The following is a 57,671-nucleotide window of genomic DNA, read 5'->3' on the forward strand; positions in this document are numbered from 1 at the left end:
TCAGGACAACCCGCTGCTAGCGCAGCTTAAACAGCAACTACATTCCCAGACGCCGCGTGCTGAAGGGGTGGTAAAAGCCACGGAAAAAGGCTTTGGCTTCCTGGAAGTCGATGCACAAAAAAGCTATTTCATTCCACCGCCGCAGATGAAAAAAGTGATGCATGGTGACCGCATTGTCGCGGTGATCCATAGCGAAAAAGATCGCGAATCTGCCGAGCCGGAAGAACTGGTTGAACCGTTCCTGACGCGTTTCGTGGGTAAAGTTCAGGGTAAGAACGATCGTCTGTCCATTGTGCCAGATCATCCGTTACTGAAAGACGCTATCCCCTGCCGCGCTGCTCGCGGTGTGGATCATGAATTTAAGGAAGGTGACTGGGCCGTCGCAGAAATGCGTCGCCATCCGCTGAAAGGCGACCGCACCTTCTACGCTGAATTAACCCAGTTCATCACCTTTGCTGACGATCATTTCGTCCCCTGGTGGGTCACGCTGGCGCGCCACAATCTTGAAAAAGAAGCACCGAATGGCGTAGCCACCGAAATGCTGGATGAAGGTCTGGAACGTCAGGATCTTACCGCACTGAACTTCGTCACCATTGACAGTGCCAGCACCGAAGATATGGACGATGCGCTGTACGCCGAGGAACTGGCTGATGGCAAACTGCAATTAACCGTCGCCATTGCCGATCCTACCGCCTGGATTGCCGAAGACAGCAAGCTGGATAACACTGCTAAAATTCGCGCGTTCACCAACTATCTCCCGGGCTTCAATATCCCGATGTTACCGCGTGAACTGTCAGACGACCTGTGCTCGCTGCGGGCTAACGAAGTCCGTCCGGTGCTCGCTTGCCGCATGACCATTGCGGCTGACGGCACTATTGAAGACGACATCACCTTCTTCACGGCGACCATCGAATCCAAAGCGAAACTGGCCTATGACAACGTGTCTGACTGGCTGGAAGGGAATAATGGCTGGCAGCCTGAAAACGATGAGATTGCCGAGCAGATCCGTCTGCTGCAGCGTATCTGCATGAGCCGTGGCGAGTGGCGTCATAACCACGCCCTGGTGTTTAAAGATCGCCCGGATTACCGCTTTGTACTGGGTGAAAAAGGTGAAGTGCTGGATATCGTGGCGGAACCGCGTCGCATTGCTAATCGTATCGTGGAAGAGTCGATGATTGCGGCAAACATCTGCGCCGCGCGCGTTCTTCGCGACAAACTAGGCTTCGGGATTTATAACGTACACATGGGGTTCGATCCGGCGAATGCTGAAGCGTTGGCCGCCCTGCTGAAAACCCATGGTATGCACGTGGATGCCGAAGAGGTGTTGACGCTGGAAGGCTTCTGCAAACTGCGTCGTGAACTGGATGCTCAACCTTCTGGTTTCCTCGATAGCCGTATTCGCCGTTTCCAGTCCTACGCTGAAATCAGCGTCGAGCCAGGTCCGCACTTTGGGCTGGGCCTGGAGGCATACGCCACCTGGACCTCACCTATCCGTAAGTATGGCGATATGATCAACCATCGCCTGTTAAAAGCGGTAATTAAAGGCGAAACCATCGCTCGACCACAGGACGACATCACGATACAGATGACGGAACGCCGTCGCCTGAACCGGATGGCCGAACGTGACGTCGGTGACTGGTTATACGCCCGCTTCCTGAGTGACAAAGCCGGGACTGACACCCGTTTTGCGGCTGAAATCATCGATGTCAGCCGCGGTGGTATGCGGGTGCGCTTAGTCGACAATGGCGCCGTCGCGTTTATCCCGGCACCGTTCCTGCACGCGGTCCGTGATGAACTGGTGTGCAGCCAGGAAAACGGCACGGTACAGATCAAAGGTGATGTGGTTTACAAGGTCACTGACGTGATCGACGTGACCATCGCAGAAGTGCGAATGGAAACCCGCAGCGTTATCGCACGTCCAGCCGCGTAGCACCACTAAACTCAACGGCCTTTCTCTTTTTGTGAAAGGTCGTTTTCTTTTCCCCCCTGATACGCCGCCACGCACTACACTTCCTTCATCCAGTCCAAATTATTTTTACTCTTTTCAGGTCTGCTGACTTTGCTTTTTTCTGAATCTGGATTACACATAAATATATAAATAAAACAATATGTTCAGCCATAATCACCCTGTATGAATCATGGCTACCCTTACTTTTGAGGCTCTATGCGCTTTAAACGGGATAGTACACATCATGAAAGACGTTCGGGAATTGGTAACGTTGTATAGTTTCGTGGGTTCTCACAACCCCTACTGGCGTTTGTCAGAGGAGTGTAACATCCTGCATTTCTCTATTGACGAAACGGCCGCAGCAGAACAAACCATCAAATTATCACCGGAACAAGCCGATCGCATTCGGGAAATGACAGTGATTACATCCAGTCTGCTGATGACCCTTCCCATCGATACGGATGACATTCCCGTGCACCTTGTCGGGCGAAAAATTAATAAACGTGAATGGGCTGGTAGCGCATCAGCCTGGGACGACACCCCTTCTGTGGCACGCGATCTGGCACAAGGATTATCCTTTGCCGAACAGGTCGTATCGGAAGCCAATTCAGTTATCGTGATACTTGACCGACAGGGTAACATTCAACGTTTTAATCGGTTATGCGAAGAATACACCGGGCTAAGAGAACGTGAAGTGATCGGGCAAAGCGTCTTCACGCTGTTTATGAGCCGTCGTGAAGCTGCGGCATCAAGACGCAATATTGACGTTTTTTTTCGTGAAGGCAACTCGTATGAAGTCGAGCGCTGGGTTAACACCTGTAAGGGGCAGCGCCTGTTCCTGTTTCGTAATAAATTTGTGCATAACGGCAGCGGTAAGAACGAAATATTTCTGATCTGTTCCGGGACCGATATTACCGAAGAACGGCGCGCCCAGGAGCGACTTCGCGTGTTGGCGAACACCGACTCCATCACTGGGTTACCCAACCGTAACGCCATTCATGAGTTGATTAGCGAGGCGATTGATAACGCGGGCGACACGCAGGTTGGCATTATTTATCTCGACCTCGATAACTTCAAAAAGGTCAACGATGCCTACGGGCATATGTTTGGCGACCAGCTTTTACAGAGTGTCTCGCTGGCCATCCTAAGTTGCCTCGAAGATAACCAGTTACTGGCGCGCTTCGGTGGTGATGAGTTTATCGTCCTCGCGACGGGAACCTCCCAGGGGGCGCTGGAGGCCACGGCCTCGCGCATTCTGACCCGTCTGCGGCTACCGTTCCGCATTGGCCTGATTGAAGTGTATACCGGCTGTTCTATCGGCATTTCCCTGGCACCCCAGCATGGTAATGACAGCGAAAACGTCATTCGCAACGCGGATACCGCCATGTATACCGCCAAAGAAGGCGGACGTGGGCAGTTTTGCGTGTTCTCCCCTGAAATGAATCAGCGAGTGTTCGAGTATCTGTGGCTGGATACCAACCTGCGTAAGGCGCTGGAAAACGATCAGTTGCTGATCCACTACCAGCCCAAAATAACCTGGCGGGGTGAAGTCCGCAGCCTGGAGGCGCTGGTCCGCTGGCAGTCGCCGGAGCGTGGGTTAATTCCGCCGCTGGAATTTATCTCTTACGCCGAAGAATCAGGGCTTATCGTCCCGCTGGGGCGCTGGGTGATTCTGGACGTTGTGCGCCAGGTGGCGAAGTGGCGCGATAAGGGAATCAATTTGCGCGTGGCGGTAAACGTCTCGGCGCGTCAACTGGCCGATCAAACACTGTTCACCGATCTGAAGCAGGTTCTCCACGATCTGAATTTTGAGTATTGCCCCATTGACGTCGAGTTAACAGAAAGCAGTTTAATTGAGAATGAACAGCTAGCACTGTCCGTTATTCAGCAGTTTAGTCAGCTTGGCGCCCAGATCCATTTGGATGATTTTGGCACAGGATACTCTTCACTTTCCCAGCTTGCCCGCTTCCCGCTCGATGCGATTAAACTGGACCAGACCTTCGTCAGGGATATCCACAAACAATCAATTTCACAGTCGCTGGTACGCGCCATTGTTGCGGTGGCGCAAGCGCTAAATCTACAGGTGATTGCTGAAGGCGTGGAAAGTGCGAAAGAGGATGCCTTTCTGACCAAGAATGGTGTCAATGAGCGTCAGGGATTTTTGTTCGCTAAGCCAATGCCAGCTGCCGCGTTTGAACGTTGGTATAAGCGACATCTGAATAAAAAAATGCGCTAACCATGCAGGAATACTCGTCGAGAAATAGCGAAGAATGTACATTCCGTGACTATCGTATCTGTCTGTAATCACGGAATATATAATATTCTCCGATCATGTCGGTTAATACTATTTTTCCCTTCTCTTTTGTGATGATTTTCTGCATCATGAAATTCTAAATTTTTTGACACCAGGATGATGACCATGTCTGATATCGACGCAAAACGACTGGCCGAACGCATTGATACCGTACTGGATATCCTTGTTGCAGGTGACTCTCATTCAGCCATCCACAATCTCGAAATCCTCAAGGCTGAACTGTTAAGCACAGTCAACGAAGAAACAGCGCCAGTGTCAAAAAAACACAAAGCCCCGTGGGAGATCTGACGGCTTTGTACTTGTTATGTGGTTGCTGATATCAGACTACTGATAACGTAACCTCCGTTTAATGTCCGATACGATACCGCTATAAAAATTAATACTATGAATTCCCGACAACAATCTATTTTGCAGATGGTGACCGATAAAGGCCAGATGAGCGTATCTGAGCTTGCCAAAATCACCGGTGTCTCTGAAGTGACGATTCGACAGGATCTGAACACGCTGGAAAAACAGAGTTATTTACGCCGTGCGCATGGTTTCGCAGTGTCACTGAATAGCGACGATGTTGAAACGCGTATGATGACCAACTTCACCCTGAAACGTGAACTGGCTGAGTTTGCCGCCTCACTGGTCAATCCTGGTGAATCCGTATTTATTGAAAACGGTAGCAGTAATGCACTGCTGGCCAGAACGCTGGCGGAACAAAAAGACGTCACTATCATTACGGTCAGCAGCTATATCGCTCACCTGCTGAAAGAAACACCCTGCGAAGTAATCCTCCTCGGCGGGATCTATCAGAAAAAAAGCGAAAGCATGGTTGGACCATTAACGCGTCAGTTTATCCAGCAGGTTCACTTTAGTAAGGCTTTTATTGGAATCGATGGCTGGCAGCCTGAAACCGGCTTCACCGGCCGTGACATGATGCGTTCAGACGTGGTCAATGCAGTGCTGGAAAAAGGCGCAGAGGTGATTGTGCTCACCGACAGCTCGAAGTTTGACGCCATTCATCCGTACACACTCGGTCCGTTGGAGCGATTCAATCGTGTCGTCACTGATGCAAAACTCAGCGCCAGCGTGCAAATGCAACTAGAGCATTCAGGATTAATCGTTAACATCATCGATACCCGCGCATAATACATCACCAGATGATTTGCCTGTCGGCAAATCATCTTCTCTCTGAGACTTATCCGACCGTCCAATTAAGACTTTTTACCTGTTGTTAACAGGGTAATGTCGTAAAATTAATGTTAGCGATATAACAGGAACACACTCTCATCAACAGATGATTGATGGTCATGCCCTGCGCTAAACGGTTTCACGGAAATACCTTTAATGACCTTAATTTCACGCTATCATTAAAGAGACTGGATTCCGTGAATCAATCATTCAGGAGAAAGTATTATGTTAGTAACGAGCAAAAAAATGACCGCTGCCATTCTGGCGATTACTCTGGCTATGTCTTTGAGTGCCTGCTCTAACTGGTCTAAACAAGACCGCAACACCGCCATTGGTGCGGGTGCAGGTGCCATTGGTGGTGCAGTCCTGACGGACGGCAGTACGCTGGGTACGCTGGGTGGTGCTGCAGTAGGTGGTATTATCGGCCACCAGGTGGGTAAATAATCTACGGTTGACCGGCTCGATATAATAATACGTTTACTTTTTCGCGACCGTACTATTTACATTACTAATAATAAAGCCACGAATATTTTCGTGGCTTTTTTTATTAGCCGCCAGCCAGTTTAACTTTCAAGCCTTTGGCTTCCAGCAAGGATTTAATCAGATCGCGTTTATCGCCTTGTATTTCAATGACGCCCTCTTTCACGGCCCCACCACAGCCACATTTTTTCTTTAACTCGGCTGCTAATTTGGTTAGCTCTAAGTCGTCCAGATCAATACCGGTAATCAGGCAAACGCCCTTTCCTTTTCGACCGCTGGTCTGGCGTTGAATTCGCACAATACCATAGCCTTTTGGACGTTCTGTCACCGCTTTAGGTTCGTCAATTCGTCCAGACTCAGTCGAGTAGACCAGACGAGAGTTAGCGTCGCTCATTTACGCTCCTCGTTTCAGTGAGGTGTTAATCGCCTTCAGCGTCTGGGCCGGATCCGCCGACTGCGTGACCGGACGACCAATCACCATATAATCCACACCCGCTGACAGTGCCTGCTGTGGCGTCATAATGCGGCGCTGATCGCCCGCTTCACTGCCTTCAGGACGAATACCAGGCGTTACCAGCTTAAACGCCTGACCAAACTCTTGTTTGAATCGTACCGCTTCCTGTGCAGAACAGACAACGCCGTCCAGCCCGCAGTTTTGCGTTAACCGTGCCAGTCTTTCTGCATGCTCCGCAGGTGACAACGTCACTCCCAGTTCGGCAAGGTCGCTGGCTTCCATGCTGGTCAGCACCGTCACGGCAATTAACAACGGCGCATCGTTACCAAATGGTACCAAGGCTTCACGAGCCGCCGTCATCATCCGTGCCCCACCCGAGGCATGAACGTTAACCATCCACACGCCAAGGTCTGCCGCAGCCGCTACGGCATGTGCCGTGGTATTGGGGATGTCATGGAATTTCAGGTCCAGAAATACGTCAAATCCACGCTGTTGCAGGTCGCGCACCAATTGAGGCCCAAAAAGCGTGAACATCTCTTTGCCCACTTTCAAACGGCAATCACGGGGATCAATTCTGTCGACAAATGCCAATGCTTTATCGCGATTATTGTAGTCCAGAGCGACAACGACAGGAGAATCAGTAACAGCACGGGGAGAAGATGAAGCAGTAAACGTCATAACCAGACCTTCCTGAAGATGGGCACCTTTCGGCACAAAATGGGTAAACGGCGTGCATTCTACCTGTGGCCATAGGAAATTAACAGATTCGATTACATCGCTGCCTGGCGATGTGGCACGGAGGCTAAATGTGCAGGATGTTATTAAACAATAAGGATGTTGTAACTAAAGTCGGTATTTTTTTAATTACAAACCGTCAAGACCGCGAATTGGCTTAATGGTTGACCATGAACGGCACGATGGGCAATGCCAGTACAGCGTGTAGGCGGTAAATCCGCATTTCTGGCAGCGGTAGCGCGGCTTACTGCGAACCTGTTCGCCGACCATATCCCGTAACACCATCAGACTCTCTTTAGCACGCCCTTCCTCGGCCTCATTGAGGTGATAGTCCATTAGTTTGTGGAAGACGCGCATCGTCGGATGACGCTGCAACTGACGGGTGATATAAACCTGCGCGGTATCGCTGCCCTCACGCGCTTCGAGGATATCCGCCAACATCAGCTCAGCGGCGGCACCGGTATTCTCCTCTACGGCGCGGCGTAAGAACTCCGCCCATTCATCGTTCTTACCAAGTTGCTGGTAGCAACTCTGTAGCATGTCCAGCGTTTCGCTGACCAGCTCTTTGTCCTGGGAAATTACGCGCTGCAGGCTTTCGACCGCCTTCGCATAGTCCCCTTTCATCATGTACACGCGTCCCATCATGATGGAAACCCGCGCACTGTTTTTGTCGGCGGCAGCCCCTTTTTTTAACAACGTCATGGCGCGGTCCATGTCGTCGCTGCCCAGTTGCTGAAGGGCCAGTTCGCAGTAGAAGTGTGCGATCTCAATTCGCTGCTTATCTTTACCGAGCTTCACCAGGCGTTCCGCAACGTCAATGGCTTTTTGCCACTCACTGGTTGCCTGATAGATCTGCAACAGCTGTTGCAACGCACCTACGCGGAAATCGGTTTCATCGGTAAGCTGATTGAACATGTCTTCAGCGCGGTCATACAGACCTGCGGCCATGTAATCGCGACCGAGTTGTTGAACCGCCAGCAAACGCTGTTCGTAGGTCAATGACGCACTTTCCATCAACGTTTGATGGATGCGGATAGCGCGATCGACTTCACCGCGCGAGCGGAACAGGTTTCCGAGGGTGAGATGAGCCTCAACGGTGCCGGTATCCTCTTTCAACATATCGAGGAACAGATCCACCGCTTTATCTTGTTGGTTGCTCAGAAGGAAGTTAACCCCGGCGACATAGTCACGCGACAGGCGGTTAGCTTCGTCCTGTTTTGTTTGTTGCGCACTTCTGCGACCCATATACCACCCATAGGCAGCGGCTACAGGTAACAGCAGAAACAACAACTCCAGCATAAATAATTATTCCTTCACAACCGACGAATCGGCAGAAACCGCAACGTCGGTCGCAGGCGCAAGCTGGTTTTCCAGTCGTTTGATTTTACGTTCGGCACGCACAAGAGACACGCGAACCCTCAGCCAGAAAAGGCCGCAAATTAACCAACCAATCGCAAATCCTGCAGCAAACAACACGGCAAGCAGCGTAGAAATACGATATTCACCTTGGGCCAGCAGGTAGTTAAACGTTACCTGTTGATCGTTTTGCGCACCTAATGTCACCGAAATAACAAAAATCGCCAACACCAGTAAGAAAATGAGTAAATATTTCACATTACTTCCCGTTATGTGGTTTGAGCGAATAAATCGTGTACAACTTACCGCGTTGAGCCCTTTAAATTACCATTTTCACGACGAGTGCGAAATGGAAAAGCGCTTTAGTCTTTATGATTTAAGGGCAAAACACGAAAAATCAATCACGGTCAGCTTTCTTGTTCACGCTGCGCGATTTCTTGTTGCTCCTGAACCGGCGGTGTTAATGGCCCACAGACCCGTTGTGCAAGCCATGTCGCCAACGTAACCAGCAGCCATGATATCAACGTCGCCACGACTAAATCTCGCGGCCAGTGCATGCCCAGTAACAAACGACTGCCCATTACACCCGTCGCCCAGACCAGCAAGAAAACAATCGTTAGCGTACGTCTACGCGGCCATAATAGCCCCACGGCCAGTAACGCCCAACTGGCGGCAAACATCGTATGACCAGAGGGAAATGCGAAACCCGTCTCTTTTTGCCAGTGTTTACGTAAAAAGGTCGGGATATCCTGCTGTCCTGATAATTGCTCTTTGACTAAGTGTCCGCGCTCTTTACGCTTTAAAGTGTAGAACTCATCAACAGGGACATGGTGCGTTTTTTCCAGCCAAACCACAAAAGGTCGTGGCTCCTGCACCCTTTCTTTTACCCATGACTTGACCCCCTGGCCGATCAAAATTGCCGCGGCAAGGATGGCGAACAGCATCATCGCGGCTTTCAGACGAAATCTCAGACACCACAAAAACCACACACACAGGGACACATGAGTAATGATTCCCCAGGGTTGCGTCACCGTTTCCGTTATCCAGTATAAGGATTTTAACCACCAGACATTGTTCCCTGGCTGCCAACTCCAGCCAGACACCCACATGGACACTGGCATAATCAACAACAGAACAGCACCTACGGCGGTTCGCTTTGCGATAGAAAGCATTGCATCTCCTTTCGTCGATAAGTCTCACAATCATAACTGAAAAAATTGCGCGCCGGGAAAATTGACAATTTCGTGCCATTGCAAATACGAATGCGCTGTCGCCATTAGGCGAACGCCGTCGCCTTATGGCAAAATAGTGCCATACAGAAGCCAATAGGCGACGGCACGGCGAGTGCCAGCGTAATCTGGAGAAATACATGCAGCTTAAACGTGTGGCAGAAGCCAAACTGCCAACCCCCTGGGGTGATTTCCTGATGGTGGGATTTGAAGAACTGGCAACCGGGCACGATCATGTCGCGCTGGTATTTGGCGATATTTCGGGTCAAACACCGGTCCTGGCACGCGTCCATTCCGAATGTCTGACTGGCGATGCGCTTTTCAGCCTGCGTTGCGATTGCGGTTTCCAACTGGAAGCCGCGCTCACGCACATTGCTGAAGAGGGACGCGGTATCCTGCTTTACCATCGTCAGGAAGGTCGCAACATCGGCCTGCTGAATAAGATCCGCGCCTATGCGTTGCAAGATCAAGGCTACGATACCGTTGAAGCCAACCACCAGTTAGGTTTTGCTGCCGATGAGCGCGACTTCACCCTGTGCGCAGATATGTTTAAGCTGCTGGGCGTAGATGCAGTACGACTGCTGACCAATAATCCGAAGAAAGTTGAGATTCTGACCGAAGCTGGGATCAATATTGTCGAACGCGTGCCGCTGATCGTGGGCCGGAACCCGAAAAATGCGCATTATCTGGATACCAAAGCCGCCAAAATGGGCCATTTATTGAGCGAATAATCGCCCGGTAATTGCACATGCACCTGCCCCATGAAAAGCCTGCTTACGCAGGCTTTTTCACTTTTTACTTCAGCATATTACGAATCACATAGTGCAAAATACCGTCGTTCTGGTAGTAGGTTAACTCCGTCGCAGTATCGATACGACAGCGGCACATAATCACCTCTTTGCTGCCATCTGCGCGCATCATATTCACCGCAATTGTGGCGCCCGGTTGAATTGTTTGTAAATCCGTAATATCAATCACTTCCTCACCGGTGAGTCCCAACGTTTTACGCGTCACCCCTTGCGGGAACTCCAGCGGCAGGATCCCCATACCAATCAGGTTGGAACGGTGAATTCGCTCAAACGATTCTGCGATGACCACGCGAATACCCAGTAAACGTGGACCTTTCGCTGCCCAGTCGCGACTGGAGCCTGATCCGTATTCCTTACCGGCAATCACCGCCAGCGGCACGCTCTCCTGCTGATAACGCATGGCCGCATCGTAAATGGCTACCACTTCCGTCCCCGGTAAATGGCGAGTCATCCCGCCTTCAATTCCCGGCACCATTTCATTGCGGATACGAATGTTGGCAAAAGTACCTCGCATCATCACTTCATGATTTCCACGTCGTGAACCATAGGAGTTAAAATCCCGGCGCTCAACGCCGTGGCTCTGCAAATAGCGTCCTGCCGGGCTGTCCGCCTTAATGCTGCCAGCGGGGGAAATATGATCTGTGGTCACCGAGTCACCCAGCATCGCCAATATACGCGCTCCATGAATATCGTTTACCGGAGCCGGCGTAGCCTGCATGCCCTCGAAGAACGGTGACAGGCGAATATAGGTCGAGTCAGACTGCCAGCCGTAGGTGTCGACACGATCAACATTGATCGATTTCCATTCCGGCGTACCTTCAAACACTTCCGCATACTCTTTGTGGAACATCTCCGTGGATACCTGCTCGACGGCGCGGGCAATTTCCCGTGCAGAAGGCCAGATATCTTTCAGATATACGGGGTCACCTTTTTTATCGTGTCCGAGCGGATCTTTGGTCAGGTTAATGTTCATATTGCCCGCCAGCGCGTAAGCGACCACCAGCGGCGGAGAGGCCAGCCAGTTCGTTTTCACTAACGGATGAATGCGTCCTTCAAAGTTACGGTTACCGGAAAGTACCGCCCCCACCGTCAGGTCACCTTTTTTAATCGCCGTTTCAATAGGATCGGGTAACGGCCCAGAGTTACCAATACAGGTGGTACAACCATAGCCAACCAGATTGAACCCCAGTTCATCAAGGTACGGGGTCAGCCGGGCCTGCGCCAGATAGTCAGACACCACTTTTGATCCCGGTGCTAGCGAGGCTTTGACCCATGGTTGACGTTTCAGACCAAGAGTGACCGCTTTTTTCGCCAGTAAGCCCGCCGCCATCAGCACGCTCGGGTTTGAGGTGTTGGTACAGGAGGTAATAGCCGCAATCACCACCGCACCGTCTGGCAGCTGGTATTGATGACCGTTCAGAACATAGTCGACCGGCTGACTGTCTTTGTGCGAACTGTTCAGCTCAAGCTCATTGCTTGCCGCAAATGCTTTCGGGACATCCCCCAGCGCGACGCGATCCTGCGGACGCTTCGGTCCGGCCAGGCTGGCTTCCACATCGGCCATGTCCAGTTCCAGTGAACTGGTAAAGATCGGCGCATCGCCCGTATTACGCCACATTCCCTGCGCTTTGGCGTAGGACTCAACCAGCTCAACTTGCTCTTCGCTGCGACCGCTCAGGCGCATGTATTCGAGCGTGACGCCATCAATGGGGAAGAAACCGCAGGTCGCACCATACTCCGGTGCCATATTGGCAATGGTGGCACGGTCTGCCAGCGGCAGCGTGTCGAGGCCATCACCATAGAATTCAACAAATTTACCGACCACACCGTGCTTACGCAGCATCTGGGTCACGGTCAGGACCAGATCGGTGGCGGTGATCCCCTCACGTAGTTTTCCATCCAGCTTGAAGCCCACGACATCCGGGATCAGCATCGAGACCGGTTGCCCCAGCATCGCGGCTTCTGCTTCAATTCCGCCCACGCCCCACCCCAGTACACCAAGGCCGTTAATCATCGTAGTGTGGGAGTCGGTACCAACCAGCGTGTCCGGGTAAGCCACCCACTCGCCATCCTGCAATTCACTCCACACCGCTTTTCCCAGGTATTCGAGGTTAACCTGGTGGCAGATCCCCGTCCCCGGCGGTACAACGCTGAAGCGGCTGAATGCCTGCTGCCCCCATTTCAGAAACACATAGCGCTCGTGGTTACGCTCCATTTCCAGGCGAACGTTCTCTTCGAACGCATCATCATCACCGAAGTGGTCTACCGTCACCGAGTGGTCAATCACCAGATCAACAGGTGAAAGCGGGTTCACTTTAGCCGTATCACCGCCGAGGCGTTTAACCGCTTCGCGCATGGCCGCCAGATCGACCACCGCCGGAACGCCGGTAAAATCCTGCATCAGTACACGGGCGGGTCGATAGGCAATCTCGCGATCGGCATGGGCATTGTCCAGCCATCGAGCCAGAGAATGAATATCTTCTTCAGTAACTGAATCACCGTCCTGCCAGCGCAGCAGGTTTTCCAGCAAGACTTTTAGCGATTTGGGTAGACGGGTGATATCACCCAATGATTTGGCAGCCAGCGGCAAACTGTAGTAGCGGTAGGTTTTATCTTTAACCTGCAATGTGTCCTTACTGGCTTCGCGTAGGGTCGACGACATAGCTCCTCCTTAAATGACAGGGTGGCATCCCCTGACTTTTCTCAGGGTTAGTATTAAAGATAACACAAACAAAATGTAACGCTTTGATAACAACTCAAATTGATAAAAGCGGAGAAGCATAAATGGCGATACAAGGGGATTACGGCGTGAAGGTGGAATTACGTCATTCACTCTTCAATACGGTGAACTAATTCTAATGAAGATATAGCCAAAATAATTAGAGCGGCATGAAGGCGGCAAGTGAGTGAATCGCCAGGAGCATAGATAACTATGTGACTGGGGTGAACGAACGGAAATAACGCACATGCTGCTTTAAGTATGACGGCTATAAAACGCGGGTTAATTATTGTTTCTGTTCTTCATCTTCATCAAATAGATCAATAAAAGCCTGCTGTGCCGGGGAAAGTTGCCACGCGTCAGGAATATTCTTTCTACATTCAGTAGTCGCATCCTGCGCTGGCTCATTGTCTTGCTGAGAAGGTGTAGACGTGGGTTGCTGCTGTTGCACGGACATGACTAACTCCACACATTCCAAACCACGAGCGCAACAACAATCCAGAACAGGACTGAACCGAGAAAGACCGTGAACCATGCTTTACGTTTCAGCGCGGGATCCCGGCGTGCTGGCTGGTTTCCAGAAGGCATCGCTAACCTCATACTATCGAAATCACTTATCATATTGGCACCAAACGATTGGTACAATTAATCATCAGATAAGAGAAATCCTAAAGAAAAAGGCGTGAAAAAGCCAGTTAATTTTCGAATCCTGAGCCGTGAATAAATCAATTGTTTGATCCGATTTAAATATTTGACAGGGTTTTGAGCAGATTTTCTAATTTAAAACTACTTTGGCGAACATTCCCCTTAAATAATATGCGGTTAATATAACTAATTCAGACTTGCCCGTCGGTAGCGTTTTTCATACTGAGATACCGACGAGCGCTGGCCCGTTATTATTTTTCCGGCAATTTAATATCTTTAAACATTGCTTCAATGTCATCGTTAGAACGTAACGCGACCGCCGTATCCACTACATCGCGCGTCAGATGCGGCGCAAAACGCTGAATAAAATCATACATGTAACTGCGCAGGAACGTACTACGACGAAAACCGATTTTGGTGGTGCTATGGCTAAAGACATCATGCGCATCAACCCGTACCAAATCCGGATCGGAAATCGGATCGACCGCCATGCTGGCAATCACGCCCACGCCCAGTCCGAGTCGCACATAGGTTTTAATAACATCCGCGTCGGTCGCGGTAAAGACAATACGCGGCTCCAGCCCCGCGCGGTTAAACGCGGTGTCGAGTTCTGAACGTCCGGTAAAGCCAAAGGTGTAGGTCACCAGCGGGTATTGCGCCAGTTCTTCAATCGACACGGAGGATTTACCCGCCAGCGGATGGTCCGGCGTGACAACAATCGAACGATTCCAGTGGTAGCACGGCAGCATCACCAGATCGTCGTACAGGTGCAGCGCTTCGGTTGCAATGGCAAAATCTGCGTTGCCTTTCGACACGGCTTCCGCAATTTGGGTCGGCGAGCCCTGATGCATATGCAAAGAGACGCGAGGATAACGCTCAATAAAGCCTTTAATCACGTTAGGCAGCGCATAGCGCGCCTGCGTGTGGGTGGTCGCAATATACAGCGAGCCTTTGTCCGGCCAGGTATGTTCACCGGCAACCGACTTAATGGCATCTACCTTAGACAGAACTTCGCGCGCAATACGAATGACTTCCTGCCCTGCCGGGGTAACCTGCGTAAGGTGTTTACCGCTACGGGCAAAAATCTGGATACCCAGTTCGTCTTCCAGCATACGAACTTGCTTACTGATACCCGGTTGAGAGGTATAGAGCCCTTCGGCCGTTGAGGAGACATTAAGGTTGTGGTTAACCACCTCAACAATATAGCGAAGTTGCTGTAATTTCATGTTAGACCATCCAGATTAGCGGCATCAGACCATCGTTTATGAGCAGGCTGAATCGCGCTGCTAATACGATTTAATAATAAAAAGTTTGTTAACTATAACCACTATATCATTTTAATCAGAGCTGTATAGATACCGTCACCTATAAAAAAGGGCCGCTTACGCGACCCTTTAAGGCGATGTCAAACTGTCGGGCTGTTACTTCTTGCCTTCTACTAATTTACCGTCAACAAAGAATGCAGACCAGCCGGTCGCCTTACCGTCTTTCTCGGCAGACACATACTGCTGCTTGGTTTTACGGCTAAAACGCACCATCGCTTTGTTGCCATCCGGATCGGTCTGCGGCGCATCGGCAAGGTAGCGCAGTTTTTCCGGCAGACGATCGCGGAAGCGGTACAGCTCTTCCACTAACGGCGCACGCGTCTCACGCGATTTCGGGAAGGTATTCGCCGCCAAGAAGATACCTGCTGCGCCATCACGTAACACGAAATACGCGTCCGATTTTTCACACGGCAATTCCGGCAGTGGAACCGGATCTTCCTTCGGTGGCGCAACTTCGCCATTACGCAGGATCTTACGGGTGTTTTTACACTCGTCGTTAGTACACGCCATGTATTTACCGAAACGCCCCATTTTCAGGTGCATTTCAGAACCACATTTCTCGCACTCGACGATCGGACCGTCGTAGCCCTTGATGCGGAACTCGCCTTCTTCGATTTCGTAACCGTCGCAGGTTGGGTTGTTACCACACACATGCAGCTTACGTTTTGGATCGATGAGGTAGCTGTCCATCGCCGTGCCGCACTTCTGGCAACGGCGCTTCGCGCGTAACGCGTTAGTTTCCGCGTCATCGCCTTCCAGCACGTTCAGCACTTCGTTTTCCGGCACCAGGTTAATGGTGGTTTTGCAGCGCTCTTTTGGTGGCAGCGCGTAACCGGAACAACCGAGGAATACACCGGTACTGGCGGTACGGATACCCATCTGACGACTACAGGTTGGACAGTCGATGCTGGTCAGAACCATCTGGTTCGGACGCATACCGCCCTCTTCAGGATCTTTCTCGGCTTTATCGAGTTGCTGAGTAAAATCACTGAAGAAGTTGTCGAGCACGCCCTTCCATTCGGCTTCGTGTTTCGCCACCTGGTCGAGACTGTTTTCCATCTGCGCGGTGAAATCGTAGTTCATCAATTCGCGGAAGTTTTCTTCCAGGCGGTCGGTGACGATTTCACCCATTTTTTCTGCGTAGAAACGACGGTTCTCAACACGGACATAGCCGCGATCCTGAATCGTAGAGATGATCGACGCATAGGTAGATGGACGACCGATACCGCGCTTTTCAAGCTCTTTAACCAGTGACGCTTCGCTGAAGCGCGCAGGCGGTTTGGTAAAGTGCTGCGCGGGGGTCAGTTCAACCAATGTCAGCACATCGCCTTTATCCACCGCCGGTAAGATACGATCTTCATCGCCTTTACGCAGGGCTGGCATGACCTTAGTCCAGCCATCAAACCGCAGAATACGACCGCGCGCCTTCAGGCGGTAATCACCTGCGCCAACGGTCAGCGTGGTGGAGTCATATTTAGCTGGCGTCATCTGACAGGCGACAAACTGACGCCAGATCAGCTGATACAGTTTTTGCGCATCAGCTTCCATATCTTTCAGCGATTCAGCCAGTACGGCGACGTCTGAAGGACGGATGGCTTCGTGCGCTTCCTGCGAGTTTTCTTTACTGGCGTACTGGTTTGCGCTCTCCGGCAAATACTTTTTACCAAAGTTTTCGCCGATGTAATCGCGGACCATAGAAACCGCATCCTGGCTCAGGTTGGTTGAGTCAGTACGCATATAGGTGATGTAGCCCGCTTCATACAAGCGCTGCGCCATCATCATGGTTTTCTTCACGCCAAAGCCCAAACGGGTGCTGGCAGCCTGTTGCAACGTAGAGGTGATGAACGGCGCGCCAGGTTTGCTGCTGGTCGGCTTATCTTCACGCTCCAGCACGCTGTAACGTGCTTTTTCCAGCAGGCTTACCGCAGCAAGTGTCTGTTCGCGGTTAACCGGACGGAACGGCTTCTCGTTGTGGTGCGTGACTTCCAGTGGCAGCGCGTCACCGGAAGGCGTCGTGGTGCTGGCATCTATTTCCCAGAATTCTTCCGGAACGAATGCCTTGATCTCACGTTCACGCTCTACAACCAGGCGCACGGCGACCGACTGTACGCGACCGGCAGACAGGCCACGAGCAATCTTTTTCCACAGCAGCGGCGATACCATATAGCCCACAACGCGGTCCATAAAGCGGCGTGCCTGTTGCGCATTGACACGGTCGATGTTCAGTTCGCCCGGCTTTTCAAACGCCTGCTGAATGGCATTTTTGGTAATTTCATTAAACACCACGCGACTGTAGCGGGTGTCGTCGCCCCCGATCACTTCCCGCAGGTGCCATGCAATGGCTTCCCCTTCGCGGTCAAGGTCAGTTGCGAGATAGATGTGGTCGGCCTTTTCAGCCAATTGTTTCAGTTCAGAGACGACCTTTTCTTTACCGGGCAGCACTTCATAGCGCGCATCCCAGTTGTGCCACGGGTCAACCCCCATACGGTTGACGAGAGCGCCACGTTCATCCTTTTTGGGCTTTTTAGCCGTTTTGGTGGCGGTTGAGTCGGCGCTCTTTTTAGTTGCTGAGCCACTGGTCGGCAAATCACGGATATGACCGACGCTGGATTTCACCACGTAGTCATTACCCAGATATTTGTTGATCGTTTTGGCTTTTGCCGGGGACTCAACGATGACAAGAGCTTTACCCATATTCACCTTTACCTAATTTGATTCTTCCAGGAATGCGTCGCGCGTTGATTCACCTTCCACTGGCGACGAGACATCGATATGGTCTCTGCGTCGGCGGATATCAACCCTGGTACCGGTCGCGGGTTCGTAATGTAACTCCCATCTAACTGAGTTAACAGGATTTTTTTCACGAATTCGCTAAAGCACGACGGAATATTGGTCGAATGTCAAGCAAATCTGTTGCCAGATTGACGAAAGCGTCACACTGTACCTGATAAAATGCGTTACGCAACTTTATTAGCATGCAAAAACAAATCTCGCCAGTAGGCACACTATCGTAAGACCCGCTCTTTTATCAGGGAATATTTGCCCATAAGGCGGGCTCGGCGTAGACTAATGTCCTTGTTTAAGGAGTAAATAATGCATAAAGACACTCAACCCATCGATCGCGAAACTCTGCTGATTGAAGCCAACAAAATCATTCGTGAGCATGAGGACACGCTGGCGGGGATTGTCGCCACCGGCGTCACACAGCGTAATGGCGTGCTGGTTTTCAGCGGAGATTACTTTTTAGATGAACAAGGGCTTCCTACGCCAAAAAGCACCGCAGTGTTTAATATGTTTAAACACCTGGCGCATGTCCTTTCTGAAAAGTATCACCTGATCGATTAATACAAGAAATGATTTGCCGGATGGCGGATCCGCCTTATCCGGCCTACGATGCGACAATCCTGTAGGCCGGATAAGATGCTTTAGCATCGCCATCCGGCAATGACAATTTTACATCAACGGTTTTTGACCACGCTGCCACCAGCGCAGCAGCAAGCGATCCGCACTTTCCGCTGCACTACCGGTGAAACGGTCCATCAGTTTTTTGCGCTGCAGATAGCGTACGTTAAGCACTTCGCGACCCTCCATCAAACTCAGGATCACCTCATCGCTGGTATTGATCTCATCCACCAGCCCATTTTCCAGCGCCTGTTGACCGAACCAGTGTTCCCCAGTGGCAACCTGTTCAATGTCCAGAGTCGGACGCATACGGTGCACAAAATCTTTAAACAGGTGATGCGTTTCGTTCAGGTCTTCGCGGAATTTCTGACGACCCTCTTCCGTGTTCTCACCAAGCAGCGTCAACGTCCGTTTGTATTGCCCGGCAGTGTGCAACTCAATATCAATGTCTTTGCCTTTCAGGAAACGGTTAAAGTTAGGGATCTGCGCCACCACGCCAATTGAGCCAACAATAGCAAACGGTGCCGAAACAATTTTATCTGCCACGCAGGCCATCATGTATCCGCCGCTGGCGGCAACTTTATCGACCGTCACCGTTAATGGGATCTGCTTATCGCGCAGACGCTGCAATTGTGATGCCGCCAGCCCATAGCCATGCACCACACCACCGGGGCTTTCTAGGCGAATAACCACCTGATCTTGTGGTTTTACTACCGCCAGTACCGCCGTCACCTCTTCACGCAGCGCGCTGACTTCATGGGCATCCATACTGCCTTTAAAATCAAGCACCCAGACACGCGGTTTACCCGATGATGTATTCTCTCCCAATTTTGCTTTGGCTTTGGCCGCCTTCGCTTCCAGCTTGTGCTTTTTTTTCTGCGCTTTATGCCAGAGCTTTTGTTGGTGGCTGTCCAGTAAAGACATCGCCAGGTCTTCTTTGATCTCTTTATATTGTTCACTGAGATTAATGACCCGGAGTTCACCGCGCTGACGCTTGCGTTGTGTCGCATTGACGATCAGCATAACAATCACCGCAATCGCCACTACCACTGTGACGATTTTTGCCAAAAACAGCCCATATTCAGACAACAATTCCACGAATTCCACCTTGGTTAAACAACGCAACTTTCGCTCAGTGTACAACAGGTGTGTTAACCCGTCTTGCTTCATCCATCCGCATGGTAATCGGTAAAAAGCATGACAAAGTGTTCATTTTACGGTGTTATTACCTTTGGCTGATTGAAAAATAGCAGGGTTTAAGGCATAAAACCGACAAGTTCTAGAAAACGGGATGGCCAGAGCGTCGCCGAGGAGTAACCGTGCATTACCAACCCAAACAAGATCTGTTACAGGATCGCATTATTCTGGTCACCGGAGCCAGCGATGGCATCGGTCGAGAAGCTGCGCTGACCTATGCCCGCTACGGTGCAACCGTGATTCTGCTCGGGCGCAGTGAAGAAAAACTTCGTCAGGTCGCCCAGGCCGTTTCCGCAGAAAACGGCGTGCCCGCGCAGTGGTTTACGCTGGATCTGCTGACCTGTACTTCCACTGAGTGCCATGAACTGGCGCAGCGAATCAACGCCCATTACCCGCGTCTGGATGGCGTGTTGCATAATGCCGGGTTACTGGGTGAAATCGGTCCGATGATCGAACAAACTCCGCAGGTCTGGCAGGAGGTCATGCAGGTAAACGTCAATGCCACCTTTATGCTGACCCAGGCGCTGCTCCCTTTGTTGCTTAAGTCTGATTCTGGGTCGCTGGTCTTTACCTCATCCAGCGTTGGTCGTCAGGGACGCGCCAACTGGGGGGCCTATGCAACCTCGAAGTTTGCCACCGAAGGCATGATGCAGGTGCTGGCAGACGAGTATCAAAACCATCATTTGCGCGTAAACTGTATTAATCCTGGCGGCACGCGTACCGGCATGCGTGCCAGCGCATTCCCGACAGAAGATCCACAAAAATTAAAAACACCCGCCGACATTATGCCGCTGTACCTGTGGCTGATGGGCGACGACAGCCGGCGTAAAACCGGTATGACCTTCGACGCCCAACCGGGCCGTAAACCAGGAATTGCCCAATGAGTGAAGAACGCTATCAGCAACGCCAGCAGCGCGTAAAAGACCGTGTTGACGCACGCGTTGCCGCCGCAAAGGACGAGCGCGGTATCATCATCGTCTTTACCGGCAACGGTAAAGGGAAAACCACCGCCGCATTTGGTACCGCCACGCGCGCGGTCGGTCACGGTAAAAAAGTCGGCGTGGTGCAGTTCATTAAAGGCACGTGGCCCAACGGCGAACGAAACTTACTGGAACCCCACGGCGTGGAGTTTCAGGTCATGGCGACAGGATTTACCTGGGAGACGCAAAACCGAGATTCTGACACCGCTGCCTGTCTGGCCGTGTGGGAGCACGGTAAACGGATGCTGGCCGATCCTGAGCTGGATATGGTGGTGCTGGATGAGTTGACGTACATGGTGGCGTATGACTATCTACCGCTGGAAGAGGTGCTCGACGCCTTAAGCGCGCGCCCTTCTCACCAGACAGTGATTATCACTGGTCGAGGATGCCATCGCGATATTTTGGAATTAGCTGATACGGTCAGCGAGTTGCGCCCGGTCAAGCACGCCTTTGAGGCGGGGGTGAAAGCCCAAATAGGGATCGATTATTGAGTGTAGGCCGGATAAGGCGTTTGCGCCGCATCCGGCTCCACGCTAACGCCTGATGGCGTTTTGCTTATCAGGCCTACTCATGATTAACCGTTGTTGTTACGACCGCCCGGACGACGGCTACCGCCGACCTGGGTGTGACGTTTAACTGCACGGCGGATCTGGTTCGCTTTCATGCGACGACGGTCTTTCTCAACAGCAACCTTCGAGCTGGTTTCCGGCTGCAGTTCCACCAGTTGACGCAGATAGTTTGTCTGGGCGAGATCAAGCTCCGTCCAGCCACCACGCGGCAGACCTTTCGGCAGAGGAATATCACCGTAACGTACGCGGATCAAACGGCTCACCTGCACGCCAACGGCTTCCCACAGGCGACGCACTTCGCGGTTACGCCCTTCGGTCAAGGTGACGTTATACCACTGGTTAATCCCTTCACCACCGCTGAACTTGATGGTTTTAAATGCGGCCGGACCATCTTCGAGTTGCACGCCACGGCTCAGGTCACGCAGTTTCGTTTCATCCACCTGACCAAACACACGCACCGCGTATTCACGCTCAACTTCACGGCTCGGGTGCATCAGACGGTTCGCCAGTTCACCATCGGTGGTGAACAGCAGTAAACCACAGGTATTCACGTCCAGACGACCCACCGCAATCCAGCGCGCATCGCGCAGTTTTGGTAGACGGTCAAAGACGGTCGGACGACCTTCCGGGTCGTTACGGGTACACAATTCACCTTCCGGCTTGTAATACGCCAGAACGCGGCAGATTTGTTCCGCAGATTCTTTAACCGAAATCAGATGACCGTCGATACGGATTTTCAGACCCGGTGTTACGTCAACGCGATCGCCAAGCGTGGCAATTTTGCCGTCAACGCTCACGCGACCTGCTGCAATAATGGTTTCAATTTCACGGCGAGAACCGTGGCCAGCGCGCGCCAGCACTTTTTGTAACTTTTCGCTCATAGAGCTTCCTTTAGGTGTCGCCTTCACAGGCGTCGAACAGGAGAATCAACGGCGCCAGTTAGCGCCATTTTAAGGCCGCGTAGTATACCGAGTTGCGCCCTTATAAGAAAGGTTTAACGTCGCCGACGCCTTCACGCAACACCACCGGCGAGTCATCGGTTAAATCGATAACCGTGGTGGGCTGTTGACCGAGATACCCGCCGTGGATAATCAAATCTACCTGCTTCTCCAGACGCTCTTTAATCTCTTCCGGATCGGACTCGGTAAATTCGCTACCTGGCAGCATCAGCGAAGTGGAGAGCATGGGCTCGCCCAACGCTTCCAGCAACGCCAGCGCAATCGGATTGGACGGTACGCGCAGACCGATGGTTTTACGTTTTTCCTGCAGCAACCTGCGCGGCACTTCTTTCGTCCCTTTCAGGATGAAGGTGTAGTTGCCCGGCGTATTGTTTTTAATTAAACGAAAAGCAACGTTGTCCACGAACGAATACGTCGACAGTTCGGACAGGTCACGGCACATCAACGTGAAGTTGTGTCCATCGGGCAGATGACGGATACGGCAAATACGCTCCATCGCCCCTTTGTCTTCGATTTTGCAGCCTAACGCATAGCCGGAATCAGTGGGATAAACGATCACCCCACCTTTACGCACAATTTCAACGGCCTGATTGATCAGGCGTTGCTGTGGGTTATCAGGATGGATATAAAAAAACTGACTCATACTTTCCTCTCAGTGGTCTCGGGCTGTTCCCAAAGCTGCCAGACGCCTTCAACGCCTGCGGGCAACCAGAGCTTACGACCCAATTCAATCCACGGGCACGGCTGATGAAAATCAGACCCTTGTGATGCCCACAGCTGATGCTGACGCGCCAGCGTCGCCAGATGGGTACGCTCATTGGGAGACTGTTGACACTGTGCCACTTCCATCGCATCACCATGATGTTCGGCAAACCAGGCAACCAGTCTTTTCAGCCACTTAGCGCTAAGATCGTACCGACCAGGATGAGCCAGTACCGCCTTACCGCCAGAATGATGAATGACATCAATAGCTTGTTCTATTGTACACCACTGTGGCGGAACGTAACCGGTTTTCCCGCGGGCAAGGTATTTTTTAAACACGTCAGCCATGGTCGTGGCTTTGCCACTCTCAACCAGGAAACGCGCAAAATGGCCTCTCGTGACGGCCCCTCCGTCAGCCAGACGTAACGCGCCTTCCCACGCGCCCGGGATATGTGCTTTGTCCAGTCGCTCAGCAATTAGCTGCGCACGCAGCTGACGACGCGCGGTTTGTTCTGCCAGAAACGCACGCATCATGGGGTGGTCGATATCGATATTCAGGCCGACGATATGGATCTCGTGGTTTTCCCAGACCGTGGAAATTTCAACGCCCGCTATCAACTTCAAGGCTAAACCTGAACGTGAAATTTCTTCTCTTGCCGCCGGAATCGCTGCCGTGGTGTCATGATCGGTAATCGCCAATGTCCCGACTCGCATCTCTACCGCACGGTGTACCAATGCTTCAGGTGTCAATCGTCCATCGGACGCCGTTGTATGACTGTGCAGGTCGTAAATCACTGCGTAATTCGTGTCGCTCAAGGCGGCTCCCGTTTCAATAAATGTCGTATCACGCTCATCATAGCGTTTTAGACAAATTTACTGAAATCAGGTGTTGACTTTATTCCATTGAACTAGTTAACTAGTACGCAAGTTCACATGAAGAAAGAAGGTATCTGAGATGAAAGCAACATATGTCCTGCACGGTGGGTGGCGCACTTCCTGATTTCGGGCAGTGTCTTACGTCTGCAATATGCAACCAGATACCCGGCCCGCCAACTAAGCGGGCTTTTTTTTGAACAAAATTAATGAGAATAACGATGCAAACACAAAAACCGACACTCGAACTGCTGGCCTGTGACGCCGCCTACCGTAACAACCCGACCGAGCTGTTTCATCAGGTCTGCGGCGCGCGCCCGGCGACATTGTTACTGGAATCCGCCGATATCGACAGCAAGGACGACCTGAAGAGTCTGCTGTTGGTCGACAGCGCGCTGCGTATTACCGCCTTAGGTGACACCGTTACCATTCAGGCGTTGTCAGCGAATGGAGCCTCCCTGCTCCCGTTGCTGGATGCCGCCTTGCCAACTGGTGTTGAAAACCAACAACAGCCGAATGCCCGCCAGTTGCGTTTTCCGGCCGTCAGCCCACTGCTGGATGAAGATGCCCGCTTATGTTCCCTGTCGGTCTTTGACACGTTCCGTTTAATGCAGGAACTGGTGAATGTGCCGGAGCAGGAGCGTGAAGCCATGTTCTTCGGCGGTCTGTTTTCCTACGATCTGGTCGCTGGATTCGAAGATTTACCCCAGCTTGAAGCCGGCAACCGCTGCCCTGATTACTGCTTCTACCTGGCCGAAACCCTGATGGTCATTGACCACCAGAAAAAAAGCACCCGTATTCAGGCCAGCGTGTTCACGCCCTGCGAGGAAGAAAAACAGCGTCTGGCCCACCGACTGGCGCAGTTGAGCCAGCAATTAACCGAACCCGCGCCGCCGCTGCCCGTTATTGAAGTACCAGAAATGCGCTGTGAGTGTAATCAGAGCGATGAAGAGTTCGGTACCGTCGTGCGCGGTTTGCAAAAAGCCATTCGTGCCGGTGAGATTTTCCAGGTAGTGCCTTCCCGCCGTTTTTCACTGCCCTGCCCGTCACCACTTGCTGCCTATTATGTTCTGAAAAAGAGCAATCCCAGCCCGTACATGTTCTTTATGCAGGATAACGATTTCACGTTGTTCGGTGCCTCGCCGGAAAGTTCGCTGAAATACGATGCCACCAGCCGCCAGATTGAGATCTACCCTATTGCCGGGACTCGCCCACGCGGCCGTCGTGCTGACGGCTCGCTGGACCGCGATCTCGACAGCCGTATTGAGCTGGAAATGCGCACTGACCATAAAGAACTTTCCGAGCACCTGATGCTGGTGGACCTGGCGCGTAATGACCTGGCTCGTATCTGTACCCCGGGCAGTCGCTACGTGGCCGACCTGACCAAAGTTGACCGGTATTCCTTCGTGATGCACCTGGTTTCCCGCGTGGTCGGCGAACTGCGTCATGACCTTGACGTCCTGCATGCATACCGTGCCTGTATGAACATGGGCACGCTGAGCGGTGCGCCGAAAGTGCGCGCCATGCAGCTTATCGCCGAGGCTGAAGGTCGCCGCCGCGGTAGTTATGGCGGCGCGGTCGGTTACTTCACCGCCCACGGTGATCTGGACACGTGCATTGTGATTCGTTCTGCCCTGGTAGAAGACGGTATCGCCACCGTGCAGGCGGGTGCCGGGATTGTTCTGGACTCTGTACCGCAGTCTGAAGCCGATGAAACCCGTAATAAAGCGCGTGCGGTTCTGCGTGCTATCGCCACAGCACACCACGCACAGGAGATTTTCTAATGGCTGATATTCTGCTGCTCGATAACATTGACTCTTTTACCTATAACCTGGCAGATCAGCTGCGTACCAACGGCCACAACGTGGTGATTTATCGCAACCATATCCCGGCGCAGACCTTAATTGACCGCTTAGCGACCATGAAAAACCCGGTACTGATGCTTTCGCCAGGTCCGGGCGCGCCAAGCGAAGCCGGCTGCATGCCGGAGTTGTTGACTCGCCTGCGTGGCAAATTGCCGATTATCGGTATTTGCCTTGGGCATCAGGCGATTGTCGAAGCTTACGGCGGGTATGTAGGTCAGGCGGGAGAAATCCTGCACGGCAAAGCCTCCAGTATTGAACACGACGGTCAGGAAATGTTCGCCGGTCTGGCTAATCCCTTGCCTGTGGCGCGTTACCATTCACTGGTCGGCAGCAACGTCCCGGCGGGACTAACCATTAACGCCCACTTCAACGGCATGGTGATGGCGGTTCGCCACGACACCGACCGCGTGTGCGGATTCCAGTTCCATCCGGAATCAATTCTCACCACTCAGGGCGCGCGTCTGCTGGAGCAAACGCTGGCCTGGGCACAGCAGAAGCTTGAACAAACCAACACGCTGCAGCCTATTCTCGAAAAACTGTATCAGGCCCAGACGCTGTCCCAGCAGGAGAGCCACCAATTGTTCTCTGCAGTCGTGCGCGGTGAATTGAAGCCGGAGCAGCTGGCTGCCGCACTGGTCAGCATGAAAGTGCGCGGTGAGCATCCGAATGAAATTGCCGGGGCGGCGACGGCCCTGCTGGAGAACGCCGCGCCGTTCCCACGTCCGGACTATCTGTTTGCCGACATTGTCGGGACCGGCGGTGACGGCAGTAACAGCATCAATATTTCCACCGCCAGCGCGTTTGTCGCTGCAGCCTGTGGGTTAAAGGTAGCGAAGCACGGTAACCGTAGCGTCTCCAGTAAATCAGGATCATCCGATCTGCTGGCGGCCTTTGGCATCAACCTGGATATGAATGCCGATAAGTCGCGCCTGGCGCTTGACGAACTGGGCGTATGTTTCCTGTTTGCACCGAAATATCACACCGGTTTTCGTCACGCCATGCCGGTTCGTCAGCAGCTCAAAACCCGCACGCTGTTTAACGTGCTCGGGCCGCTGATTAACCCTGCGCATCCGCCGCTGGCGCTGATCGGCGTCTACAGCCCGGAACTGGTACTGCCCATTGCCGAAACCCTGCGCGTGCTGGGATATCAGCGTGCAGCCGTGGTGCACAGCGGCGGAATGGATGAAGTTTCGCTGCATGCACCGACCATTGTGGCCGAATTGCATGACGGCGAAATCAAGAGTTATCAGCTGACGGCAGACGACTTTGGCCTGACGCCATATCACCAGGAACAGCTGGCGGGCGGCACGCCGGAAGAAAACCGTGACATTCTCAGTCGCTTGTTACAAGGTAAAGGTGAAGCCGCGCACGAGGCCGCCGTGGCAGCGAATGTCGCCATGTTAATGCGCCTGCACGGCGAAGAAGATTTAAAAGCCAACGCACAAATCGTGATTAATGTCCTGCGTAGCGGTGCGGCCTATGACCGGGTCACCGCCCTGGCAGCAAGAGGGTAAATGATGCAAACCGTTTTAGCGAAAATTGTCGCAGATAAGGCGATTTGGGTAGAAGCCCGCAAACAGCAACAACCGTTGGCCAGCTTTCAAAATGATGTTCAGCCAAGCTCGCGACATTTTTATGATGCGCTGCAAGGCGCGCGGACCGCGTTTATTCTGGAGTGCAAAAAAGCCTCTCCGTCAAAAGGCGTGATCCGTGATGACTTTGACCCGGCACATATTGCGGGTGTGTATAAACATTATGCCTCGGCGATTTCTGTGCTGACCGACGAGAAATATTTCCAGGGAAGCTTTGATTTCCTGCCCATCGTCAGCCGCATCGCACCACAGCCGATTCTGTGTAAAGACTTTATTATCGATCCTTACCAGATTTACCTGGCCCGTCACTACCAGGCTGACGCTTGTTTACTGATGCTGTCCGTGCTGGATGACGAACAATATCGTCAGCTTGCCGCCGTGGCACACAGCCTGAAAATGGGTGTGCTGACCGAGGTCAGCAACGAAGAAGAGCTGGAACGTGCCATTGCGCTTGGCGCAAAAGTCGTGGGCATTAACAACCGCGACCTGCGCGATCTGTCGATTGACCTCAATCGCACCCGCCAACTGGCACCGCGACTGGGCCACGGCGTGACCGTCATCAGCGAGTCCGGCATTAATACCTACGGCCAGGTGCGCGAACTCAGCCATTTCGCCAACGGTTTTCTGATTGGCTCCGCGCTGATGTCGCATCAGGACCTGCATGCAGCGGTACGTCGCGTGCTGCTCGGCGAGAATAAAGTCTGCGGACTGACGCGCGCGCAGGATGCCCATACGGCGTATGAATCCGGCGCAATTTATGGCGGACTGATTTTTGTTCCTTCTTCACCACGAGCCGTCAATATTGAGCAGGCTCGTGAGGTCATGACAGGTGCGCCGCTACAGTACGTTGGCGTGTTTCGCGACAGCAATATTGATGACGTGTGCTCCACCGTCGGGCATTTATCACTGACAGCCGTGCAACTGCACGGGAACGAAAATCAGACTTATATCGATACGCTGCGTGCGGCATTACCGCAACAGGTGCAAATCTGGAAGGCGCTGAGCGTGGGCGAGTCACTGCCAGTCTGCAGCTATCAGCATGTTGATAGATACGTTTTCGACAACGGCCAGGGCGGCAGCGGACAGCGCTTTGACTGGTCGCTGTTGGGTGGGCAATCACTGGATAACGTTTTACTGGCTGGCGGACTCGGTGCAGATAACTGCGTCGACGCGGCTAAAACCGGCTGTGCCGGTCTCGATTTCAATTCTGGCGTAGAGTCGCAGCCGGGCATCAAAGATGCGCGTCTGCTGGCCTCGGTCTTTCAAACACTGCGCGCATATTAAGGAAAAGGACATGACAACATTACTCAACCCCTATTTTGGTGAATTTGGCGGCATGTATGTGCCACAGATTCTGATGCCTGCCCTGCGCCAGCTGGAAGAAGCCTTCGTCAGCGCGCAGAAAGATCCTGAGTTTCAGGCGCAGTTTACCGACCTGCTGAAAAACTATGCAGGCCGCCCTACCGCGCTGACCAAATGCCAGAACATCACCGCAGGTACTCGCACCACCCTGTATCTGAAGCGTGAAGACTTGCTGCACGGCGGTGCGCACAAGACTAACCAGGTGTTGGGTCAGGCGCTGCTGGCAAAACGTATGGGTAAAACCGAGATCATCGCTGAAACAGGTGCCGGTCAACACGGCGTAGCTTCCGCGCTCGCCTGTGCCTTGCTTGGCCTGAAGTGTCGCATCTATATGGGTGCGAAAGACATCGAACGTCAGTCTCCCAACGTGTTCCGTATGCGGCTGATGGGCGCCGAGGTGATCCCGGTACACAGCGGCTCCGCCACGCTGAAAGATGCCTGTAATGAAGCGCTGCGCGACTGGTCTGGCAGCTACGATACTGCGCACTATATGCTTGGTACGGCGGCTGGCCCACATCCTTTCCCAACTATTGTGCGTGAGTTCCAGCGCATGATCGGCGAAGAAACCAAAGTGCAGATCCTCGAAAAAGAAGGTCGTCTGCCGGATGCCGTTATCGCCTGCGTGGGTGGTGGGTCGAATGCTATCGGTATGTTTGCTGATTTTATTAATGACACCAGCGTCGGGTTGATTGGCGTTGAGCCGGGCGGTCACGGGATTGAGTCCGGTGAACACGGCGCGCCGTTGAAGCATGGTCGCGTCGGAATTTACTTCGGCATGAAATCGCCGATGATGCAAACCGAAGAGGGGCAAATCGAAGAGTCCTATTCGATTTCAGCGGGTCTGGATTTTCCGTCCGTCGGGCCACAGCATGCTTACCTGAACAGTATTGGCCGTGCCGATTACGTATCGATTACCGATGACGAAGCGCTGGAAGCCTTTAAAACCCTGTGCCTGCATGAAGGGATCATTCCGGCCCTGGAGTCATCACATGCCCTGGCGCACGCGTTGAAAATGATGCGTGAGGATCCGGACAAAGAGCAGCTGCTGGTGGTTAATCTCTCCGGTCGCGGCGACAAAGACATCTTCACCGTACACGATATTCTGAAAGCACGAGGGGAAATCTGATGGAACGTTATGAAAACCTGTTTGCACAGCTGAAGGACCGAAAAGAAGGTGCATTTGTCCCCTTCGTCACCCTCGGCGACCCTTCTGTTGAGCAGTCGCTGAAGATTATTGATACGCTGATCGACGCCGGAGCCGATGCGCTCGAACTCGGGATCCCCTTCTCCGACCCGCTGGCTGACGGCCCGACCATTCAGGATGCGACCTTACGTGCTTTTGCCGCAGGCGTCACGCCGTCGCAATGCTTCGAAATGCTGGCGTTGATCCGTCAAAAACATCCCAACATTCCTGTTGGCCTGCTGATGTACGCCAATCTGGTGTTCAGTAAAGGCATTGACGAATTTTACGCCCAGTGTGAAAAAGTCGGCGTGGATTCCGTGTTAGTCGCAGATGTGCCGGTTGAGGAGTCTGCGCCATTCCGGACAGCGGCACTGCGCCACAACGTGGCACCGATTTTCATCTGCCCGCCGAACGCTGATGACGACCTGCTGCGCCAGATTGCGTCCCATGGTCGCGGTTATACCTATCTGTTGTCTCGTGCTGGTGTGACTGGCGCTGAAAAGCGTGCCGCGCTACCGCTGCATCATCTGGTCGAGAAGCTGAAACAATACAATGCACCGCCGTCGCTGCAAGGCTTCGGTATCTCAGCACCTGAGCAGGTCACGGGGGCGATTGAAGCAGGTGCTGCCGGGGCGATTTCAGGCTCGGCGATTGTGAAAATTATTGAGAAAAATGTCGCCGCACCGGAACAGATGCTGACAGAGCTAAGGGCTTTTGTCAGCGCGATGAAAGCCGCCACGCATCAGTAATAAGCCACAACCGCCAGCGTAAATCTGGCGGTTTTATCCTTCTTTCGCCTGCTTCATTTTGTACATGGCGTTATCTGCGTTCTGAATAGCCACATCCAGTTCACCGTTCACTTCCGCAATTCCCCATGACACCGACAGCGGCACAGTGTGCCCCTCCACCACAAATACGTGATTATTGACCTGACCGCTAATACGCTCAGCGATGGCGATAGCGTCACTCGCCTGAGAGCGAAACAGCAGGATCATAAACTCATCCCCGCCGGTACGAATCACCAGATCGTGACTGGTTCGGGTATTAGACAGCATTCTGTTGGCAATGGTTTGCAGTGCGCGATCCCCGGCCGCGTGGCCCCAGGTGTCGTTGACGGCCTTAAACTTATTACAGTCCAGAAGTACCACCGAACAATGGGATAAATCCCGGCGTTTAATAATGTCGAGGATCCTGCGGTTAAAACAACCGGTCAGCGAATCGATATACACCTTTAGATCGCTTTCATTCAGCCACGATTTCAACGAAAAGCTAATGATAATAAAGAAGAACGGCGCCAAAAGAATCACAATTCCGGCATGCGCATCGTGTACCATAAAACGACCTAACGAGATCGAATAGTGCAGCGCGTACTTTTCTGACAACATCCTGACATGAGCGTTGTTCAGGTTTGCGCATTTCCCCGCTAAACAGAGACTCTCGTTGTTGAGTAAATTAACCAATGCCACATTAAGACCCGGCGGAAGCTGGTATTCAAACGCGTTTGCCAACTCATCTTGCAATTCCGGTTTCGAATGGTCATAAACCAGGTACGCCACGATATGATCGGAGATATCATCGCCTGACAGATCGTAAATATAGCTAACGACACTGTACGCCTTATCACCGGTGATTTTATCGGTGTAAAAATTGGTCGAACTAAGGGCTTTGTTTTTGACGTTTTTTTGCAGTAATCGGGTATAAAAATCGACCGGCGGGTAGAAAAAATTGGAAATATCGAGCGCCATCTCGGAGTCAGCGAAAGAAAAATTGTGAGAGTCGGCAGGAGTAAACCAGTAAAAATAATCTGCGTCTTTGGCGATAATATAACGATGCGCGTCGAAAGTGCCCGGATTGAGCTCATTCACCATTCCGCGGATAAACTCTGCGGCGGTAAACATACACAGGGCCTGCTGGCTGGGCTGCTTAGCGATAATGGCTCCAGATGCCGAATGTATCCGCTTTCGATCGGCGTTGATTCCCCACTCCCCCTCCTCGCGCGGAACAAAGCGCGACTTGCTGCCACATCGTCCACCATTAATGGTGTGGTGATAACGCTCACCGATGGCGTCCGCGATCAGTTCATTGTCGTTAAAGATGTCCATGAGACGCGTTTGGAGACGGTTGATACCTTCACTTGCGGTGGCCGTACGCTGCTCGTAAATGATGAACAGGAACAGTGATGTAAATATCAGTGTAATGAGGCCAGAGACCAGCAACGCCTGCCTGTTTCTGAGCTTATCCTGCACAATCTTCACGCGTCCACCCTGATAGTTACCCGCATTGCCAAATCAGTTACTTGAGCGCTAAGTTACAGATTTACCCATAAAAAGCATATCTTTATTAACAAATGCGCAAACTAGTCTTCACCATCGAGCAGATAGCCCGCCCGGCGAATGGCCTCACGGCAGTCGCTGACGCCGGCGGCATAACCCGCTTCAATTTCGCAAACCGGGCTGGCACTGCAATAAGGTAATTTGATCGGTACGGCCAGAGCGTGTTCAAGGCTCTCCACCCGAGTCATATACCCCAGCAGTGCGCGCGCAGCATACAGGGCGAATTCTGCTATGTCATCGTTGGGTGATGATTCCAGAAGTGAAATTTTTTGTTGCAGCTGTTGGCGGGACAATTCCATCGTCAATGCCCTCAAAGCAGGTTTGCTTAAAGAGTAGCATTTGATCGAAGGGTGAAAAGGCGGGAGGGGAAAAACAGGGCCAAAAAGACGGGACAACGCTCGCCCCGTCTTTTCACATTTGAATCTCAGCGTTAGAAGCGATAACTTACACAGAATATAGATACCTAATAATTTCACAGCAACAACATCAGAAAACACCTACATGAACACCAGAAAAATTCGAGTTGCCCTGAAAGTTACGCATTTTTACAATATATAAAACAATGGCCTTAGATTAGTTTTTCCTGCTGGAATTACTAATCTTAATAATTGTAGCGTCATTGTTTTTTCAAGTTTAATAAACTGTATCTATTTATCGTTCGTTGAGCGGCAATCTACTATTTATGTTTGCGGCAACCTTAACTGATAATTATTTATTTTTTATTGCGAGTGTTATGTATGTTTAAAAAGAAAGTGATCAGCACATTAATCCTGTCAGTTTTACCGGGTGCAGGTTTCTCTGCAGATTTTACTGTAAAAGTAAATCAAGGCACTGAAGTAAAAAATGAAGTGATTAATAAACAACAAGATGTTTATGGAAAAATATTGGATAGCACTATCATCACTGGAGGTCATCAGTATATTCATACTGGCGGAAGTGCTTCTAACATTGTACTTAACGGCGGAAAAAGCACGGTAACTGGTGCTTTGATTGATAATTTCAAGATATTATCAGGAATTCAAAAACTTGAATCTGACGCTATTTCTGAGAATGCGTACATTGCAATGTCCGGAATTCAACTCGTCAATAATAATGCAACGGCAGTCAGCACTAGCGTAGAAAGCAAGGGCAGGCAATTTATTAATGCCGGCGGAAAATCAGAAAATACAACAGTTAACAGTGACGGTGCACAATACGTATATAAAAATGGCATGTCTAACAAGACCATTATAAATGGAGGCGCTGTATTTGTACGTGGTGGCACAGCTACTAATTCCACTATAAATAGTGGAAAACAAGTGATAACAGAGGGAGGTACTACATCTGGAGATACCATTAATAAGGGTGGTTATCAAAACATTGGTGTTAATGGTAGTGCCTCTAACGTCACTGTGAATACAGGAGGCCGTCAGGATATTAATACTGGCGGTTATGCAAAAGATACTACTGTTATAGGAGGGCAGTACGACATAGATCCAAACGCTACTGGTGAAAATGTAAGTTTCGACGGTGGTGTAGGCTTCATCCATGAAGCTGGTGTTTTAGCTGGATACGCGACGCTAAAAAACGGCGCTGAAATTTATATGGCCGAAGGTTCCGATGCTGACATTTCACTATCAGGTCAGAGTAATCTCTATGTTATCAACAGCATAAAGAATAGAAACATGAATCTAAATGATTCCTCTGTTCATTTTCGTTCTTCTTTTGATAATGACTTATCAACTGATTTAAAGGAATTTAAAACTCTTAGCGTTGATAAATTAGATTCCAGCAACTCTTCATTTTTTATGAAAGTTGAAGGTATGAGTGGTGATTTCCTTGATGTGTCTGAATTTTCCGGAACCAACAATACAGTTAATATTAAAGGTAGTGGTAAAGAAAGCAGCGATGGATATCACTTGATTCATGCTGGTAATAGTACAAATGATGCTTTTAAATTAAATGGTGATAAAGTTGAACTGGGTTCATATGTATATACTTTAGAAAAAAATAATGATGATTGGTATTTGAAACAGCATAGTGATCAACTTTCATCTTCAGCAAAAGCTGCATTGTCAATGGCATCCTATGCTTCTTCAATCTTCACAAATGAGTTTCATACTATATCAGACAGATTGAATAATAGCCTGACCGATATTGAAGGAAATCATGTATGGGGAAGATTCATTAGTTCAGATTATCGCGTTGATAATGGTGTGAACGACCCATATAAACTCAAACAAAATGGTTTTGAGTACGGCATAGGGAAAACTCTCCCGACAGAAACTGGCGATATAAGTTTTGGTGTGTCTGCGGGTATCACCCAAAACAAAATTAAAGAAAAATCAGGGACGCATTCTGATGTTGACAGCTATTCAATTGGTTTATATGCGTCATATATCCATAAAAACGGGCTTTACATTGATGGGTTAATTAAAGGCAACCGATTTGACACTAATTCCAAAGTCATCGTTGACTCCGTCGATGTTGCAACCACTGAATTTAAGCAAACAGGTTTTGGTTCTGCTTTGGAAGTAGGTAAGTACACATGGTTTGATAAAACGTTTTTTGTTCCCTACACTCGAGCAGAATACTTTATTGCCAGGAGTGAAGACGTTTCACTAAGCAATGGCATGAAGGTTGATCTGGGCAATGACAGATCTTTCAAAGGAGAAATTGGTGCTAAATTAGGAACCAACTTAAATGTTGGCCAGAGCGCTAAAATCACGCCATATTTCAAAATTTCAATTGAAAATGAATTTATTGATGATAACTCAGTAAATATCAATAAAAGTGTGAAGATTAGAAATGACAATTCAGGTACTGTCGGTAATTATAGCTTAGGCCTTGATGCAAAAATCGGGAAGAATGCCTCTCTATTTTCTGAAGTCGGCTACTCCAAAGGTTCAAACATCGAGGCACCACTCAATATTAAAGCAGGCGTCCGCGTTCTCTTTTAATACTTGAGCAACCCTATTCTGTACGTCTGGATTGCCCTGGATGTACAGAATGGAAAACGGGTCATGTGATGACCCGTTTTCCAGAAGAGCTTAAAAACGATAACCCGCAGAGAACATAAACACCCACGGATCGAGGCGTACGTTATCGTGCTGCTGTGCGCCAGCCAGTTTGTAGCTCGCGGTGGTGTCGATATCCATGTACCAGACTGACATGTTAATCAACCAGTCACGGTTGATCAGGTAGTCCATCCCCACCTGTCCCGCCGCACCCCAGGAGTCTTTCAGGCTCAGGTCAGATAATCCGGTTTCTTTGCCGTTATCGTTAAATCCTTCGTCGAAGAACGTGGTGTAGTTAACGCCGACGCCAACGTAAGGACGCAACTTGCTGCTGGAGTCGCCAAAGTACCACTGCGCCATTAGCGTTGGCGGTAAATGATGAACGGTCGCGATATCCCCGGTGGTTGAGGTGCCGATTTTATGACGAAACGGCGTTGCGGCCAGTAATTCGACACCAATATTGTCGGTCGCCATATAGGTGAATGTCAGCCCCAGTTGCGTGTTATTGCTGACGTCAAAACCGCCCAAACTTCCCAGCGTACCACCCGCACCTTCCGTCGGTCTTACGGTTGCAGAACCTGCGCGAATAAAGAACTCTCCCGCTTCATGCGCAAATGCGTTCCCGGAAAGTAGAGTTGTTAATGCCAATGCTGCCACTGTTAATTTTTTCATGTCCGCTCCATCGTTATGGTTATAAAAGCGGAACGAATATACCTACAATGGAGTAATAAATGATCTAACACAGATCACATTGACGCCTGTAATTTAACATTTATTGATCCAGATTAAGTTAGAACTTGCATTCAAAATCCTGGTTAACTTAATTCAGATCAATTTTGATATATTTCCACCCTGTGAGCATTTTTCCCTTCAATGGTATACGGACGTAATGAGCCATGGTGTACAGAGAACAAACAGCGTTGTTGCATAATGCTGAAGTCATAGCCAAAAATTACCGCCGCTTTACAAAGATATGCTTTTCCATACACCTCGCGATGCTGCCACTGTTGAGTTATCCAGGGTACAATTGCCCGCAAATGAACACCTGCAAAACTCAAGGAGAGTGCATGTCAATCACGGCGAAGTCCGTTTACCGTGACACGGGAAACTTTTTCCGTAATCAATTCATTACCATCTTGCTGGTATCGCTGTTGTGCGCGTTTATCACGGTGGTGTTCGGGCATGCTTTTTCCCCCAGCGACGCGCAGATTGCGCAACTCAGTGAAGGGGATCAGATAACCAACAGCGTGGGACTGTTCGACCTGGTGCAGAACATGACACCGGAACAGCAGCAAATCCTGCTACGTGCGTCAGCGGCATCGACATTTTCTGGACTTATCGGCAATGCCATCCTCGCGGGTGGTATTATTCTGATGATCCAGTTAATTTCAGCAGGCCATCGAGTCAGCGCGCTGCGGGCCATTGGCGCCAGTGCACCGGTATTGCCTAAGCTGTTTATTCTGATTTTTCTGACTACCCTGCTGGTGCAAATCGGGATTATGCTGGTCGTTGTACCCGGTATTGTGCTGGCCATTCTGCTGTCGCTTGCGCCAGTGATGATGGTTCAGGATAAGATGGGTGTCTTTGCAGCCATGCGCAACAGTATGCGTTTGGCGTGGTCTAATATGCGACTGGTTGCGCCCGCTGTGATCGGTTGGCTGCTGGCAAAAACGTCACTGTTGCTGCTCGCCCCCACTTTTGCTGTATTAACGCCGAATGTTGGCGCGGTAGTGGCGAATACGCTGAGCAATATGATTTCTGCCGTTTTGCTGATCTATTTGTTCCGCCTGTATATGCTGATTCGCCAATAAACCCTGAACGCATCCCGGCCTCTTGGTCGATGCTTTTTGATTACGGAATCGAAGAATGAAGCAGTTTCTTGATTTTTTACCGCTGGTGGTCTTTTTCGCTTTTTATAAGCTTTATGACATCTATGCGGCGACCTCGGCACTGATTGTCGCGACGGCCATTGTGTTGATTTACAGCTGGGTTCGCTATCGCAAGGTCGAGAAGATGGCGTTGATCACCTTTATTCTGGTGGCTGTTTTTGGCGGCCTGACCGTTTTCTTCCACAACGATGAATTCATTAAGTGGAAGGTAACGGTGATATATGGGCTGTTTGCGGGTGCCTTACTGGTCAGCCAGTGGGTGATGAAAAAACCGCTGATTCAGCGCATGTTAGGTAAAGAACTGACGCTGCCGCAGCCGGTATGGTCGAAACTGAACCTGGCCTGGGCCGTCTTTTTCATCCTGTGCGGTCTGGCGAATATCTACATCGCGTTTTGGCTGCCGCAAAATATCTGGGTTAACTTCAAAGTGTTTGGCTTAACCGCCCTGACGTTGGTCTTCACGCTGCTGAGCGGGGTATATATTTACCGTCATCTGCCGCAGGAAGATAAGTCATAATGTGCATTCGCCAGATCTGCGGATCTGGCGGATTTTTAACCCACCATACCTTTCTCTCACTTTAACACCGCGTTGCACACCGCCTCCCCTCTGTTCTCAGCCCACAAATTCTAGTAGCATCGCGCCTGTAATCTTTCTCTACAGTCGGTTCTACAATGACAACAACGAATAACACCCCTCAAGGTGAGCTGGTTTTACGTACTCTGGCCATGCCAGCCGATACCAATGCTAACGGCGATATTTTTGGCGGTTGGCTGATGTCGCAAATGGATATCGGTGGCGCTATTCAGGCCAAGGAAATCGCGCACGGTCGTGTGGTCACGGTGCGAGTGGAAGGAATGAGTTTTTTACGCCCGGTTGCCGTCGGTGATGTGGTCTGTTGCTATGCGCGCTGTGTGAAGCGCGGTAACACATCCATCAGCATTAATATTGAAGTCTGGGTTAAGAAAGTGGCATCTGAGCCAATTGGGCAACGCTACAAAGCCACCGAAGCGTTGTTTATCTACGTGGCCGTGGATAAAGATGGGAAACCCCGTCCGATCCCCGCCTCTGCCTGATACGACACGTTAACGTCGAAATCAGACAAGCATTATGCTAATTGCCGGATGATGGCGTAGCGCCTCATCCGGCCAACTTCTTACTCGATCTGCGCAGTACCGTTCAGACGGAAAACAATATTCACCACCAGTCCGGAGCCGGGTTTTCCCGCCTCGTAGCGCCATTTGCGCATGGCATTCTTCACTTCACGCTCAAACATATTGGCGGGCTGCGCGGAAAGCACCTCCACGTTCTCAACCCGGCCATCTGACGTCACGTCAAATCTCACTTTTACACGACCTTCAATACGCAGCGCCTGCGCACGTGCCGGATACTGTGGCTGATTACGACTCAGCGCACGCGGGCCAGCAGGCGCACTGACGGTCGGCTTGCTGGTGGCCGGGGCGGTACTGGTGGTCGGGCGCGCAGGCGCGGTGTTTTCAACTGGCGCAGCCGGGCGTGATTCAACCGGTTTAACGTCACGTTTCGGCTGTTCTTGCACCTTTTTCACCGGTTTTGGCTTCGGTTTTGGCTTTGGCTTCGGTTTCTCAATAACGACCGGTGCCTCCTTTGGCGGCTCAGGAATCGGTTCGGGTTCCGGTTCTGGCTCGACGACGGGCTCCGGAGGCGGCTGAACAACCTGCGGCGGTTCGAGGTCAGCTGGCGCGACCATCGTGATAGAAATCGGCTGCGCGGGCGCAGGCAGTTCAATAACCTGATGTACCGAGGTATACAGCAGTCCTGCCACTACAGCACCATGAACGCCGACAGAAAGTAACGTCGGCCAGGGAAAGCGACGAGGTAAATCAAGGGTCATTGAAGTCATAATCGTTTCAGTTAAAAAACCAGGCCCTGATTTTAAATGCAAATAGCAATCATATTCAATAAGCCCATGGCGGTAAGCGGCATTTAAAACGCGATTTTATGATAATAACCCACTTCTAAAGTAGGGGCTTAACAAATCCGTTATCTTTCCGTTGCAGTTGTTAGGCCTTTCCAATAACGTAATTAACGACTTTTACCGATCAAGGAGCTCTTCCCGTGCTGTACGTTATTTATGCTCAAGATATCGCTGATTCTCTCGAAAAACGCCTTTCCGTGCGCCCGGCACATCTGGCACGTCTGCAACTTCTCCATGACGAAGGTCGCCTGTTGACCGCAGGTCCTATGCCCGCCGTGGATAGCAACGACCCGGGTGCGGCCGGATTTACCGGATCAACCGTCATTGCCGAATTTGAATCACTCGAAGCTGCACAAGCATGGGCTGAAGCTGATCCGTATGTAGCGGCAGGCGTTTATGCGCAAGTTTCAGTAAAACCGTATAAAAAAGTATTTTAAGCAACAACGTCAGACTAACATTAATAAGCAGAGTGATTATCTACCCGCTTATAATATTCACAAGGGTGCATCTGAATAGATAATATTCAATGCACCTGTATTATTGCTATTTCAATACTCACCATGGCATATAACACTTAGTGGTTAGAAGCTAAAGCATTTGGCAAAATGTTATGCGGCGAATCGTTTCATGAATAATGACGGTCTTTTCTACAGACGTAGAATAAGGTAGAGGAATGCTGTCGACTTCCTATTAAATTGCTATTTATCATTATCAATTTATTATGTATTTCACTTCTGAAAAGCGATACATCAAGCTCAATAAAATTTCAACTCACTAATTTATTACTTTTAAAACAACAAGATACATCACCGCATCCATCTGAGAAACCCAATGCCACTTCTGCATTACGCCATCAGAAGTGGCATTAACTCACTGAGTCTTTAATATCCAGCAGCTTTATTGGCCGCATTGATTCGCTTAGTCCTGGCGTCTTTTTGATTTTTATCTGTTGCCTGCATGATGCCACCGGCAGCATCAATCCAGTCGCTTGCCGTGCAACCAGACAACGTCACACTCAGCATGAGCGCCATTAAATATTTCATCTAAACTCCGCTTTTCAATTACCGTACAAAAATATTGGTGAAATTTATATAATTAGTTATTGCCGGCGCATTGTTACAAACATATCCGACACGAGCAATCAATAAATAAGGGGGCTGATTGAATAGCGCAGAATATTAAGCGGGAGGATAAAAGATGGCGGCGGGTTGTGCTGTGGTCATTGGGCACCGCCAGCGATGCCCATTTTGATCAGACGCTGTGGATTGCAAACAACAACGAGTTACGTTGATGGTTGAGAATGCACTTTCTGATGGTATGGATGCGCATATTGCGGCGCGATTGTCCTTCAAGCCAACGCGCTTTACGGCGACTGGCCTGACGCTGCATCCGCCAGCGCCCCACTTCCGTTCTACTACGCTTCATGTTAACCACTCTTACCGTCACAGAGCGGACATTATACCGCCTGACCGAATGCAGACCAGCAGTTTTCCCGTGTTTTTATTTGCCAGATGAATCCTGATGCGTAAACTCTTAACAATACGCTTTCAAAAGGATTTTTAAATTTATGACAACCTTCTACACCGTGGTGAGTTGGCTGGTCATTCTGGGATACTGGGTACTCATCGCTGGCGTAACATTACGCATTCTGATGAAGCGACGCGCAGTGCCCTCTGCAATGGCCTGGCTTTTGATCATCTATATTCTGCCATTGGTCGGGATCATTGCTTATCTGTCTTTTGGTGAACTTCATTTGGGCAAACGTCGCGCCGAGCGCGCCAGAGCGATGTGGCCTTCAACGGCCAAGTGGCTCAACGACCTAAAAGCCTGTAACCATATTTTTGCTCAGGAGAACAGCAGCGTCGCCTCGTCTCTATTTAAGCTGTGCGAACGTCGCCAGGGTATCGGCGGCGTTAAAGGAAACCAGCTTCAGTTGCTCACCAGTTCCGATGACGTGATGCAGGCGTTGATCCGCGACATTCAACTGGCGCGGCATAACATTGAGATGGTGTTTTATATCTGGCAACCCGGCGGCATGGCCGATCAGGTCGCAGAATCATTAATGGCCGCGGCACGACGCGGTATTCACTGTCGCTTGATGCTGGACTCCGCAGGCAGCGTGGCGTTCTTCCGCAGCCCGTGGGCCGCGATGATGCGTAATGCAGGTATTGAAGTCGTCGAGGCACTGAAGGTTAACTTGATGCGTGTCTTCTTACGCCGCATGGACCTGCGCCAGCACCGTAAGATGATAATGATCGACAATTATATTGCTTACACCGGCAGTATGAACATGGTTGACCCGCGTTTCTTTAAACAGGATGCCGGCGTCGGGCAATGGGTTGATCTGATGGCAAGAATGGAAGGTCCGGTCGCCACCGCGATGGGGATTGTCTATTCCTGTGACTGGGAGATTGAGACCGGTAAGCGCATTTTACCGCCGCCACCGGATGCCAATATCATGCCATTTGAGCAGGCAAGTGGGCACACCATTCATACCATAGCCTCCGGCCCGGGTTTTCCTGAGGATTTGATCCATCAGGCGTTACTGACCGCGGCATACTCTGCGCGTGAATATTTAATCATGACCACGCCCTACTTCGTCCCCAGCGACGATCTGCTGCATGCCATCTGTACGGCGGCGCAGCGTGGGGTGGATGTGAGCATTATTCTTCCCCGCAAAAATGACTCTATGCTGGTTGGCTGGGCAAGTAGGGCCTTTTTCACCGAGCTGCTGGCGGCTGGCGTGAAAATTTACCAGTTTGAAGGGGGTCTTTTGCACACCAAGAGCGTGCTGGTCGATGGCGAGCTGAGTCTGGTGGGTACCGTAAACCTGGATATGCGCAGCTTGTGGCTGAATTTTGAGATCACGCTGGTGATTGACGATGCCGGATTTGGTGCCGATCTCGCGGCAGTACAGGACGATTACATCTCCCGTTCGCGCCTGCTTGATGCGCGTTTGTGGCTAAAAAGGCCACTCTGGCAACGGATCACCGAGCGACTGTTTTACTTCTTTAGTCCGTTGCTGTAAAACGTGCCCAAGAGACGGTAAACAGGTAGTCATTATGGATATGGATTTGAACAATCGCCTGACTGAAGACGAAACGCTTGAGCAGGCTTATGACATTTTTCTCGAACTGGCGACAGACAATCTCGACCCCGCTGACGTTCTTCTGTTCAATTTACAGTTTGAAGAACGCGGCGGCGCAGAGTTATTTGACCCGGCAGAAGACTGGCAGGAGCACGTCGATTTTGACCTGAATCCTGACTTTTTTGCCGAAGTGGTGATTGGTCTGGCCGACTCAGAAGATGGCGAGATTAACGATATTTTCGCACGCGTTTTGTTATGCCGTGAAAAAGATCACAAGCTCTGCCATATTCTCTGGCGCGAATGAGTCAAAAGAAAAGCTGCCAAGGCAGCTTTTTTTATTTAATTCGGAAGCTTAGTTCCACATCGGTTACAGAATTGCGCGCTGTGCTCGTGCTGATGCTGCTGACACTGAGGGCATTGACGCTGATTCTGCCGATGCTGAAACGCGCTGCTCATGTGCGTAGTAATCAAGCCCGTGGGTATTGCAATTACTGAATAACCGATCAGGATAAGCACTGACGCCACCATTCGCCCTAACGGCGTGTGCGGCGCGATATCCCCATACCCAACCGTCGTTACCGTCACAATGGCCCAGTACACCGACGCATTCAGCGTATCAAATCCATACTTCGGCCCTTCAATGAGATACATCAACGCGCCGAAAATAATCATTAAAATGGCGATAAACGAATAGAACAGAATCAACTGGTGACGTGCGCTTTTTATGGCGCCCCAAAACACCATCAACGAAGGCATAAAGCGCAGCAACTTGAGGATCCGCAGTACACGAATCGCCCGCATCGCTCGCCAGGCAAACACATAGTTCAGACTCATTTCTGGCCATAACCACATCACATACAGCGGCAAAATGGTGGCCAAATCGATAATACCCCAAAAACTAAACACATATTTTGCCGGATTGGCCCAACAGCTTAATCGCAGCAAGTATTCGGCGGTGAAGACCAGAGTAATAAAGATCTCCAGCCAGACAAAAGAACGCCATTCATCATACGTTAAATGATATTGCGTCCCGACGCCCGACTCGACGAAGATGACAATGACGCTAAGCAACGCAAACAGCGCGCACAGACCTTCAAAACGACGACCTGAGCGCGTGTTTAAATCGAATAATTTACGATAGACAGCGCGGCGGACAGAGGACACAAAGCCAGACACATTCACCTCACCTATAAGAAGGGCTGACCTTTGTCAGCCCTCACGATTATAGCGGGTCTACTTTCAGGCAGGAAACAGCGTGGCGGAAACTTCCTTCCAGAACCGGTCGCGTTTTTGCACATTCCGGTCCGGCAATCGGACAACGGGTACGGAACACACAACCAGACGGCGGATTGATCGGTGACGGTAATTCGCCTTCCAACAGTTGGATGGTTTTGTTCCTCTCCTGATCGGGATCGGGGATCGGCACCGCCGACATCAGCGCTTTAGTATAAGGATGCAGCGGGTTATGGTACACCTCGTCGTAAGTGCCCAGTTCCACCGCATGCCCCAGGTACATTACCAGCACGCGATCGGAAATATGTTTAACCACCGCCAGGTCATGGGCAATAAAGATTAACGATAATCCCATTTCACGCTGCAGTTGTTGCAACAGGTTCACTACCTGCGCCTGAATCGACACGTCCAGCGCCGAAACCGGCTCATCGCAAATAATCAACTTCGGCTCGAGGATCAGCGCGCGAGCAATCCCGATACGCTGACACTGCCCGCCTGAAAATTCGTGCGGATAGCGGTTGATCAAATTTGGCAACAGCCCGACCTTCATCATCATTGCCTTCACGCGATCGCGCACTTCCTGCCCTAGCAGGCTGGGATGATAAGTGCGCAGCGGTTCTGCGATAATTTCACCGATGGTCATACGCGGGTTTAATGAAGCCAGCGGATCCTGGAAAATCATCTGAATATCGCTGCGCACCGCGCGCCACTCATCAGGTTTCATGCCCAGCAAATCTTTACCCAGCCAGGCCACTTTGCCGTCGGTGGCTTTCACCAGACCAATAATGGCGCGGGCAAAGGTAGACTTACCGCAGCCTGACTCGCCCACCACCCCTAACGTTTCACCTTCGTACAGTCGCAGGGTCACGCCATCAACGGCTTTCAGTGTTTGTGAGGGTTGCCAGAACCACTGCTTGCCGTCTTTGATATCGAAATGGACTTTCAGATCGGCTATCTCAAGCAAGACTTTTCGTTGTTCAGTTGCCGTTGTCATACCAGTTCCTCCACCGGTTTAAAGCAGGCGCGCAGGCGGCCTGGGCTAAACTCTTCCAGCGGCGGTGCACTGCTACAAATTTCCATCGCATGCGGACAACGAGGCTGGAACGGGCATCCTTTTGGCAAACGCAGCAGGTTTGGCGGGTTACCCGGGATGGTCAGCATCTCTTCCCCTTCAGCATCCAGACGCGGTACCGCGTTAAGCAAACCAATAGAATACGGATGAACGGGTTTATAAAAGACATCGCGCGCGCTGCCATATTCCATGGTGCGCCCGGCATACATCACCAGAACCTTGTCGCATATCCCGGCAACCACACCGAGGTCGTGGGTGATCATAATAATCGCGGTATTGAATTCGCTCTTAAGTTCATTCAGGAGCGTCATAATTTGCGCCTGAACCGTAACATCGAGCGCGGTTGTCGGCTCATCGGCGATCAGTAACTTTGGCCGACACTGTAACGCCATGGCGATCATCACACGCTGGCGCATCCCGCCTGAAAATTCATGTGGATACATCTTCATACGCTTGCGCGCTTCCGGCATTTTGACCGCATCCAGCATTCTGACGGATTCTTCAAACGCTTCGGCTTTACTCATACCTTTATGCAGCATCAGCACTTCCATTAACTGCTCTCCGACCCGCATATACGGGTTCAGGGAGGTCATGGGGTCCTGAAAGATCATTGAAATTTGTTCGGCGCGCAGTTTGTTCAGCTCGCGTTCCGGTAAATTAAGAATTTCACGTCCGTTGAACGTCGCAGAACCGCCGATTCGACCATTGGCCGCCAACAGTCCCATCAGGGCAAACGCCGTTTGCGATTTCCCCGATCCAGATTCACCGACAATACCCAGCGTTTCACCGGCTCGCAGCGAAAAATTCAGATCGTTTACCGCGGTTACATCCCCATCAGGGGTGGCAAACGTCACGCGCAGATCTTTCACGTCCAGCAGTGCGTTAGCCTGTTGTTGCGCGAGCGGCGCGGTTGAGGTTTCAATTACGCTCATGGCTGCACTCCTTAACGGTCTTTCGGGTCGAGGGCATCACGCAGGCCATCGCCAATAAAGTTGAAACAGAACAACGTCACCACCAGGAAACCTGCCGGAAACAGCAGCAGCCACGGTGAGACTTCCATTGAGTTAGCACCATCACTTAACAACGCCCCCCAACTGCTTAACGGCTCCTGGGTCCCTAAGCCAAGGAAGCTCAGGAAGGATTCGAACAGGATCATGCTCGGTACCAGTAGCGATGCGTACACAACTACCACGCCCAGAACGTTCGGGACAATATGGCGGATAACAATGCGTACGGTCGAAACCCCACCTACCTGCGCAGCCTCAATAAACTCTTTGCGCTTCAGGCTCAGCGTCTGGCCACGCACGATACGTGCCATATCCAGCCAGGAGACCATACCGATCGCCACAAAGATCAGCAGGATGTTTTGCCCAAAAAAGGTCACCAGCAGAATGACGAAGAACATGAACGGGAAGGAGTTGAGGATTTCCAGCAGGCGCATCATCACGGAGTCAATTTTGCCGCCCAGATATCCTGACAACGATCCGTACAACGTGCCGACAATCACCGCCACCAGCGCCGCGGCAATCCCGACCATCAGCGAAATACGTCCACCAATCGCCACGCGTACCAGCAGGTCACGCCCCGAAGAATCAGTACCGAAGTAGTGGCCGGACTCACTGTCCGGCGCGCTGGACATCATTCCCCAGTCGGTGTCGAAGTAGGTAAATTGCGATAGCATCGGCGCAAGGGTCACAAACAGCGCGATAATCACCAGCACAACCAGACTGGCTACCGCCGCGCGGTTATGCATAAAGCGTCGACGCGCATCCTGCCACAAACTGCGGCCTTCGACTTCCAGCTTTTCACTGAAATTCTCCAGCGTCTCGCTGTTTTTCTTACTTAACATCATAGATAGCGAGCTCCAGTATCAGTAACGGATTTTCGGATCGATAACGGCATACAGCACATCAACAATCGCATTAAATACAATTGTCAGTGCACCGACCAGAATGGTCAGGCTCAATACCAGCGAGTAGTCGCGGTTCAGCGCGCCGTTAACGAACAGTTGACCAATACCCGGCAAGCCGTAGATAGTTTCAATCACCATCGAACCGGTAATAATGCCGACGAACGCCGGGCCCATATAAGACAACACCGGCAGCAAAGCGGGCTTTAACGCGTGACGGAAAATAATCCGCCGCATTGGCAGACCTTTCGCCCGTGCGGTACGAATAAAGTTGGAGTGCAGCACTTCAATCATCGACCCACGGGTGATACGGGCGATACTGGCGATATAAGCCAGCGACAACGCCACCATCGGCAAGATCATAAATTTCAGCGCCCCGCCGTTCCAGCCACCACCGGGCAACCATTTCAGCGTTATTGCAAATATCATCACTAACAAGGGGGCCACCACAAAGCTTGGGATAACCACCCCGGTCATCGCTACCCCCATCACCGTATAATCCCAGCGCGTATTTTGCTTCAACGCAGCAATGACGCCAGCACTGACGCCAACGAGTACCGCCAGGATAAAGGCAGCTGCACCCAGCTTCGCCGAAACAGGGAAGCTCGAGGCAACCAGATCGTTAACTGTATAGTCTTTATATTTAAAGGAAGGTCCAAAATCGCCATGCGCCAGTTGCTTCAGGTAGCTGAAGTACTGCGTGGTGATAGGGTCATTAAGATGGTATTTCGCTTCAATATTCGCCAGTACCTCTGGCGGTAACGCACGTTCACCGGTGAAAGGACTTCCCGGCGCAAGGCGCATCATAAAGAATGAGATCGTAATAAGAATAAATAGCGTCGGAATCGCTTCCAGACAGCGACGTAATATGAATTTTAACATTGCCCGTACCTTCTGGCGTGTGCCTTTATACCTCTTTAAGCCAGTTATGGGGCCAGAGAGGTATTTATAGTTCGAAGAAAAAGACACTGTGGGGCAACGATGGTCGCCCCACGTCTTGCCATTAATGCTTGATAATATACAAGTCTTTAACGTGGATATTATCCATCGGGTCTTTACCGGAGTATCCGCCTACCCATGGTTTCACCAAACGCGCATTGACGTAGTAATACACTGGTACAATCGCAGAGTCTTTATCCAACTGCTGCTCAGCTTTCGAATACAGCTCGCTGCGCTGCGCTTCGTCAGTCACTTTCAGCGTATCGGCAATCAACTTATCAAATGCCGCGCTCTTATAGTGAACAGTGTTGTTGGAGCTGTCTGACAGCACCATGTTAAGGAAAGAGGTCGGTTCGTTGTAATCCGCACACCAGCCCGCACGAGAAACATCATAGTTACCCTGATGACGGGTATCGAGGAAGGTCTTCCACTCCTGGTTTTCCAGCTTAACGTTGGCACCCAGATTTTTCTTCCAGATAGAGGCGGCTGCAATAGCCAGCTTCTTGTGCAGATCGGAGGTGTTATACAACAGGTCGAAGGTCAGCGGTTTTTCTGCGGTAAAGCCAGCTTCAGCCAACAGTTTTTTCGCTTCTTCGTTACGTTTTTCCTGTGACCACTTGAACCACTCTGGCTCAACCAGTTTTGCGCCATCGGTATACGGCGGCGTGAAGCTGTACGCTGGCAGGTCGCCCTGGTTCTTCACTTTGTTGACGATAATGTCACGATCCAGTGCCATCTTCAGGGCGGTACGTACACGCACATCGTTGAACGGTGGCTTCTGGTTATTAATTTCGTAATAGTAGGTACACAGATACGGGTCAACGTGAACTTCGTTCGGGATCTCTTTTTTCAGTTTCTGGAATAACTCAATCGGCATGTTGTTGTAGGTCATGTCGATTTCACCACTGCGGTAGCGGTTAACATCAGTCACTTCAGAAGAAATTGGCAGATAAGTTACCTGGTTAATCACCGTTTTGGCGTTATCCCAGTAGTTAGTATTACGCTCAAGAACAATGCGCTCGTTGACGACCCAATCTTTTAATTTATAGGAGCCGTTAGAAACGATGTTCGCGGGCTGGGTCCATTTATCACCAAATTTTTCCACCACGGCTTTAGGCACCGGGGAAACTGATGAGTGAACAAGCAGTTTGTAGAAATACGGAACAGGTTCACTGAGGGTAACTTCAAAAGTATGGTCATCAATGGCTTTTACACCGAGATCGGTGACCGGTTTTTTACCGGCGATAATGTCGTCAATATTAACGATGTGCCCATACTGTAAATAGCTGGAGTATGGTGAAGCGGTATTTGGATTCGCCAGACGTTGCCAGCTATACACAAAATCTTGCGCGGTCACGGGCGAGCCATCGGACCATTTCGCGTCTTTACGCAGATGGAACGTCCAGACTTTAAAATCTTTATTTTCCCATTTTTCCGCCACGCCCGGTGATGGCTTGCCATCAACGTCGCTGATTAATAAACCTTCAAACAGGTCACGGTTAATGTTGGATTCTGGCACACCTTCGATCTTGTGCGGATCGAGAGACTGAACTTCCGAACCATTATTGCGTACCAGCGTTTGCTTCTCAGCAAGTTGAACACCGGCAGGTACTTCTGCCGCCGTGGCAACATTTCCTGCGATAAGCGCAGATAGAATCCCCGCCGCTACTAAACTTTTCTTAGTGATGTTAGTCATTGTGTTTGTACTCCCTCATTATTATGGCTGGTTTTTTAACCAGACTGTTAATCCTGTACGGATCCCTGTACGGCACCGGAGATTTTCTGCCGTCAGGTGATTTATTGTTTTACTGCTTGCTATCACCGACTTTATTTATTCTGGCGGTTCGAGCGACCGCCTTGCGTCGATTTTCTACGTGTCTCCCCTGTCGGAAACACTCGGTTACTCTATTGAGAGAAACTAACTGAAAACAGTTCTCATCAACGTAAAATCTTCTGCAAAATACCTGGTCGGAAAGTATCAAATGCCTTTCTTAACCGCCAATACATTTTACAGATTTGTTAACCAATTCGCTTTTATCGAAAAAAAATCGCACATCAATGGTCCTCAAAAAGAGAGGCCATAATCGTAACATCATGATAGATAACGAATTAAATCCATTGAGCGGTTGATTACCCTGTCCGGTATCAATATGCCGATATAATTTACATAAAATTAACAATTGGTCATTAATTAGCACATTACTCTAAAAAAGACACTGAAATAACTAATAACATTTCGATAATCCTTCAGCAAGCCCCAGAGTATAATGTTAGAAAAATAACAGTAAGCCCCCTATTCAGGGACGTAGCCATAAAAATTATTATCTTATAAATCAATGCGTAACAGATGGATTGGCAATCAGCATGTTTTACAATTTCAATGCTAATTTTCAACTTTAGTGAGACGTTTTACTGATAATGAAAAGAACGGAGCTGAGGGCCAGCTCCGTTTACTGAAAACAGTCCCGTCAGGCCAGTAAGCCCGGGAAAATAGATTTGATGCCGGTGACGATGAATTCAATCCCCAACGCCATGAGCAGTAAGCCCATAATACGCGTAATAACGTTAATACCCGTTTGCCCCAACAGGCGTACCAGCCAAGGAGCCATACGAAACAGTCCCCAACAGCATAAGGCAAACAGTGCAATCGCCACAAAGAACCCGAACAGGTTTAATGCGCTGTGATAGCGAGTCCCCCAGACGATGGTTGAACTTATCGCCCCCGGCCCCGCCATCAACGGCAATGCCAGCGGAACAACACCAACATTCTCGCGTATGGCAGTCTCTGACTTTTCCTGTTTGTTTTGTTTATCTTCCCCGAGTTTCCCACTGATCATCGACATTGCAATGGTTACCACCAGAATCCCGCCGGCAATTCTGAACGAATCAATCGAGATACCGAAGAGTTGCAGGATCGCATCACCAAGAAACAACGAGGTCCACAAAATAATCGCCACCGACAGGTTTGCCGTCAGATTGGTTTTGTTACGCGCCGCTGCGGTTTGGTAGCTGGTCATACTGATAAAGACCGGGATGATCCCGACGGGGTTGACCAACGCAAATAACCCAATGAAAAACTTAAAGTAAAGAGGAAAATCAAATAGCGTTTGGATCACGGTTAGCTCCGAAGCGTTAGCCGGATAAAATGAGTCATAAAAAATGTTAAAAACCGCGCTGAAGATACGCTTTTTGGCAGCATTCTTCACCTTCTATCTGCGTTAATCTCTGTAAACGTGCTACCAATACTCGGTGTTATTAATATGTATGAAATATGCTAATGTTAATCTCATTCATTCCATCAATTCGTTAACACTTGCCGATAAACACTAAAAGAGCCTGCTGAAAGGTGTCAGCTTCGCGTAAATTTGATCCAGATCACGCAATTACTACTCAGAAGTGAGTAATCTTGCTTACGCCACCTGGAGGAAACGCGTTAGAGTTGAATACGCTAGCGTATAAGCTCTTTTAGTAAATCAATGTAAGGCGGGCGTTAATTAACCGTTTGATTTTCAAAACGTTACACAAATTTTCGTCGATCTGTCTATACTCTCGTAGCGAGCAGATGATTTACTAAAAAAGTTTAACATTATCAGGAGAGCATCATGGCTGTTACTAATGTCGCTGAACTTAACGCACTTGTAGAGCGCGTAAAAAAAGCCCAGCGTGAATATGCCAGTTTCACTCAAGAACAGGTTGACAAAATCTTCCGCGCCGCCGCTCTGGCTGCCGCAGACGCTCGAATTCCTCTCGCGAAAATGGCCGTTGCCGAATCTGGCATGGGTATTGTCGAAGATAAAGTGATTAAAAACCACTTCGCATCTGAATACATCTATAACGCTTACAAAGATGAAAAAACCTGTGGTGTCCTAGCCGAAGACCATACTTTTGGGACCATCACTATCGCTGAACCGATTGGTATCATCTGCGGTATCGTTCCAACCACTAACCCAACGTCTACTGCAATCTTCAAATCGCTGATCAGCCTGAAGACGCGTAACGCTATCATCTTCTCTCCACATCCGCGTGCTAAAGATGCAACCAACAAAGCGGCAGACATCGTTCTGCAGGCTGCTATCGCTGCTGGCGCACCAAAAGACCTGATTGGCTGGATCGATCAACCTTCTGTTGAACTGTCTAACGCTCTGATGCACCACCCGGACATTAACCTGATCCTTGCGACCGGTGGTCCTGGTATGGTTAAAGCAGCATACAGCTCTGGTAAACCGGCAATCGGTGTTGGCGCAGGTAACACCCCTGTTGTTATCGACGAAACAGCAGATATCAAACGTGCCGTTGCTTCCGTGCTGATGTCTAAAACCTTCGACAACGGTGTAATCTGTGCGTCTGAACAGTCCGTTGTGGTTGTAGATTCCGTATACGACGCCGTTCGCGAACGTTTTGCCAGCCACGGTGCCTATATGCTGCAGGGCAAAGAGCTGAAGGCTGTTCAGGACATCATCCTGAAAAATGGCGCGCTGAACGCGGCTATCGTGGGTCAACCGGCATACAAAATCGCTGAGCTGGCTGGTTTCTCCGTGCCGACTAACACCAAGATTCTGATTGGTGAAGTTAAAGTTGTCGACGAAAGCGAACCGTTTGCTCACGAAAAACTGTCTCCGACGCTGGCAATGTACCGTGCGAAAGACTTCGAAGATGCAGTTGTTAAAGCTGAAAAACTGGTTGCTATGGGCGGTATCGGTCATACCTCTTGCCTGTACACTGACCAGGACAACCAGCCAGAACGCGTTGCTCACTTCGGTCAGATGATGAAAACTGCACGTATCCTGATCAACACCCCGGCGTCTCAGGGTGGTATCGGCGACCTGTACAACTTTAAGCTTGCACCATCCCTGACTCTGGGTTGTGGTTCCTGGGGTGGTAACTCCATCTCTGAAAACGTTGGTCCTAAGCACCTGATCAACAAGAAAACCGTTGCTAAGCGAGCTGAAAACATGTTGTGGCACAAACTTCCGAAATCTATCTACTTCCGCCGTGGTTCACTGCCAATCGCGTTGGATGAAGTGATTACCGATGGTCACAAACGTGCGCTGATCGTGACCGACCGCTTCCTGTTCAACAACGGCTATGCTGATCAGATCACGTCCGTTCTGAAAGCTGCGGGCGTTGAAACCGAAGTGTTCTTTGAAGTTGAAGCTGACCCGACGCTGAGCGTTGTGCGCAAAGGTGCTGAACTAGCCAACTCCTTCAAACCAGACGTGATCATCGCGCTGGGTGGCGGTTCCCCGATGGACGCAGCGAAAATCATGTGGGTCATGTACGAACATCCGGAAACCCACTTCGAAGAACTGGCGCTGCGCTTTATGGACATCCGTAAACGTATCTACAAGTTCCCGAAAATGGGCGTGAAAGCGAAAATGATCGCCGTCACCACCACTTCCGGTACCGGTTCTGAAGTCACCCCGTTTGCGGTTGTAACCGACGACGCTACTGGTCAGAAATATCCACTGGCAGACTACGCGCTGACCCCGGATATGGCGATTGTCGATGCTAACCTGGTGATGGATATGCCGAAGTCACTGTGTGCGTTCGGTGGTCTGGATGCCGTCACTCACGCCCTGGAAGCTTACGTTTCCGTACTGGCTTCTGAGTTCTCTGATGGTCAGGCTCTGCAAGCGCTGAAACTGCTGAAAGAAAACCTGCCTGCGTCCTACCACGAAGGTTCTAAGAACCCGGTAGCTCGCGAGCGTGTACACAGTGCAGCGACCATCGCCGGTATCGCGTTTGCTAACGCCTTCCTCGGTGTATGTCACTCCATGGCGCACAAGCTGGGTTCACAGTTCCACATTCCTCACGGTCTGGCGAACGCCCTGCTGATCAGCAACGTTATTCGTTATAACGCGAACGACAACCCGACTAAACAGACTGCTTTCAGCCAGTACGACCGTCCGCAGGCCCGTCGTCGCTACGCTGAAATCGCAGACCATCTGGGTCTGAGCGCACCGGGCGACCGTACCGCAGCGAAAATCCAGAAACTGCTGGCATGGTTGGATGAGATCAAAGCTGAACTGGGTATTCCTAAGTCTATCCGTGAAGCTGGCGTTCAGGAAGCTGACTTCCTGGCACATGTTGACAAACTGTCTGAAGATGCGTTTGACGACCAGTGCACCGGCGCTAACCCGCGTTACCCGCTGATTTCTGAACTGAAACAGATCCTGCTGGATACCTTCTACGGTCGCGAATACAACGAAGGTGAAACTGCCGCTAAAACTGAAGCAGCCGCCGCGCCTAAAGCAGAGAAAAAAGCGAAGAAATCCGCTTAATTCATAAATCTAAGCTGTAGTATCACGTCGAACGGTCCCTTGAGGGGACCGTTTTTTTTCGCCTGATTTATTCTCACCTTCACAGCGCAAAAACTCATGCAGACCATCGCGGTGAATGGACATGCCCGTAGGAGATTGGAGGAGGATGCGCGTAAAGGGTCTACAGAGGTGATTGTAGGGTAGTACTTCTGACTTATGGCCAGTGGTCTACCCTGCGCGTTACAGCGCCCAGGCGAGCGTAGATTAATCGTGGCTGTGCCTTTCCTGAATGGCCGTCAGAGAGCCCTCAGATTGCGCCTCTTTATAGTGCTTGCGGCATACCGACACATAGCGTTCATTGCCACCAATAACCACCTGTTCTCCCTCGTTATAAGGTCGTCCAGCTTGATCAAGACGTAGTACCATACTCGCCTTCCGCCCGCAGAAACAAATAGTCTTTAATTCGACCAATTTATCTGACCAGGCAAGCAGGTATTCGCTACCGCCAAATAATTCACCACGAAAATCGGTGCGTAACCCGTAACACAAAACCGGAATATCCAGCTGATCGACAACCTCGGATAATTCATAAACCTGCTGGCGTGTCAAAAACTGTGACTCGTCAACCAGTACACAATGTATTCTCTGCTGCGCATTCTCCGCGCGAATTTCTTCGAACAATGATGAATTTTGGTTAAACAGTTTTGCAGGTGACGACAGACCTATACGTGAACTTACTTTCCCTGTTCCAAACCGATCGTCGATTTCCGCTGTATATACAACGGCACGCATGCCACGTTCCTGGTAATTGTATGAAGATTGCAGCAAAGCGGTCGACTTCCCCGCATTCATTGCAGAATAGTAAAAATATAGCTGTGCCATTGACCGTCAGCCCTCACCTGAGTAAATAAATATGGGCGCGATTGTATCATAATTCACAAACATGTCTGCGCACCGTTGTCGCCCACATACGTATAAAAAATCGCGTCAGCATCACTCATCAACCTCCTAAATATGACGAACTACGGTAAGGTTCAGGAAACAGACTTAAGTTATGGATCGCACAGTGATGCACACCACCAATGCTCGAATAATCTGACTTATGACGGTATATACACATTCTTTCACAAATAGTGCCCTTGAAATTCATCAACGGTGCTTATCATCACAGTTCAATAAAGAAACCTTGCTTTCAATGTTATTGAATCCCCCTACGAACACCCTGTAATAGTGAATTCCCGTAAGCAAAACTAATACAAAAGGTTGAAATTACTGCAAACAGATACAATTACCGTGCTGTAAAATGTGACCTGAATCTTGAATTTTCCTGCATGACTGAAGAGTAGCCCCCACACCAATAAGCCTTTTTTATGCCCTTTCCCAGACGAAATTTAACGACAATGAATTAATGCAGATACTAAATAAAGCGCAATTTTGAATTCCTTACATTCCTGGCTATTGCACATCTGAATTTATCGCTCTATTATTAGCTCAACAAACCCCACCCAATATAAGTTTGAGATTACTACAATGAGCGAAGCACTTAAAATTCTGAACAACATCCGTACTCTTCGTGCGCAGGCAAGAGAATGCACTCTGGAAACGCTTGAAGAAATGCTGGAAAAATTAGAAGTTGTCGTTAGCGAGCGTCGCGAAGAAGAAAGCGCTGCCGCTGCTGAAGTTGAAGAGCGCACTCGTAAACTGCAACAATATCGTGAAATGCTGATTGCTGACGGTATTGACCCGAACGAACTGCTGAATAGCATGGCTGCGGTTAAAACCGGTGCTAAAGCCAAGCGCGCAGCACGCCCAGCTAAATATAGCTATGTTGACGAAAACGGTGAAACGAAAACCTGGACCGGCCAGGGTCGTACACCGGCAGTAATCAAAAAAGCGATGGAAGAACAAGGTAAACAGCTGGACGATTTCCTGATCAAGGATTAATCCACAATTAGTTTGCTTAAAATCCCGCCGACGGCGGGATTTTTTTTACCTGTACTTCGCATAACACCTACCCAATAGGGGTATAAAAAAACGGCGCTGGATAAACAGCGCCGTTGCATGCGGATTAATAACGTGATGTTACTTCTTAATACCCATCTCGTCTTCAAGCCAGGCTTTAAATTCAGCGCCAAGGGTATTATGACGAATACCATATTCGACGAACGCTTGCATATAACCCAGCTTATTACCACAGTCATGGCTTTTGCCCTTCATGTGATAGGCTTCAACCGTTTCTTTTTCAATCAGCATATCGATAGCATCGGTCAACTGAATTTCGTCACCTGCGCCCGGAGGCGTTTTTGCCAGCAGAGGCCAGATATCTGCACTCAGGACATAACGCCCTACAACCGCAAGATTAGATGGCGCGACATCGGCTTTCGGTTTTTCCACAACACCGACCATCGGTACGCTTTCGCCCGGCGCTAATTCCACACCTTTACAGTCCACCACGCCGTAAGCCGTCACATCGTCTACTGGCTCCACCATAATTTGGCTGCTGCCTGTTTCATCAAAGCGACTAATCATTTCGGCGAGGTTATCGCGGGATAAATCAGATTCGTATTCGTCGAGAATAACATCCGGCAGGATGACCGCTACGGGTTCATCACCAACAACCGGGTGCGCACACAATACAGCGTGACCCAGACCTTTTGCCAGACCCTGACGAACCTGCATAATCGTCACGTGCGGTGGGCAAATAGATTGCACTTCTTCCAGCAACTGGCGCTTAACACGTTTTTCCAGCATAGCTTCAAGTTCAAAGCTGGTATCGAAGTGGTTTTCAATCGAATTTTTAGACGAGTGAGTCACAAGGACAATTTCAGTGATACCCGCGGCAATACATTCGTTGACGACGTATTGAATTAATGGCTTATCAACCAGCGGTAACATTTCTTTAGGAATTGCCTTGGTCGCCGGTAACATCCTGGTTCCTAATCCCGCTACCGGGATAACGGCTTTTTTGACTTTCGAATTAAGGGCAGCCATTTAAAACTCTCCTGGACTGTTCATGTATTGAACGTGTTCATCAATCTGTATCGCATCCGAGTATATCAGTACCGCGACAAGCTTCAGGTCTGAAAAGGACGCGCGTCGGTATAATTAAGATAAATACGAATAAATCTGGCGCTGATAGTAGCACTGCAAAAGACAGGGAGGTGAGCCAATTTGAATCCCTGCCTCTCGATTGTTCATTCTGCGGACAACATCAGTCGCAGACGCCCCCCGGCACCCCAAATTTGGCACTGCCAGGACTCACAGCGTTGGCTTAGTTGGTTGAGGTACGTATTCCCCAACGTTCCCAGCGGAACACCATTACTGATTTGCACGTTGTGGCTACCAGTATTTAAGGTCGCATTCAGACCCGCAGAGACCAGGACCAAATTTTTTAAACCGCTATGGTAGTAACCCACCAGCAACGGAAATTGTCCCGGTAGATTGGCCTGTCGCAGCAGATGATTAACCTGTTTCAGGAGCGTACCGAGTTCCGGCAACCGTTGATTCTGATGTGCCAGTTGCTCTTGTAGCAGCCCATTAAACAGTGCCCGTAACAACAGTGCCGCCAGCACGCCATTATCCCCTGCCCGCGTCACATCCAGGCAATAGAAGGCAAGATCGTGTTCCGACAACGGCGCAATATCAAGGACCAGGCCGGGTTGATCGGCGGCAACCAGTTGACGGTAGTTGATGCGACACTGTGAAATCACCTGTTGAACCGGTGGCTGTAGCTCTTGTAACAGTTTTGCTGCTGCTGCGGGGTCGCCGACCATCGCATCCCAGTCACGAAATAACCGCTCTTCTTCTTCAACGCGCGAGTTAAACATGTTGGGGTAAAGGCACGCAAAAACCGTTTCCCGTAGTCGGTTAAGGTCTTTCACCGGCTTAAGCAACACATCATCCACACCGAGGCGAAGTGCTTTGGCAATATCAGACATATTTTCTGTCGCGGAGATAACTAGGATTGGCGTCCGATCGCCACGGTTACGCAGGTATTCAACCAGTTTGAGACCGTTCATTCTCGGCATCGCAAGGTCGCAGATCATCAGATCGGGTGTAAAGCGCCCCAATAATTCCAGCGCATCAAGCCCATCGCCCGCTACAGCCGTTGTCGCTCCCA

The 57,671-nt window shown here is 50.5% G+C and carries 53 protein-coding genes, 1 pseudogene and 1 other annotated feature (2 of these 55 only partly in view); of the genes and pseudogenes, 24 read left to right on the top strand and 30 right to left on the bottom strand.

Annotation, left to right across the window (positions count from 1 at the left end):
* The 5 genes from FDX22_RS06460 to osmB form a co-directional block, all read left to right on the top strand.
* Positions 1–1,930, top strand: partial view of an exoribonuclease II gene (locus FDX22_RS06460; RefSeq protein ID WP_146716893.1) — the 3' portion only. The gene continues 5 nt to the left of window position 1, outside the view; only the last 1,930 of its 1,935 coding nucleotides appear in the window; its start codon lies off the left edge, out of view; the stop codon is at positions 1,928–1,930.
* 262 nt (positions 1,931–2,192) lie between these two features.
* Complete coding sequence (pdeR, locus tag FDX22_RS06470) at positions 2,193–4,184, top strand: cyclic di-GMP phosphodiesterase (protein ID WP_146716894.1); 1,992 nt, start codon at positions 2,193–2,195, stop codon at positions 4,182–4,184.
* A gap of 183 nt (positions 4,185–4,367) precedes the next feature.
* A complete protein-coding gene (locus FDX22_RS06480; RefSeq protein WP_117342884.1) occupies positions 4,368–4,550 on the top strand; it encodes a hypothetical protein in 183 nt (60 codons plus the stop codon).
* A 96-nt stretch (positions 4,551–4,646) separates the two neighbouring features.
* Entirely contained in the window at positions 4,647–5,399 is a 753-nt protein-coding gene (locus FDX22_RS06485; protein WP_135911921.1) for a DNA-binding transcriptional regulator YciT, read from the top strand.
* A 267-nt stretch (positions 5,400–5,666) separates the two neighbouring features.
* Positions 5,667–5,885, top strand: a complete 219-nt coding sequence (gene osmB / locus FDX22_RS06490; RefSeq protein WP_096756834.1) for an osmotically-inducible lipoprotein OsmB — start codon at positions 5,667–5,669, stop codon at positions 5,883–5,885.
* 103 nt (positions 5,886–5,988) lie between these two features.
* Here the strand turns inward: osmB and yciH are convergent, their stop codons facing one another.
* The 5 genes from yciH to pgpB all read right to left on the bottom strand — a co-directional run bounded on the left by yciH (position 5,989) and on the right by pgpB (position 9,638).
* Positions 5,989–6,315 carry a stress response translation initiation inhibitor YciH gene (gene yciH, locus FDX22_RS06495; protein ID WP_146716895.1) on the bottom strand — a complete coding sequence of 109 codons (327 nt, stop codon included), beginning with the start codon at positions 6,313–6,315 and terminating at the stop codon, positions 5,989–5,991.
* A complete protein-coding gene (pyrF, locus tag FDX22_RS06500; RefSeq protein WP_146716896.1) occupies positions 6,316–7,053 on the bottom strand; it encodes an orotidine-5'-phosphate decarboxylase in 738 nt (245 codons plus the stop codon).
* Positions 7,054–7,239: 186 nt separating this feature from the next.
* Positions 7,240–8,409, bottom strand: a complete 1,170-nt coding sequence (gene lapB, locus FDX22_RS06505; RefSeq protein ID WP_096756831.1) for a lipopolysaccharide assembly protein LapB — start codon at positions 8,407–8,409, stop codon at positions 7,240–7,242.
* Positions 8,410–8,415: 6 nt separating this feature from the next.
* Positions 8,416–8,724: a LapA family protein gene (locus FDX22_RS06510; RefSeq protein WP_096756830.1), complete on the bottom strand. Its 309-nt coding sequence runs from the start codon at positions 8,722–8,724 to the stop codon at positions 8,416–8,418.
* Positions 8,725–8,873: 149 nt separating this feature from the next.
* The gene (pgpB, locus tag FDX22_RS06515) at positions 8,874–9,638 is read right to left on the bottom strand and encodes a phosphatidylglycerophosphatase B (RefSeq protein ID WP_115258324.1); all 765 of its coding nucleotides are present in this window, start codon (positions 9,636–9,638) and stop codon (positions 8,874–8,876) included.
* Positions 9,639–9,835: 197 nt separating this feature from the next.
* Here pgpB and ribA point away from each other — a divergent pair, with 197 nt between their 5' ends.
* Positions 9,836–10,426, top strand: coding sequence for a GTP cyclohydrolase II (ribA, locus tag FDX22_RS06520; protein WP_096756827.1), 591 nt, complete (start codon positions 9,836–9,838; stop codon positions 10,424–10,426).
* 64 nt (positions 10,427–10,490) lie between these two features.
* On the opposite strand, the gene acnA is transcribed toward ribA, so the two are convergent.
* The 5 genes from acnA to topA form a co-directional block, all read right to left on the bottom strand.
* Positions 10,491–13,166 (bottom strand): aconitate hydratase AcnA, encoded by a 2,676-nt coding sequence (gene acnA, locus FDX22_RS06525; RefSeq protein ID WP_115258323.1) that lies wholly within the window; start codon positions 13,164–13,166, stop codon positions 10,491–10,493.
* Positions 13,167–13,509: 343 nt separating this feature from the next.
* On the bottom strand, positions 13,510–13,680 hold the full coding sequence (locus FDX22_RS29990) for a hypothetical protein (RefSeq protein WP_168246952.1): 171 nt from the start codon (positions 13,678–13,680) through the stop codon (positions 13,510–13,512).
* Between the two features lie 2 nt (positions 13,681–13,682).
* On the bottom strand, positions 13,683–13,823 hold the full coding sequence (locus FDX22_RS06530; protein ID WP_213083822.1) for a YmiA family putative membrane protein: 141 nt from the start codon (positions 13,821–13,823) through the stop codon (positions 13,683–13,685).
* 296 nt (positions 13,824–14,119) lie between these two features.
* A complete protein-coding gene (cysB, locus tag FDX22_RS06535; protein ID WP_115258322.1) occupies positions 14,120–15,094 on the bottom strand; it encodes an HTH-type transcriptional regulator CysB in 975 nt (324 codons plus the stop codon).
* 195 nt (positions 15,095–15,289) lie between these two features.
* Positions 15,290–17,887, bottom strand: coding sequence for a type I DNA topoisomerase (topA, locus tag FDX22_RS06540; RefSeq protein ID WP_146716897.1), 2,598 nt, complete (start codon positions 17,885–17,887; stop codon positions 15,290–15,292).
* A gap of 399 nt (positions 17,888–18,286) precedes the next feature.
* On the opposite strand from topA, the gene FDX22_RS06545 reads away from it, so the two are divergent.
* Positions 18,287–18,538, top strand: a complete 252-nt coding sequence (locus tag FDX22_RS06545; protein ID WP_003020616.1) for a YciN family protein — start codon at positions 18,287–18,289, stop codon at positions 18,536–18,538.
* Positions 18,539–18,646: 108 nt separating this feature from the next.
* Here the strand turns inward: FDX22_RS06545 and sohB are convergent, their stop codons facing one another.
* Complete coding sequence (sohB, locus tag FDX22_RS06550; protein ID WP_146716898.1) at positions 18,647–19,693, bottom strand: protease SohB; 1,047 nt, start codon at positions 19,691–19,693, stop codon at positions 18,647–18,649.
* A gap of 221 nt (positions 19,694–19,914) precedes the next feature.
* On the opposite strand from sohB, the gene FDX22_RS06555 reads away from it, so the two are divergent.
* Together FDX22_RS06555 and cobO are read left to right on the top strand one after the other, a co-directional pair.
* Positions 19,915–20,676: a YciK family oxidoreductase gene (locus FDX22_RS06555; protein ID WP_146716899.1), complete on the top strand. Its 762-nt coding sequence runs from the start codon at positions 19,915–19,917 to the stop codon at positions 20,674–20,676.
* Positions 20,673–21,263, top strand: a complete 591-nt coding sequence (cobO, locus tag FDX22_RS06560) for a cob(I)yrinic acid a,c-diamide adenosyltransferase (RefSeq protein WP_096756819.1) — start codon at positions 20,673–20,675, stop codon at positions 21,261–21,263. Before FDX22_RS06555 ends, cobO begins: the two co-directional genes overlap by 4 nt.
* An 83-nt stretch (positions 21,264–21,346) precedes the next feature.
* On the opposite strand, the gene rluB is transcribed toward cobO, so the two are convergent.
* The 3 genes from rluB to rnm all read right to left on the bottom strand — a co-directional run bounded on the left by rluB (position 21,347) and on the right by rnm (position 23,818).
* Positions 21,347–22,222 (bottom strand): 23S rRNA pseudouridine(2605) synthase RluB, encoded by an 876-nt coding sequence (gene rluB / locus FDX22_RS06565; protein WP_096756818.1) that lies wholly within the window; start codon positions 22,220–22,222, stop codon positions 21,347–21,349.
* Between the two features lie 100 nt (positions 22,223–22,322).
* The gene (locus FDX22_RS06570; protein WP_117342893.1) at positions 22,323–22,943 is read right to left on the bottom strand and encodes an L-threonylcarbamoyladenylate synthase; all 621 of its coding nucleotides are present in this window, start codon (positions 22,941–22,943) and stop codon (positions 22,323–22,325) included.
* The gene (gene rnm / locus FDX22_RS06575) at positions 22,940–23,818 is read right to left on the bottom strand and encodes an RNase AM (protein WP_115258317.1); all 879 of its coding nucleotides are present in this window, start codon (positions 23,816–23,818) and stop codon (positions 22,940–22,942) included. Before rnm ends, FDX22_RS06570 begins: the two co-directional genes overlap by 4 nt.
* Before the next feature lie 160 nt (positions 23,819–23,978).
* Positions 23,979–24,073, top strand: a sequence feature (Trp leader region).
* A gap of 23 nt (positions 24,074–24,096) precedes the next feature.
* Between rnm and FDX22_RS06580 the strand changes: the two genes are divergently transcribed.
* The 5 genes from FDX22_RS06580 to trpA are packed head-to-tail and all read left to right on the top strand — an operon-like array spanning position 24,097 to position 30,626.
* Positions 24,097–25,659, top strand: a complete 1,563-nt coding sequence (locus tag FDX22_RS06580; RefSeq protein WP_115258316.1) for an anthranilate synthase component 1 — start codon at positions 24,097–24,099, stop codon at positions 25,657–25,659.
* Positions 25,659–27,254 (top strand): bifunctional anthranilate synthase glutamate amidotransferase component TrpG/anthranilate phosphoribosyltransferase TrpD, encoded by a 1,596-nt coding sequence (gene trpD, locus FDX22_RS06585; RefSeq protein ID WP_096756814.1) that lies wholly within the window; start codon positions 25,659–25,661, stop codon positions 27,252–27,254. Before FDX22_RS06580 ends, trpD begins: the two co-directional genes overlap by 1 nt.
* Positions 27,255–28,616, top strand: a complete 1,362-nt coding sequence (gene trpCF, locus FDX22_RS06590) for a bifunctional indole-3-glycerol-phosphate synthase TrpC/phosphoribosylanthranilate isomerase TrpF (protein ID WP_255432766.1) — start codon at positions 27,255–27,257, stop codon at positions 28,614–28,616.
* 10 nt (positions 28,617–28,626) lie between these two features.
* A complete protein-coding gene (gene trpB / locus FDX22_RS06595) occupies positions 28,627–29,820 on the top strand; it encodes a tryptophan synthase subunit beta (protein ID WP_096756813.1) in 1,194 nt (397 codons plus the stop codon).
* Positions 29,820–30,626, top strand: a complete 807-nt coding sequence (gene trpA, locus FDX22_RS06600; RefSeq protein WP_146716900.1) for a tryptophan synthase subunit alpha — start codon at positions 29,820–29,822, stop codon at positions 30,624–30,626. Before trpB ends, trpA begins: the two co-directional genes overlap by 1 nt.
* A 33-nt stretch (positions 30,627–30,659) precedes the next feature.
* On the opposite strand, the gene FDX22_RS06605 is transcribed toward trpA, so the two are convergent.
* Positions 30,660–32,132: a GGDEF domain-containing protein gene (locus tag FDX22_RS06605; protein WP_117342897.1), complete on the bottom strand. Its 1,473-nt coding sequence runs from the start codon at positions 32,130–32,132 to the stop codon at positions 30,660–30,662.
* Positions 32,133–32,233: 101 nt separating this feature from the next.
* On the bottom strand, positions 32,234–32,509 hold the full coding sequence (locus tag FDX22_RS06610) for a hypothetical protein (protein ID WP_117342898.1): 276 nt from the start codon (positions 32,507–32,509) through the stop codon (positions 32,234–32,236).
* Between the two features lie 438 nt (positions 32,510–32,947).
* Between FDX22_RS06610 and FDX22_RS06615 the strand changes: the two genes are divergently transcribed.
* Positions 32,948–35,149, top strand: coding sequence for an autotransporter outer membrane beta-barrel domain-containing protein (locus FDX22_RS06615; RefSeq protein WP_146716901.1), 2,202 nt, complete (start codon positions 32,948–32,950; stop codon positions 35,147–35,149).
* A gap of 90 nt (positions 35,150–35,239) precedes the next feature.
* Here the strand turns inward: FDX22_RS06615 and ompW are convergent, their stop codons facing one another.
* A complete protein-coding gene (gene ompW / locus FDX22_RS06620) occupies positions 35,240–35,878 on the bottom strand; it encodes an outer membrane protein OmpW (protein WP_096756809.1) in 639 nt (212 codons plus the stop codon).
* 280 nt (positions 35,879–36,158) lie between these two features.
* Here ompW and FDX22_RS30880 point away from each other — a divergent pair.
* The 4 genes and pseudogenes from FDX22_RS30880 to yciA form a co-directional block, all read left to right on the top strand.
* Positions 36,159–36,245: pseudogene (locus tag FDX22_RS30880) on the top strand (YkgJ family cysteine cluster protein); the annotation flags it as partial.
* Between the two features lie 28 nt (positions 36,246–36,273).
* Positions 36,274–37,017 carry a YciC family protein gene (locus FDX22_RS06625; protein WP_096756808.1) on the top strand — a complete coding sequence of 248 codons (744 nt, stop codon included), beginning with the start codon at positions 36,274–36,276 and terminating at the stop codon, positions 37,015–37,017.
* Positions 37,018–37,072: 55 nt separating this feature from the next.
* The gene (locus FDX22_RS06630; protein ID WP_115258309.1) at positions 37,073–37,612 is read left to right on the top strand and encodes a septation protein A; all 540 of its coding nucleotides are present in this window, start codon (positions 37,073–37,075) and stop codon (positions 37,610–37,612) included.
* A 155-nt stretch (positions 37,613–37,767) separates the two neighbouring features.
* Positions 37,768–38,169, top strand: a complete 402-nt coding sequence (gene yciA, locus FDX22_RS06635; RefSeq protein WP_115258308.1) for an acyl-CoA thioester hydrolase YciA — start codon at positions 37,768–37,770, stop codon at positions 38,167–38,169.
* An 80-nt stretch (positions 38,170–38,249) separates the two neighbouring features.
* On the opposite strand, the gene tonB is transcribed toward yciA, so the two are convergent.
* A complete protein-coding gene (gene tonB, locus FDX22_RS06640) occupies positions 38,250–38,975 on the bottom strand; it encodes a TonB system transport protein TonB (protein WP_210424343.1) in 726 nt (241 codons plus the stop codon).
* Between the two features lie 215 nt (positions 38,976–39,190).
* Between tonB and FDX22_RS06645 the strand changes: the two genes are divergently transcribed.
* Positions 39,191–39,487: a YciI family protein gene (locus FDX22_RS06645; RefSeq protein ID WP_003020675.1), complete on the top strand. Its 297-nt coding sequence runs from the start codon at positions 39,191–39,193 to the stop codon at positions 39,485–39,487.
* A gap of 444 nt (positions 39,488–39,931) precedes the next feature.
* On the opposite strand, the gene FDX22_RS29995 is transcribed toward FDX22_RS06645, so the two are convergent.
* The gene (locus tag FDX22_RS29995) at positions 39,932–40,093 is read right to left on the bottom strand and encodes a hypothetical protein (protein WP_164496617.1); all 162 of its coding nucleotides are present in this window, start codon (positions 40,091–40,093) and stop codon (positions 39,932–39,934) included.
* Positions 40,094–40,301: 208 nt separating this feature from the next.
* Positions 40,302–40,475, bottom strand: coding sequence for a YciY family protein (locus FDX22_RS06650; RefSeq protein ID WP_096756805.1), 174 nt, complete (start codon positions 40,473–40,475; stop codon positions 40,302–40,304).
* A gap of 142 nt (positions 40,476–40,617) precedes the next feature.
* On the opposite strand from FDX22_RS06650, the gene cls reads away from it, so the two are divergent.
* Together cls and FDX22_RS06660 are read left to right on the top strand one after the other, a co-directional pair.
* Positions 40,618–42,078 carry a cardiolipin synthase gene (cls, locus tag FDX22_RS06655; protein WP_096756804.1) on the top strand — a complete coding sequence of 487 codons (1,461 nt, stop codon included), beginning with the start codon at positions 40,618–40,620 and terminating at the stop codon, positions 42,076–42,078.
* A gap of 34 nt (positions 42,079–42,112) precedes the next feature.
* Positions 42,113–42,442: an HI1450 family dsDNA-mimic protein gene (locus tag FDX22_RS06660; RefSeq protein ID WP_096756803.1), complete on the top strand. Its 330-nt coding sequence runs from the start codon at positions 42,113–42,115 to the stop codon at positions 42,440–42,442.
* Positions 42,443–42,477: 35 nt separating this feature from the next.
* Here FDX22_RS06660 and FDX22_RS06665 read toward each other — a convergent pair whose 3' ends face one another.
* The 7 genes from FDX22_RS06665 to FDX22_RS06695 all read right to left on the bottom strand — a co-directional run bounded on the left by FDX22_RS06665 (position 42,478) and on the right by FDX22_RS06695 (position 50,407).
* On the bottom strand, positions 42,478–43,314 hold the full coding sequence (locus FDX22_RS06665) for an ion transporter (protein ID WP_115258307.1): 837 nt from the start codon (positions 43,312–43,314) through the stop codon (positions 42,478–42,480).
* 46 nt (positions 43,315–43,360) lie between these two features.
* On the bottom strand, positions 43,361–44,365 hold the full coding sequence (gene oppF, locus FDX22_RS06670) for a murein tripeptide/oligopeptide ABC transporter ATP-binding protein OppF (RefSeq protein ID WP_146716902.1): 1,005 nt from the start codon (positions 44,363–44,365) through the stop codon (positions 43,361–43,363).
* A complete protein-coding gene (gene oppD, locus FDX22_RS06675; protein ID WP_096756800.1) occupies positions 44,362–45,375 on the bottom strand; it encodes a murein tripeptide/oligopeptide ABC transporter ATP-binding protein OppD in 1,014 nt (337 codons plus the stop codon). Before oppD ends, oppF begins: the two co-directional genes overlap by 4 nt.
* A gap of 11 nt (positions 45,376–45,386) precedes the next feature.
* Complete coding sequence (gene oppC / locus FDX22_RS06680) at positions 45,387–46,295, bottom strand: oligopeptide ABC transporter permease OppC (protein WP_096756799.1); 909 nt, start codon at positions 46,293–46,295, stop codon at positions 45,387–45,389.
* Positions 46,296–46,313: 18 nt separating this feature from the next.
* Positions 46,314–47,234, bottom strand: coding sequence for an oligopeptide ABC transporter permease OppB (gene oppB / locus FDX22_RS06685; protein ID WP_096756798.1), 921 nt, complete (start codon positions 47,232–47,234; stop codon positions 46,314–46,316).
* Positions 47,235–47,355: 121 nt separating this feature from the next.
* On the bottom strand, positions 47,356–48,987 hold the full coding sequence (gene oppA / locus FDX22_RS06690) for an oligopeptide ABC transporter substrate-binding protein OppA (RefSeq protein WP_115258306.1): 1,632 nt from the start codon (positions 48,985–48,987) through the stop codon (positions 47,356–47,358).
* 772 nt (positions 48,988–49,759) lie between these two features.
* Positions 49,760–50,407 (bottom strand): YchE family NAAT transporter, encoded by a 648-nt coding sequence (locus tag FDX22_RS06695; RefSeq protein WP_137361811.1) that lies wholly within the window; start codon positions 50,405–50,407, stop codon positions 49,760–49,762.
* Positions 50,408–50,893: 486 nt separating this feature from the next.
* On the opposite strand from FDX22_RS06695, the gene adhE reads away from it, so the two are divergent.
* Positions 50,894–53,572 carry a bifunctional acetaldehyde-CoA/alcohol dehydrogenase gene (adhE, locus tag FDX22_RS06700; protein WP_096756796.1) on the top strand — a complete coding sequence of 893 codons (2,679 nt, stop codon included), beginning with the start codon at positions 50,894–50,896 and terminating at the stop codon, positions 53,570–53,572.
* 243 nt (positions 53,573–53,815) lie between these two features.
* Here adhE and tdk read toward each other — a convergent pair whose 3' ends face one another.
* Positions 53,816–54,433 carry a thymidine kinase gene (gene tdk, locus FDX22_RS06705; RefSeq protein ID WP_115258305.1) on the bottom strand — a complete coding sequence of 206 codons (618 nt, stop codon included), beginning with the start codon at positions 54,431–54,433 and terminating at the stop codon, positions 53,816–53,818.
* Between the two features lie 648 nt (positions 54,434–55,081).
* On the opposite strand from tdk, the gene hns reads away from it, so the two are divergent.
* Complete coding sequence (gene hns / locus FDX22_RS06710) at positions 55,082–55,495, top strand: histone-like nucleoid-structuring protein H-NS (protein ID WP_096756794.1); 414 nt, start codon at positions 55,082–55,084, stop codon at positions 55,493–55,495.
* Positions 55,496–55,633: 138 nt separating this feature from the next.
* Here the strand turns inward: hns and galU are convergent, their stop codons facing one another.
* Together galU and rssB are read right to left on the bottom strand one after the other, a co-directional pair.
* On the bottom strand, positions 55,634–56,542 hold the full coding sequence (gene galU / locus FDX22_RS06715; protein ID WP_135911914.1) for a UTP--glucose-1-phosphate uridylyltransferase GalU: 909 nt from the start codon (positions 56,540–56,542) through the stop codon (positions 55,634–55,636).
* A 203-nt stretch (positions 56,543–56,745) separates the two neighbouring features.
* Positions 56,746–57,671, bottom strand: partial view of a two-component system response regulator RssB gene (gene rssB, locus FDX22_RS06720; protein WP_096756792.1) — the 3' portion only. The gene runs 88 nt beyond the window's last position; 926 of the gene's 1,014 nt are visible here — the last part of the coding sequence; the start codon falls outside the window, past its right edge — the gene reads right to left on this strand; it ends in the stop codon at positions 56,746–56,748.

It is taken from the genome of Citrobacter sp. TBCS-14, from assembly GCF_005280805.1.
GTDB classification, from domain to species: Bacteria; Pseudomonadota; Gammaproteobacteria; order Enterobacterales; family Enterobacteriaceae; genus Citrobacter; species Citrobacter gillenii.

Coding starts and splice junctions, on each gene's coding strand:
- pdeR (WP_146716894.1), top strand. CDS start 2,193: ATGAAAGACGTTCGGGAATTGGTAACGTTGTATAGTTTCGTGGGTTCT.
- FDX22_RS06480 (WP_117342884.1), top strand. CDS start 4,368: ATGTCTGATATCGACGCAAAACGACTGGCCGAACGCATTGATACCGTA.
- FDX22_RS06485 (WP_135911921.1), top strand. CDS start 4,647: ATGAATTCCCGACAACAATCTATTTTGCAGATGGTGACCGATAAAGGC.
- osmB (WP_096756834.1), top strand. CDS start 5,667: ATGTTAGTAACGAGCAAAAAAATGACCGCTGCCATTCTGGCGATTACT.
- yciH (WP_146716895.1), bottom strand. CDS start 6,315: ATGAGCGACGCTAACTCTCGTCTGGTCTACTCGACTGAGTCTGGACGA.
- pyrF (WP_146716896.1), bottom strand. CDS start 7,053: ATGACGTTTACTGCTTCATCTTCTCCCCGTGCTGTTACTGATTCTCCT.
- lapB (WP_096756831.1), bottom strand. CDS start 8,409: ATGCTGGAGTTGTTGTTTCTGCTGTTACCTGTAGCCGCTGCCTATGGG.
- pgpB (WP_115258324.1), bottom strand. CDS start 9,638: ATGCTTTCTATCGCAAAGCGAACCGCCGTAGGTGCTGTTCTGTTGTTG.
- ribA (WP_096756827.1), top strand. CDS start 9,836: ATGCAGCTTAAACGTGTGGCAGAAGCCAAACTGCCAACCCCCTGGGGT.
- acnA (WP_115258323.1), bottom strand. CDS start 13,166: ATGTCGTCGACCCTACGCGAAGCCAGTAAGGACACATTGCAGGTTAAA.
- FDX22_RS29990 (WP_168246952.1), bottom strand. CDS start 13,680: ATGTCCGTGCAACAGCAGCAACCCACGTCTACACCTTCTCAGCAAGAC.
- FDX22_RS06530 (WP_213083822.1), bottom strand. CDS start 13,823: ATGAGGTTAGCGATGCCTTCTGGAAACCAGCCAGCACGCCGGGATCCC.
- cysB (WP_115258322.1), bottom strand. CDS start 15,094: ATGAAATTACAGCAACTTCGCTATATTGTTGAGGTGGTTAACCACAAC.
- topA (WP_146716897.1), bottom strand. CDS start 17,887: ATGGGTAAAGCTCTTGTCATCGTTGAGTCCCCGGCAAAAGCCAAAACG.
- FDX22_RS06545 (WP_003020616.1), top strand. CDS start 18,287: ATGCATAAAGACACTCAACCCATCGATCGCGAAACTCTGCTGATTGAA.
- cobO (WP_096756819.1), top strand. CDS start 20,673: ATGAGTGAAGAACGCTATCAGCAACGCCAGCAGCGCGTAAAAGACCGT.
- rluB (WP_096756818.1), bottom strand. CDS start 22,222: ATGAGCGAAAAGTTACAAAAAGTGCTGGCGCGCGCTGGCCACGGTTCT.
- FDX22_RS06570 (WP_117342893.1), bottom strand. CDS start 22,943: ATGAGTCAGTTTTTTTATATCCATCCTGATAACCCACAGCAACGCCTG.
- FDX22_RS06580 (WP_115258316.1), top strand. CDS start 24,097: ATGCAAACACAAAAACCGACACTCGAACTGCTGGCCTGTGACGCCGCC.
- trpD (WP_096756814.1), top strand. CDS start 25,659: ATGGCTGATATTCTGCTGCTCGATAACATTGACTCTTTTACCTATAAC.
- trpCF (WP_255432766.1), top strand. CDS start 27,255: ATGATGCAAACCGTTTTAGCGAAAATTGTCGCAGATAAGGCGATTTGG.
- trpB (WP_096756813.1), top strand. CDS start 28,627: ATGACAACATTACTCAACCCCTATTTTGGTGAATTTGGCGGCATGTAT.
- trpA (WP_146716900.1), top strand. CDS start 29,820: ATGGAACGTTATGAAAACCTGTTTGCACAGCTGAAGGACCGAAAAGAA.
- FDX22_RS06610 (WP_117342898.1), bottom strand. CDS start 32,509: ATGGAATTGTCCCGCCAACAGCTGCAACAAAAAATTTCACTTCTGGAA.
- FDX22_RS06615 (WP_146716901.1), top strand. CDS start 32,948: ATGTTTAAAAAGAAAGTGATCAGCACATTAATCCTGTCAGTTTTACCG.
- ompW (WP_096756809.1), bottom strand. CDS start 35,878: ATGAAAAAATTAACAGTGGCAGCATTGGCATTAACAACTCTACTTTCC.
- FDX22_RS06625 (WP_096756808.1), top strand. CDS start 36,274: ATGTCAATCACGGCGAAGTCCGTTTACCGTGACACGGGAAACTTTTTC.
- FDX22_RS06630 (WP_115258309.1), top strand. CDS start 37,073: ATGAAGCAGTTTCTTGATTTTTTACCGCTGGTGGTCTTTTTCGCTTTT.
- yciA (WP_115258308.1), top strand. CDS start 37,768: ATGACAACAACGAATAACACCCCTCAAGGTGAGCTGGTTTTACGTACT.
- tonB (WP_210424343.1), bottom strand. CDS start 38,975: ATGACTTCAATGACCCTTGATTTACCTCGTCGCTTTCCCTGGCCGACG.
- FDX22_RS29995 (WP_164496617.1), bottom strand. CDS start 40,093: ATGAAATATTTAATGGCGCTCATGCTGAGTGTGACGTTGTCTGGTTGC.
- FDX22_RS06650 (WP_096756805.1), bottom strand. CDS start 40,475: ATGAAGCGTAGTAGAACGGAAGTGGGGCGCTGGCGGATGCAGCGTCAG.
- cls (WP_096756804.1), top strand. CDS start 40,618: ATGACAACCTTCTACACCGTGGTGAGTTGGCTGGTCATTCTGGGATAC.
- FDX22_RS06660 (WP_096756803.1), top strand. CDS start 42,113: ATGGATATGGATTTGAACAATCGCCTGACTGAAGACGAAACGCTTGAG.
- oppF (WP_146716902.1), bottom strand. CDS start 44,365: ATGACAACGGCAACTGAACAACGAAAAGTCTTGCTTGAGATAGCCGAT.
- oppD (WP_096756800.1), bottom strand. CDS start 45,375: ATGAGCGTAATTGAAACCTCAACCGCGCCGCTCGCGCAACAACAGGCT.
- oppC (WP_096756799.1), bottom strand. CDS start 46,295: ATGATGTTAAGTAAGAAAAACAGCGAGACGCTGGAGAATTTCAGTGAA.
- oppB (WP_096756798.1), bottom strand. CDS start 47,234: ATGTTAAAATTCATATTACGTCGCTGTCTGGAAGCGATTCCGACGCTA.
- oppA (WP_115258306.1), bottom strand. CDS start 48,987: ATGACTAACATCACTAAGAAAAGTTTAGTAGCGGCGGGGATTCTATCT.
- adhE (WP_096756796.1), top strand. CDS start 50,894: ATGGCTGTTACTAATGTCGCTGAACTTAACGCACTTGTAGAGCGCGTA.
- tdk (WP_115258305.1), bottom strand. CDS start 54,433: ATGGCACAGCTATATTTTTACTATTCTGCAATGAATGCGGGGAAGTCG.
- hns (WP_096756794.1), top strand. CDS start 55,082: ATGAGCGAAGCACTTAAAATTCTGAACAACATCCGTACTCTTCGTGCG.
- galU (WP_135911914.1), bottom strand. CDS start 56,542: ATGGCTGCCCTTAATTCGAAAGTCAAAAAAGCCGTTATCCCGGTAGCG.